The sequence below is a fragment of the Chloroflexus sp. MS-G genome (assembly GCF_000735195.1).
Lineage (GTDB): Bacteria > Chloroflexota > Chloroflexia > Chloroflexales > Chloroflexaceae > Chloroflexus.
Genome location: NZ_JPIM01000021.1, coordinates 1 through 48478 on the forward strand (window position 1 = coordinate 1; position 48478 = coordinate 48478).

Consider the following 48478-nt stretch of genomic DNA (forward strand, 5'->3'; position numbering starts at 1 on the left):
TTTGGATATCGTGTAGGAATGTAGTGTTTGTCCAGAATACGGGCATAATCTATCAGCTCAGTTGGCGGTTGGATGGTTGAGGGCAAATTTCCAATTAGCACCGTTAATGTATGGCCCCAGGCATCCATTCCCAGCTTTTGGAAAAGTGCCTTAATCGCTTTTTCTGCGGCCTGTTGTGCGGCAAAGCAACTCCATTCGTAATCTCCATCGGCGAGCGCATTGCGGGCATGGCGTAAGTCCGCTTCCGCCTGCCGCCACCAGTCTTTGTAGCGATTACCCATGTGTTATGCCTCATCGACCCAGTGTTTTCTCAGAGTCAATAATTTTCTCCAAATTACCCTCATTCTCCGATAAGGGGCAAGGAAGGAAAGGCAAGGCTCACGAAATAACCTTATACCATGGTGTGCTACAGGACCTCGTTAGACGATAGCTTAGATCGAGTTCCAATTAATTATGAGCGTGTTTCAAACACTCTTATGTTGATCGAATTTGTGCTACAGCATAACTACCAGAATATTGTACCAGCATATTACTTAGGATGCTGCAATCTTTTACGACTTTTCAGGGTTCTTAGCTTCACGACCGTTAAAAACAAAGCGACACTGACAAAGATCACACACTCGTTCACGATAATCCCCGATCCGCACGGTCTCGCCGGGAGTTTGGGCTGCTGATCACCATTCCTCACCTCATCCGCTTTTTCTCGCCGCGTGGGAGAGGATTGCGCTTGCTTGAAACCCGCTCTTCCTCTTCTCACATCATTTCCGAGAAGGGTGAAAACGTCGAAAAGCTCTGGCCTTATCCGGCATAGAATCGTCGCATCGATCCTGATTTGATATAATACATAGTCGGTCATTTGCTCGGCTGTTCATTAGCTACAGTACCCGTATGTCGCTCTCGTACCGTCTTCGTCAGTTTCGCAATGCGCTAGATTCACAGGTTACGCCAGCAGAATATGAGCTGGTTGCCCAGTTGCTGACCCCAGCTGAACAGCGGTTGTTTTTGCAGATGCCGCTGTACGATCAGCGCCACTGTCTCGATGTGTATCAGACCCTGGTAGCAGAAGGGGAGCATGATGAGTTTTTGTTGCGGGCTGCTCTGTATCACGATTGCGGCAAAGTTGATGATGAGGGTCGACCGATGGCGCTGCGATGGTATGTGTTGGCAACGATTCTCAAGCGGTGGCCAGCGCTCTATCTGATCGCGGCTCGTTTTATTCCGGCAATTGCTATTTATGCCGAACACGCTGTACGCGGGGCGCGAATGGCGGCTGCAGCGGGTTGTCCACCAGAAATCGTCGAGACACTCCGGCACTATCACGATCCCCATCCGCAAGGACGCGCCGCTCGCCTGCAATGGGCCGATGAACAACATTGATCTATGCCCTACACGATTTCTTTACCAGAGTTTACCGGCCCTCTCGATTTGCTGCTGCGCCTGATCGAACGGGCGGAACTTGATATTACGACCATTGCCCTGGCGAGTGTTGCCGATCAGTATCTGGCCTATGTGCGCACCTTAGAAGAGGTTGAGCCACGCGAGCTGGCGGAGTTTGTGAGTCTGGCAGCCCGGTTGATTCTGATTAAATCACGGGCACTGTTGCCACGTTCGCCGAATGCAGCACCTGATCCGATTGATGAAGATGCCGGGCAGTTGGCCGCACAGTTAGAGTTGTATCGCCGCTTCAAGCAAGTGGCCGATCAGTTACGCCACTGGCAAGAGCAGGGTCGGTGTACATTTGGGCGCCTGGCGCCACCATCCGAGCAACTTATGCTATCAACGAAGGTGGTTATGAACTACCACCTGAACGATCTGCTCCGGGCGCTTAAGCGGCGAAGACAGCTTCAGTTACCGCTCGATCAACCTGAAGCGGTCGTTTTGCCTCCCCGCTTGACAGTAGCCGAAGTCGCGGCACGGATCCGCGAACGGCTCGAACACACAGCCTGGTTCGATTTCGGTGATCTGCTAACGGCGCAACCGACAACGGAAGAGGTGATTGTCGCTTTCTGGGCAATGCTCGAATTGTTGAAGCGACGGGCAATTGTTATCGAACAGACAATCCTTTTCGGTCCGATTATGATCGGGCGAGGTGTAGCACCGATAATGGTTGAAGATCGTGATGAGTAAGTGCACGACGGCACCGACGCCTCAGACGGTGATGACGATAAGGCTGGCGTGATGGGCGGATCGGTATAGGTGACCAATCTTCCGCCCCTACTATTGCCGTGAAGAAGCATCCGCCTCTGGCAATTTCCCCTCTTGCACTACCACATACCCGCGTTCGATCTCGTACTGAAAGGCAGGTGGCAGAAGCGCCCAATCGATCACATCAACCCGAATGGGTAGGTCGCTCTCAAGAAAAGCAGACCGTAGTTCGACCAGTCGATCGCATGGTTGCCATAACTGACGCGGGTTCCGCACCACCAGATCGAGATCACTGGCCTCGAACGCCCCGCCTTTCACACGGCTCCCATAAGCCCAGATGTCGTAGTCGGGGACGTACTGCTGCAGAATTGAACGTACTTTTTTCAGATAGTTTGGTGGCAAATCGAGGTTGGGTACATCGGTCATTCTTCCTCCCCGGTGAGGAGTGAGCCAGTGTGTAGTCGCTCTGCTAGGGCGTGTGCATCACGAATGAAATTGGGCAGGAGACACAGCGTCTGCTGAACGAAGGCTTCACCGTAATCGTGAGCCGTGCTATTACGATTGTCGCGGTAGGAAAACCAGCGCTCGACTTCGGCAAGCGAAAGCAAGCTGTGCTGAGCAGCAAGACGAAGAAGTTCTTTGACCGGTGTCGCTTCCAAGCGGCGACTGGTATACCCGAAGTCTCGTAACCGCCGCTTGATCAGCTTGAACGAGATCTCCTGCGCCAACTCGAACCCCTTGATGATCGCCATACGGAAAACCTCTTGTTCATTGGCAGATTGCGTGGCTGTTGCACGTTCGTACAAGGCGAGAGCGGTTTCAAGTGCGCAAAGTGATCTTTGGAGCTGATCGGTGTTAATGCTCATAGTCGTTCTACGTTCAATGAGGTTTTGTTATTGATGTTGTCCAGATGAATTGGTGTCATTGTACCATGGGCGAACCTGTTCGTTAATTATCACTGTCGTTGGTCAGGGCTTTTCATTTTTTGGATTTCTTTTACCTGCGCGCCTGAACCTCCCCGTTTACGTCTTGCGATGCGTAAGCGGAACAAGCGCAATCGTTAGGCCCCGCAAGAGGGTAAGCTGCATCTATCACCGATTCCAAATGACTCCAATTCGCCACTGTTGGGCAAGGAAAGAGCTTTGAAACGCCCTATCGGTGGTGTATCATAATGTAAGCGGGATGGTGTTGTGATGATAATATAGGACCTTGCCACCACTTCGGGTGACAATGCCAGATCATTCGGAAAGAGTACACTATGACCGGTTCTTCGCACATGGCAACCGCTGCTACTGATCGCTCGCTCCCATTGGGAGATCTACTGGCATTTGGTGATGCGTTACGAGCCGATGATACTCCTGAAAGCCTGCTCGGTGAAGTGGTCGAAACGTTACGCCGAATTGTTGGCAGTCCGTCGGTGTATGCACGTTTACACGACGCCGATAATGAGACACTCTATGCAGTTGCCTTTGCCGGTATTCAGCCATCTTTGATTGATCAGTTGCGCACAACACCAATCGGGCCGACGATCTACCATCCGTTGCTGCGTCCTGAGTATCGACAGAGTAGTTCGTACCTGATACCAGCGGCTGAACTGCCACCTGATGTACCCGATACGGCGGCCATTGCCCCATACGCAGCATTGTTAACCCCCTTGCGCGGTCGGGGTGGTCGGTTGATCGGCGTGATTGTCCTGGCATGGCCCGATCAGCTTGATCTGACCATGGTACGAATGGTGGAGGCGATTGCCCGTCAGGCTGCCTTGGCGGTAGAAAATGTGCGCCTGGCCGAGCGGAGCGCCCGGTTGCTGGCAAAAGAGCAGTTGCTGGCTGAGTTGGGCCGCGCCGTTGGAGCGACCCTCGATCTGAACGTCATCTTGCACCAAACTGTTCAGCGTTTGGCAACAGCGTTTGGGAGTGGTCTGGTAGCTCTGCTTGATGATCAGCAGGGGTTAACGGTTGCCGTGGCGGTGCCTCCGTTGATCGACTTCATCGGTAAGCAGTTACCGCTTCACGATAACCCGTTGGCATGGGTAGTGCAACGTTGTCAATCGTTTGTAATGGATGATTGTCGGGCAAATGCTCCGGAAACGGTTTTGTTTGGCCCTGATGTTGCATCGTACATTCTTGCGCCCCTACGCAGCGGTGGGCGCGTGATTGGAGTGTTAAGCGTGGTGCATCAGCAGGCCGGTGCATTCAGCGACGAAGATGTAGAATTACTCGAAGCAATAGCTGCTCAGGTGAGTGGCCCACTGGTTAGTGCCCGTCTTTACGCCGAATCGCAGCGACTAGCGGCGCAAGTGCAGCGTCGCGCCGATCAGCTAGCAGTCCTCAATTCGATTGCCCGTATCATCACTGCTACGCTTGATCTGCGTGAGTCGCTGCCGCTGGCAACTCAACGTATCCAGCAGGGCTTTGGCTATCCACAAGTCGACCTCTTCTTGCTCGATGAGGATGCCAGTGAACTGATCCTGGTCGCTTCAGCCGGACGTTATGCACCGGAACGGGTTGGCTATCGTCAGCACATTAATCTGGGGCTGGTTGGGCGTGCGGCACGTAGTGGTCAAATTGTGCGTGCCGAGAATGTTGCAGCCGAAACGGACTATCTAGGCTTGAGTGAGCGGCTCGATATTCGGTCGGAGTTGTGTGTGCCGCTCGTTGCCAATGGCAAAACGCTGGGCGTCCTCAATATTGAATCGCCCCAATTGGCCGGGCTGACCGAAGAAGATGCTGCGGTTTTAGAGACTGTAGCCGATATGCTGGCCGGTGCAGTCGAGAATGGTCGACTGTACCAGCGTGCACAACAGGCAGCCGTGATCGAAGAGCGTCATCGCCTGGCGCGCGAACTTCACGACAGCGTAAGCCAGCAGCTCTTCAGCATGACTCTAACGGCGCAGGCGGCGCGGGCACAGTTTGAGCGTAATCCGGCGCGAGTGCCGGTGCTGCTCGAACGATTGCATGAGACAGCTACCGCTGCACTAGCCGAGATGCGGGCCCTCATCTTTCAGTTGCGACCACCAGCCTTACGCGATCAGGGGTTGGTTGCGGCAGTGCAACACCATGCCCAGCATCTTGCACATCGTGAAGGTTTGCGGATAGAATTGAACGTCATCGGTGATGAGCGCCATGTGCGGGGGATAGAACAACCGCTTTTCCGTATTGTTCAAGAGGCGTTGAATAATATTGTGAAACACGCAGCGGCCCGCAATGTGCAGATTTTGCTTGAACTGAATGCTGAACACGTGCGTATTCGGATTACCGATGATGGGAAGGGTTTCGATCCACAGGCCCCCCTTTCTGGCGAGGGGCGTCATTTCGGATTACTCGGTATGCGCGAGCGCGCTCTTGAACTCGGCGGTTCATTTACGGTCAATTCCCAACCCGGCGCCGGTACTGAAATAGAGGTGGTGGTGCCTCTACACAAGCGTAATGTTGGTGATGAACGATCAGAGTCACCGACACCCCGCTCATCTTTGTAATGTGCGTCAGAGCTCCTGTACCCATCTGACCAGGAAAAGCTGAATGTCTTACCCGCACTAAGCATGTGAGCGCCATCGTTACGGTAATTTCTCAAACTAAAGGAGGTGAGCGCATGGAGAAGATAACCGTCCTCCTGATTGATGACCACCGTGTGGTCCGCCAGGGATTACGTGACTTTCTTGAATTACAGGCCGACATCGAGATCGTGGGTGAAGCCGGTAGTGGTGCAGAGGGGATTGAACTGGCACGAGAGCTGTTGCCTGATGTAGTCCTGATGGACCTGGTGATGCCCGGTATTGATGGGGTTGAGACAACCCGGCGCTTGAAAGCGGTTAGCCCATCTTCGCAGGTGATCGTATTGACCAGCTTTGCCGACGATGACAAGGTGTTTCCGGCGATCAAGGCTGGCGCCATTTCCTACCTGCTGAAAGACATCTCACCCGAAGAGTTAGCTCACGCGATTCGCGCTGCGTGTCGCGGCGAAGCAGTCTTGCATCCTGACGTTGCCGCCAAATTAATGCAAGAGTTTAATACACCGCGTCCAAACGAAGCGCCGGTTGAGCAGCTCACACCCCGCGAGATGGATGTCTTACGCCTGGTAGCAAAGGGTATGTCAAACAAAGAGATTGCCGAAACGTTGATCGTCTCTGAAAAGACCGTCAAGACCCACATCAGTAATATTCTATCGAAGTTACATCTGGCCGACCGTACCCAGGTCGCCATTTATGCCTTACGTAAGCGCCTAGTGCCAATTGATCAGGAAGAGTAGCATTATGACCGCACGAGTTCTACTGCTCGGAACAGGTACCGGCTTGCCCGACCCTGATCGAACCTATACCCATCTGGCGTGGGATGGGCCGGGTGGGCCGTTGCTGATCGACGTTGGTGGTGATAGCTACCGCCGTTTGCTGGCTGGCGGGATCGATCCGCAGCTGTTGCGCGGGATTATCCTTACTCATAGTCACTGTGACCACATCAATGGTCTGCCAGCATTACTCTTCAGCTTGCGGCTGGGTGGTCGTACCGAGCCACTGCCAATCTACGGATTACCGGAAACGCTTGAGCTGGCGAATAGCTTTCTGGCAGCCGCCGGTTTGGAAGAGTGGGCAACACCGGTCGTTTGGCAGCCGTTAGCCGCTGGTGAGCGTTTGCAGCTCGGTGAGGGACTAGAGATAGCGACTGCGCAAACTAGCCATAGTCGGCCTTGCATTGCCGTTCGTTTATCTGCACCGGCGGTTCCTGCGGTGTGCTACTCAGCGGATACCGAACCGTGCCAGGAGGTCATCCGCTTGGCGACAGGTGCACATGTTTTGATCCATGAAGCAACGACCCCAGAACCTTCTCCTGGTCACAGTACGCCACGGCAGGCCGGCGCAGTGGCGGCAGCGGCTGGTGTGCAACAGCTCGTACTGGTGCATTTTAGTCCACGCTGGACGATGCCAATCGAGCGCGCACTGGCTGAAGTGGTAGCCGGTGGCTTCACTGGAAACGCAAGTGTTGGGGTTGATCTCCAAGTGATACCATTAGTGGCTTGAAAGCGGTAGGTGCGGGTTTATCCCCAACCCCCTACAAGCGGGGGCTTGGAGATGGTGGCGTGCTGATACGCCAAATGACGGTGCCCGGCCATACCACACGGCGCCGACTAGCGGCCCGCGATCCCAGCACACAGTGGCAGACTGCTATGTATACGTGAATAACGTTCATCGGCGTATCAAATCCCCATGCCGAAATGACAACAGTTACACCTGGCTAACGACAAAAACCATCTCGTTGCTTCACCGTAGATCAGTGTCTATCTGAACGTTTTGTAGTCTGCCTGTCGGCAACTGTCATTATTTATCAAGCCAGACATCCTATACTACTTACCGTCAGAGCAATCTTGATTGTCATGGAATATGGTATGTCACTTGAAACACTTTCGCTGCGTAACCTGCCGACACTAACCAAAGATCATCGTCTGCGAGTAGTGAGCGACAATCCACAGCATCTCGAACCACCGCTATCAATTCTCGACGAAGCAGTGACGCCTGTCGAGCGATGGTTTGTACGTAACAATCAGCCAGTCCCGTCTATCACCGATGAAGATTGGGAATTGAGTATTGATGGACTGGTGCGGTATCCGCTGACGATCAACCTGAGCGATCTGCTCCACGAGCCAACCAGCAGCTTCTTTGCAGCCCTTATCGGACAACAAAACCATTCTGGCGAATACGCAATGATTGCTAACGTCGAGTGGATGGGGACACCACTGGCGCTCTTGCTCGAAACGGCAGGAGTAAAGCCGCAGGCCAGAATTGCCGCATGCTGGAGTTACGGTCCCAAACCGGTAGTTCGGTATCTACCACTCAGTAAACTCTGGTGGGATGTCATGCTGGCCTACGCTGTCAATGACCATCCCTTGCCTGCCGTCCATGGTGGGCCGGTACGATTGGTAGTACCGGGTTGGAAGGCGACTTACTGGCTGAAATGGGTATCCCAAATTACGCTACTCTCAGGTGAGCGTCTCCCAACGGAAACTTCCCTCGATGGCGAATTGACCATTGATTGTCGCTTTTTCAACTTGTCAACGCTAACCCCCAAAACACCGGTCACTCTCCGCGGTGTAGCATGGTCGGCGGCTAACGGGATTGCGCAGGTCGCACTGGCGGTCGATGAAGGGGCCTGGCAATCGGCTACCCTTGACAACGACTTAGGGCCACGAGCCTGGCGTCGTTTCAGCTACACCTGGACGCCCACAACTGGCAATCATCTGCTGGCCGTGCGTGTTAGCGATCATCGTGGTCAAAGCACTGTTCGACATTGGCAGGTCGAAGTACATTGAGCGGGCGGGCCGGAACCCGCCCGCTCGTCAGGATCACGTTCGTGACAGATCGACAGCCAGTGTGGAGATAAGGACTCCTTGTACCTTACGCCATTACCTTCTCGCGCAGGTATACCTCTAACTCAGCAATTGGCACCCGTTCTTGAGCCATTGTATCGCGATCACGAACCGTCACTGTACCGGCCAATGCTGGGTCTTTCCCCTGACCAATCGTATCGAAATCGACCGTAATGCAGAATGGCGTACCGATCTCGTCCTGGCGGCGGTAGAGCTTCCCGATGGCTCCTGTATCGTCGTAAACAGTTCGCATCTGACCACCTGCCTGCAACTGCCGACGCACGGCTTTAGCAGTAGCAACGATCTGTTCGTGATTACGTTTCAACGGAAAGACTGCGACCTTAATCGGGGCCAGTCGTGGTTTGAGCCGCAATACGGTACGATAATGTTCATCAATCAGGGGCTGAGCCTGCCCGCGCAACTTCTTGCCCAGCTCTATTTGATCGGCGCCGGGCATCGCCAGTAATTGTTCGACTTCTGGCAACCGTTCGGCCAGCGCCTGACTAAGCGCTTCACCGCGGGCCAAAATAGCATCACGGGCTTCACCGCTCAACTTCTCGCTGCGTCCGACCGACTTGAGAAACGCCTGAAGTGCTTCACTAACTGCGGTCAATCGTTCTAGCGATGGCGTTTTGGTCAGCTCTTCGGCATACCCTTCACACATCACTGCGAGCATGCACCGACCAACGCCAGCCGATGGCTCAATCACGTAGGGTACAATATGGCGGCCACTCGCCTGATCATAGTAGGTCAGACGCGCAATACTATCTTCATTGTGATTCACCCGAGCCGTCAGGTTCAGTTGTTCTTGATCTTTGCTATGCGAGCCGAGATCATAATCCGTTCGGTTGGCGATGCCTTCAATCTCTTGCACCCCGATATTGGGATACTCGTACATCAAATCGAAGGTACGTTTTGAGTAATGGGCCAGTTCAGTCGCCGGCACATCGTAGATGGTGATCCGACTGCGCGGAATACCAATCTGCTCCCACCAGGCCAACCGATCGGCGAGCCAGCGCTGATGCCACTCTTCATCAGTACCGGGCATCACGAAATATTCGATCTCCATCTGCTCAAATTCGCGGACACGGAAGAGAAAATTGCGCGGATTGATCTCGTTACGAAATGCCTTTCCGACCTGAGCGATCCCGAACGGTAATTTTCGGGCCGTTGTCGTCAAGACATTAGCAAAATTCACAAAGATGCCCTGCGCTGTTTCCGGTCGTAAGTAGGCAAATGAACCGCTATCGGCTACCGGCCCGATCTGGGTACGGAACATCATATTAAACGGGCGCGGCTCGGTGAGATCACGCGAACCACAATTCGGACACACGCCATGAATGTGGTCGGCGCGCCAGCGCATTTTGCAGGTACGGCAATCAACCAGAGGATCGTTGAATGTCTCTTCGTGACCAGAGTACTTCCAGACCAGCCGATTCATCAGGATCGCTGCATCAAGACCCTCCATATCATCCCGCTCGTACACGTTCGTTCGCCACCAGTCGGCAATGATGTTATTTTTCAGTTCTACTCCCAGTGGGCCGTAATCATACACCCCCTGAAGACCGCCATAGATTTCGCTACTGGGAAAGATAAAACCGCGACGCTTCGCCAGCGCCACAATCTGATCAAGTGATGTAGCTGGCACAAATACCCTCCTTTCACCCAATAAAAAAACCGGGCGACAAAGCGCCCGGGGACGCATCAAAACCTGACGCGCGGTTCCACCCCGGTTAGCGACCGCAGTCGCTCACCTCAAGGTCAGTACGGCTCCCCGGCGCCGTTCCGCCATTCAGAGCCACCAGGCTCGCACCACCCCTGGTTCGCTGGACGCCCCTCGCGGCGTACTCCTCCGGATCATCGCCGATATGTTGCGAGTATAGCACAATCTAATGATCACTCGCAACCGTGAGACAAACTAAGACGAACGTGACCTCCCATTACTGGTAATGCCCGATTGTGCCGTATGTTCGGTCAGATGGGTATACATCTGGGTCGTGGCAAGTGAGGCATGACCTAGCCGCTCTTGCAGTTCACGCAGATCAACGCCATTTCGTAGCTGGTGGGCCGCAAAAGAGTGACGCAACATATGCGGCGTCAGCTCATGCAACCCCACCTGTTCAGCATACGTCTTTAAAATCAGCCAGAACCCCTGCCGCGTGAGCCGTTTTCCACGGTGGTTTAGAAACAGTGCCACCTCGTCATGATTATCTTGACGTGCAAGTTGCGGCCGCGCTATATCGAGATATTCTTCCAGGGCAGTGATAGCTGCATCACTCAGTGGCACAGTCCGTTCTCGACCCTGGCGCCCTAAACAGCGTACCGTTTTGGCTTCAAACACCACGTCATCAATATTTAGAGCAACCAGTTCGCTCACCCGCATACCGGTGGCATACAGCACTTCCAGCATCGCCTTATCGCGGATGCCTTCGGGTGTACTGTTTTGCAGTGGTAATTCCAGCAGCTCGTCAACCTGATGCTGTGAGATCGCCCGCGGAGGAAACCGGTCAACCCGTGGTGCATCAAGTTGGGCAGTGGGATCGCGACTGATAACACTGCGTTCTTGTAAAAATGCAAAGAACGACTTGATCGCCGCCAAACGACGCGCCATCGTTGAACTGGCGTACCGTTTCTCTTTGAGGTTGATCACGAAGGCCATCATGACCTCTTCGTCAACCTCAGACCAGCCTGTGACCCCACGTTCGTGCAGAAATGCGCAGAGTTGATCGAGATCGGTACGATAGGCGGCAACTGTGTTAGCCGACATCTTTCGTTCATCGGCTATATAAGCAAGAAATTGCGCTACATCCTGGTTCATGCGTTTGCCCACTCGTTGAAGGCTTCGTGCATAGCTGTTATGGTAATAGAAAGACGGCAACACGTCAATCTAAAAGCAACAGCTCTCTTTGAAACCACAGTGCTGACAGCGATAGAATCCGGCCCAACGCTGCATCTCCGTCTGACACACAGGACATTCGCGTTCTTCCCGATCACGGTCGGTATCTTGCAGACGACAAATGGTCGTCTGCACCCATTCAACCGCTATCAACGGGGGGAGTGTTGACTGCGACTGCGTCATTGGCAACCTCCTGCTCTGGTGTTCCACTCGCCTATTGTACCATGCGTGACGCTGAACAATAGCGTCTCAACAAGATTCTGTTATACTGACCGTAGTTTTCTAAAAGAGAGAGTTAATGTTGCATGCGCACGTTAATCGTTTTCAACCCGACAGCCGGTCACGCTGAACAGTTAGAAGCTGAACTTGAGGCTGCCGCCCAGGTCTGGCGTCAAAAGGGTTGGACAGTTGAATTACAACCGACTAGCGGCCCGGGTGATGGGTGCCGCCTGGCACGCCAGGCAGCCACTGAAGGATACGACCTGGTTGTTGCTGCTGGCGGTGATGGTACGATCAACGAGGTGGTCAATGGCCTGGCAGGTAGCCAGACGGCGCTAGCGACTCTCCCACTCGGTACAATGAATGTCTGGGCACGTGAACTGGGGCTACCACTCCAACCGCGAGCCGCTGCCCAGACACTGTGTACCTGGTCGCCACGACCGATTGATTTGGGGCGTGCCGGTGATCGCTACTTTCTTTTGATGGCCGGAATCGGTTTTGATGCTGCCATCACCGCTAATATTCGTCCCGATGAGAAAAGACGACTAGGAGCGTTAGCATACGTCGTACGCGGTATTGAAGAGGTGATGCGAATTCGTGGTACCCGTGCTCGAATCTGGCTCGATGGACGCCAGATCAAGGCCCGCGTGTTGATGATTGTGATCGGCAATTCCCAGTTGTACGGTGGTCTGGTGAAAATTACTCATCGGGCAAGTATTGATGATGGTCTCCTCGATGTGTGCGTGATCAAAGGTGATAACGGTATCAACGCTATCGGGCATCTGATCGCAATCTTGCGTCGCCGTTTTAGTCTCAATCCAGATATTGCCTACTACCGTGCGCATACGATTGAAGTCGTCACTCGCCCACCGCTACCGGTACAGGTCGATGGTGATCCGATTGGTACCACGCCGCTACGGTTCACGGTTGTCCCTTCTGCATTACAGGCACTGCTACCGCCTGATTTGCCAGATGACCTGATCCAGCAACCGCCACCGGTTGCGCGCCGCTGGCCGCAGCGGTTGCTGCTCTGGTTGCGCCGACGGCTCGATCATTAATGAACCAACGCATAGCGCTATGAAACGACAGCTATCTATCATCTTTCTCTACTTCCTGATCGGGCTGATCTCAGCCTGTGCCACAACATCGGTTTCACGCACTCCGACTCCACCTGCATCCCTCCAGGGTGATACCGTTTCCGGTCGGATTCTCTTCTGCCGCGATGATGGCATCTGGCTATGGGAGGAACGCACTGCGCGCCGCTTGCTCAGTCCACCGGCGACACAACCAGCATTTAGCCCTTCCGGTGAACAGATTGCCTACGTGATCGTTCGTGATGGCGCCAGCGATCTGCTGATCGCCGATCAAACGGGAACTGTCTTGACGCAACTGACCCATCACGATCCAGCCGTGCCGGTGGGAAGTCTTGATCGGGTGTACCGTGCAGTCTGGGCATTTTATCCGACGTGGCTACCTGATGGGAACGGCATTCTGGCAGCGGTACAGGCGGTAGCCCCGGTTGGTGATCCACCGGTTGATGCGCCCCTTGCCTTGTTCCGCTACGACATGACCGGTCAACGTCAAATAGTTTTCAGCGATTCTAATGCGCATCTAGGGCGGAGCATCGTTCTCCCCACCGGCGACCTGATCGCAGTACGCACACCGCTCGGTAGGGATGGCCAGCAACAACTGGTTCGGATCGTAAACGGCCAGGCCACACCGTTAGCCGGAGCACCAACCCCAGCTTATGATCCGACGATCAGTCCTGACGGGAACTGGTTGATTTTTGCCGTTGGTGTAAACGGTGGGAGCGATCTGTATGCGCTACCGGTTGGTGGGGGTGCAGCAGTACGATTGACCGATATTGGTACTGCTCGTGCACCGGTCTTTGCCCCTGATGGAAATACGCTGGCGTTCCTTGCGGTGCCTTCTGGTGGAAAGGGTTTTGACCTCTTCATTGCCGAGGTTAAAATAACTGCCGAGGCGCTCGCACTAGGAACACCTCGGCAACTCTCAACTGACTTTGCCATCAAAGCAGATGGCGGCTTGTCCTGGACAAAGTAAGTTTCTATCCGGCGAGCGACTCGACCGGTTGTGTCAGCAATGGTGTTGAAGACAGGGCTGGTCGTTGACCAAGAAGATAGGCAATCACATCGGCTGCCGTATAGCCTTGCTTCACATCGAAAATTGTGGGGAGGCGCAGCAAATCGTCACCACTCGTGAGTAGTGGCGGTTCGACCCCAATGTCGGTACGGGCCTGACCAACGCCAATGTTTGACATCAGCGCATTGCACAAGCAACGCCGCCCTTCGGTTTCAGCAATATCACCGCCCTTTTTCACAAATGTTGCAATCGGTTCGCTGGCACACCGATAGCCAATCGTTCCTTTGGGAGTTCGATACATTGTACGCAAATAGCCCAGATCGCAAATGCGCTGCCGTGGGACTCCCTGAGCCGGATCGGTATCCCAGCGCACCACCTTAAACGGATAGCCGGTTGGCGATGCGCGCGGGTCGGTAAAGACATCAACAGCACCGCGTGCCAGAGCTTCAAGCACTGAACGACGTAGCGGATCGGCCAACCCCGACTCGTTGCAGAAGGCGAAGAGCGTACCAACCTGAATCCCCATCGCACCTGCTGCACGTGCAGTTGCCAGTCCTTCGGGAGAAGCAGTACCACCGGCCAGCCAGAAGGGTAAACCGAGTGCGGCAATCTTCGTCGGATCGACCATATCTCGCGGCCCGTACACCGGTTCGCCCCGTTCGTTAAGCCGTAATTCACCACGTGGCGGGGCATTGTGGCCACCGGCAGTCGGCCCCTCAATAACTAGCCCGTCAACCCCGGCAATCTTACGGGCAAACATCGTGGCCAGAGTCACGCTCGCGACAATCGGCAAAAAGAGTGGTCGATGCAAAGACGGCGGCGCACTCTCCCAGTGGGCAAGCGGATCGAAGGTGATGTAGGTTGGTGGTGAGCCTTCATCGCCCTCTATCTCAGCAGTCAGTTGCGCAGGTCGATGGGCAGCCAGAGCATCAAGAGCGGCTGGAATTTCCCGTGGGATCCCGGCTCCCATAATAATCACATCAACCCCGGCCAGCATTGCTCCGTACAGCAATGCCAGATTAGGAAGTTGTATCTTTGTCAATAAATTCATACCAATAGGCTGGTTGTGTCCCTCCTTCGCTAACCAGACCTCGACAAACGCGGCCAACATGGCAATTTGTTGCCGCTCTTTGCTCACCTTTAGGTTATACATCGGCAAGAGTTCGTAGGGTTCGTCAGGTGCCCGACCTGCCGGACGGAAATAAGTGGTCAGCACACGCTCGGCTACACCAGGTAGCGGAAAATGTGCCATCGCTCGCCGCATAGCGCCATCTGGATCGCCATCTTGCAAGCGACGGATCAGAATCGTGTCGATACCGGTACCAGAAACAACGCCAAGCTGCCCACAGGCTGCAACCGCCCGTGCCAGGCGCCAATCGGAAACGGCGGCGCCCATGCCACCTTGAATAATCATCGGCAAATCGCAGGCACGCATCGATCAAAACTCCTTACCTATTCAACAGTCAGACAAACCCTGCCAGATGTGTCTGAAGCATCCCTCCACTCTCTCCACATCGCTATGCCGGTAGAGAAAAAAGTTCAGGGGGTCGTATTTTCAGACACCTGTGCAGAGGTAGAACCCACGTCCTGGCAGTAGAAAACAGGTTAAAGAACCGGCTATCTCGGAAACCGAAACCTTGCTCTGTACTTCTTTCATCATACCGCAGAGTAGAGGTTGCCGCCAGATAAGAATTCGCTACCGGCAACATCAGCGCCGCTGGCGCAGACCATCTTCGCACACAACCAGATCAAGCTGGCGGTCGTGTGATTCACGCGGCAGCCGCGCCACTTCCTGCGCGGCGAAGGCGACACCGACAGCGATGGTGGGTGCAGTCGCCAGTAACCTGTCGTAGTACCCACCACCATAGCCCAGCCGATACAGGTCGCGATCAAACGCCAGCAAGGGGACGATAGTTACCGACCATTCACCGGGTTGGGCCGGAATCATTTTTCGCGGTTGCAGCGTGCCAAAACGTCCCCGTTCCCAAAAATCGCTTGCCAGACTCTCGATCCAGCTATGCGCAAGCTGTTGCTGTGATCCGATGACCGGTACCGCCACCGCTTTCCCGGCTTTCAGTGCAGCCGCAATGAGTGGTCGAGTGTCAACTTCTGAACGTATCGGGATATAACAGTGAATTGATCTGGCGGTGATAAACAAGGGTAACGCTTGTACCAGTTCACAAATGCGGGCACTACGCCACTCACGGTCAGATACGTTGTCCCTCTGCACGATCATCGCAGCACGCAAAGCGGCTTTTTGTGCAGTAATATCAGTCATGACCACCCGTTTCTCCACAAGCAATACTACGAGATCACAACGTATCGTAACACATGCTGGAGAAAACAGAAGAGCGGAGCACGGGGAGGGAAAGCGAAACGAGCGCAGAATCGAGAGCTTCCTGTTTCGATATTCTCTGTCCGGTACGGGGCCTGGCGTTACGCTGCGTTCATCGGTGACTCTAGTGCGGCTGGTTTAACAACCGTTATTATGCGGTCGCTGAAAAACTCTGGTTACTGTTTGATATTGACGTGCTGGTTTGCCCAGTTGTTTCAAGCGTGCTATCATACGTTGTATCAGGGTGCGTCTACGGTAAAAACGCCCTACAGAGACCACCAGCCGAGATGATTACCGGTAGAACGCTCTTCAGATTTTCTCTTCTGGTGAAATCGTCTGAGTCGCGAGAATGCAACTATAATGTCCAATGGTTAGTGCCCTCTTCCGGTATGGAACGAGGGCACTGATGTGATAAGAGGGAACACACTCATGCGAGAATTGGGGCTGACCCTGATCTATCGCTGTTTTATCATGTTGCGCTTTGTCGCATGGCGTGTGTTTCGTCCCCGCGCTATTGGTGTTCGGGTTGTGGTACGACGTGGCGATGAGTTTCTATTGGTGCATCATCGGGGTGGGGCAGCTCCATGGGGGTTACCTGGCGGTGCAATTGATAGAGGAGAGGCGCCGGCTGATGCGGCCCGTCGTGAAGTGTTGGAGGAGAGTGGTTGCCCGGTGACAATTACAGGTTTGCATGGGGTGTTTCACTACCTGGCGCATGGCCTGAGCGATTATATTATTGTGTTTACGGCGGTGGCCGATGGCTCAGCACTACCACCAGTTGGTGATCTTGAGATTTGTGATGCACGTTTCTTTCATCCCGATCAGTTGCCGGTGGGGGTTGAGGCCGGGAGTGTACGCCGTATTGCTGAGGTACGTCGTGGTGAGCATGGTTTATTTACGTCATGGTAAATAATGAGGTTTCTATGCCTTACACACCAATTCTGGCTACACTTGGTTACGTTTTGTCTTCTGATCGACAATCAGTGTTGATGGTACATCGTAATGCGCGCGCTGGCGATCAACACCTAGGGAAATATAATGGATTAGGTGGTAAACTCGAACGGAATGAAGAGGTCGTAGCCGGTATTCAACGTGAGTTGTATGAAGAGGCGGGTATTACGGCGCTCGAAATGACATTGCGTGGGACGATCAGTTGGCCGGGTTTTGGCAAAAATGGTGAAGATTGGTTCGCTTTTATCTTTTTGATCACCAGTTTTGCCGGAGAACCTCCGCCCCGAAATGAGGAAGGTACACTCGAATGGGTGCCGCTCCAGCGCGTAATGGATTTACCCCTCTGGCCTGGTGATCGGCTGTTTTTGCCGCTCGTCTTTGATAATGACCCTCGTCCGTTTCACGGTGTGATGCCTTACGCCAATGGTCAACCGGTAGATTGGCGGTACAGCCGGATCGGTGCTGTCTGATGCACCGTGGTATAATGCAGCTTACACGATCGTCCGTGCCATCGTCGCACGGCATATTGAACCCTGGCTAAGCCTATGCTTGACATCAAACTAATTCGTGAGCAACCCGATGAAGTGAAGCGCCGATTGGCTCGTTGTGGGGTCGATGGAGCCATCATCGATCAGGTATTGGCACTTGATGAGCAGCGCCGACGTTTCATTTACGAGGTTGAAACTCGTAAAGCTGAACGGAATACGGTCTCGAAGCAGATTGGCGCGATGAAAGATCCGGTCGAGCGGCAAGCAAAGATCGAGGCAATGCGGCGGTTGGGTGATGAGATTGCGGCGCTCGATCACCAATTGGCCGAATTGGAAGAGCGGCAACGCACGATCATGCTTGAAATTCGTAATTTGCCTCATCCTGACGTGCCCGATGGCGTGGATGAACGCGATAATGTGGTGGTGTATCAAGAGGGTGAAGCGCGTCAATTACCATTTCCCGCTCGTCCACATTGGGAGCTAGGGGAAGCGTTAGGTATTCTCGACTTTGAGCGAGGCGTGAAGCTGGCCGGTTCACGATTCTACGTCATGCGAGGGGCTGGTGCCCGTCTCCAGCGTGCCGTCATTCAGTGGTTGATCGATCTCCACCTGGAGCAGGGCTATCAAGAGGTCTATACGCCCTTTGTGGTCAAGGAGTCGGTGTTGTGGGCCTCTGGTCAGTTGCCAAAGTTTCGTGATAATCTCTATCGCGATGAAGAGTCGGGCCTGTGGTTGGTTCCAACGGCTGAAGTGCCACTTACCAGCCTGTACGCCGATGAGATTCTCGAAGCGAGTCAGTTGCCGATCTATCACGTCGCGTATACACCCTGTTTTCGCAAAGAACAGCTCAGTGCCGGACGTGATGTGCGTGGCATTAAACGTGGACATCAGTTTGATAAAGTTGAAATGTATATGTTTGTGACACCTGATCAGAGCTATCAGGCGCTCGAGAAGCTGCGTCGCGATGCCGAAGAGTGTGCCCGACGCTTAGGCTTGCCGTTCCGCACCAAGCTGCTCTGTACGGGTGATCTCGGTTTTGGTTCGGCAAAAACCTACGATATTGAAGTGTGGGCGCCGGGGGTTGGCGAATGGCTGGAGGTCAGTTCGTGCTCGAACGTTGAAGCATTTCAGGCCCGCCGCGCGAATCTTCGCTATCGCCCAGAACCCGGAGCGAAGCCAGAGTTTCTCCATACCTTGAACGGCTCAGGTTTAGGCTTACCCCGCACCATTATTGCGATTATGGAGAATTATCAGCAGGAAGACGGGAGTATTCTCATTCCTGAAGTGTTGCGCCCGTATATGGGCGGAATGGAACGGATTGGCCCGTGATCAGCGGGGTTGGGCTAGGTGTTCAGAGAGGAAATGACGCTTATGCCGGTGGTGATTCAGCTTACCAGTGCTACGCATGGTGGCACCACACCGAGTTGTGGGACGGGTGACCATAGCAGTTGCGGGCCAGATTGTGGTTGTGGGTGCCCCTATACCGGTATGGTTGAACGTGGTCGGGTAGAGCCGGTCGCGCTGATTGAACAACGGTACCCAGGGCAGTGGCTGGCGCTGGTCATCCCTCCCGGTGAAGATGAAGAGCGTCCAGAGCGGGCGATGCTGGTCGCGTATAGTACCGATCCAGAAGAAGTATGGGACGCCGTAAGTCGGATTACCTTTAACCAGGTGGTGCATGTCTATTTCAATGGCCCACTGGCCGATTATCTGGCCTGGGCCGAAGCTGAAACGTCATGCTGACGGTAAATGATTATCTGGCTCAACCAGTGATAGATCCTGACGAGCGTATTCCCTACGGTGATCAAGTCTGGCAGTTTGGTGATCTCTATCTTGCTGATACTACACAACCGACGCCAGTGGTGGTGATGATCCACGGCGGTTGCTGGCAGGCTGCCTATGATCTCACCCCGCTGAGCGCGTGTTGTGTTGATCTACGGGCACGTGGGTACACCGTGTGGAGTCTTGAGTATCGTCGGCTCGGTAACGGTGGCGGTTGGCCGCATACGTTTCTGGACGTTGCTGCCGGTGTAGATCGGTTGCGCGATCTGGCGCAGCCCTATATGCTCGATCTGAACCGTGTCATTGTAGTCGGGCATTCGGCAGGTGGGCAGTTAGCCCTCTGGCTGGCCGCTCGCTCCAGGCTCCCTATCACCAGTCAGATCTATACACCGAACCCGTTGCCAATTCACGGTGTGGTGGCCCTGGCTGCTGTAGCCGATCTGGTTCAGGGTGTAACCAAAACGGCCTGTGGTTCTGCCTGTGCCGAACTTGTTGGCAACGACGAAGCACGTTATCAAGAGGCCTCACCCCGTGCACTCTTGCCACTCGGTGTACCGCATCGCCATCTGGTCGGTCACGAAGACCCTATCGTACCGGCAGCATACGTAGCTGATTTTGTCGCCACAGCCTGCCAGGTCGGTGATCCGGCGCACCTTGCTATTCTCCCTGCTTGTGGACACTTTGAGCTAACGACTCCCTCTAGTACGGCATGGCTTTCGGTGGTGGCTGCCATTGATGCTATACTGACTCAGAATCGGTCTTAAGGCGGATAGACGATTGTGACTAAGCTTGCTATACTTTTCACAGGTCGAGCGATGGAGCAACAGACATCGCCCGACGTGTATCCTCCCAATCCTCACTGTTGCTCCCCATAATCCCCCTACGGCCACCAGAAAGTGGCCGTTGCCACATCAGTACGGGTCATCGGGTAATGCCCGGTGACCCATACCGCTTTTTATGCGCTATAATAGAACTACTATCGACTGTTAGTTGGATTTGCATTATACTGAGTACAGTGATTAACGGTGTGAGGAGTTTTGTGTGTTAACCTCGGATGAGTTAACGCCAACCAGTAATACCTGTGCCCAACGTGAGCTAGAGTTGTTGCGTCGTGAACTGAATGACGCCCACGCTCTGATCCGGTCGTTGCGTCGCCAGTTGGAAAAAGCTCTGGCGGCTGCGCAGGAAGCTCAGCGTGCCCATGCCAAAATGGTTGAAACTCTTACCGAGACAATGCGCGAAAATACGATTCTTTGTCACGAACGGGATATGTGGCGTGCTCGCGCCCAACGCCTCGAAGCCTCACTCCACGAAGAACAGCGTTCCAAGGCGGTGATTGACATCAGTTCACTGGCCGGTCAGATCAGTGAAGACGAAGTAAATGCGATCCGCAAGGCAATGGCCCGCCTCCACCATCCTGATGTTGGCGGTGATCCAGAACGGATGAAAGCCTGGAATGCAGCCCTTGATCGCCTCTTCCGTCAGTAACGTGCGCGTTAGGAGACGGTGTGTTTTCCGGCCCGTTGCTCTTCGGTAGCAAAATTGCTTCAACAGGAAAGCAAGAACTGCTTTGCGCTGGTGGCTGTGACGCGAAAGTTTCGTCGTCTTTCAATTCTATCAATCAGGAGCGTGTAAAAGAGCACGGCACTGCCGTGCCCATACGATGGAAGTGGCTCAGATAGGCTCACAACGCACGATAAGTTTCTTTTGCTCATTCCTGTCTGTAGCATAGTCTTCGAGAATAGCTGTATGCCTGTTACTGATACAAGTTATCCCCAAGAGTCGGTCTGGATTCTTGGTGATCAGCTTAGTACCCGCCATCCCGGTCTCATCCCAGGGCGACGGGTTGTTTTGATCGAATCATTGGCCCGTCTCAATCAGCGTCGCTACCATCGGCGAAAGCTGGTGTTAATCGTCAGCGCGATGCGTCATTTCGCCGCCGAGCTGCGTGCGGCTGGTTATGAGGTTGATATACGTTCAGCAGCAGATTTTTTGCAAGGTCTGCGCGATCACGTTGCCCAATTCGGTGTACGCCATTTGGTTTGTATGGCGGCAGCCGAATACAACACCCGTCAATTTCAGCAGAATCTGGCTGCCGAATTGGGTATTGCCGTGACGATCCTCCCCAATACGCTCTTCCTGGTTGAACGCTATCCACCATCACGCTCACCGGCATTTATGGAGCCATTTTATCGGGCAATGCGTCGGCAAACTGGTTTACTGATTGAGCCAGACGGTGAGCCGACTGGTGGCGTCTGGAATCTTGATCGTGAGAATCGGCGTCGTTACGATGGTCGCCCGGTCCCCTCTCCATTGCGTTTTCCCGCCGATGAAATCACTCGACAGGTTATCGCTGATCTGGCTCATCGTTGCCCTGATGCAATCGGTTCAGCAGACACCTTTGATCTACCGGTGACACGGGCACAGGCATTGGCTGCGCTCGGAGATTTTATCGCGCATCGACTGGCAGACTTTGGCCCCTTCGAGGATGCCATGAGTGCCGACCACGACATCTTGTTTCACTCGCAGCTCTCGCCTGTGCTGAACATTGGGTTGCTCGATCCCTTGGAAACAGCATCTGCGGCGGTGAACGCTTATCACAGGGGTCTGGCCCCGCTATCTTCGGTCGAGGGTTTTGTGCGCCAGATTATTGGCTGGCGTGAATATATCTACTACCGCTATTGGGAATTGATGCCGGCATTGTTGGCGGCCAATGCCTGGCAGGCCGAGCGTCCGTTACCAACGTGGTACTGGACTGGTGAGACGCGCATGCGTTGCATGAGCTGCGTTATTCGTCGGGTCTTACGAAATGGCTACTGTCACCATATTGAGCGGTTAATGATCTTGTGCAATTTTGCGCTTCTGGCAGGCATCCAACCGCGTGCGGTGAACGACTGGTTTCTCGAGAGCTATGTCGATGCTTACGAATGGGTGGTAAGCCCCAACGTGATCGGGATGGGCTTACATGCCGACGGTGGACGGACTGCAACCAAGCCGTACATTGCTAGTGCAGCTTATATCGACAAAATGAGCGATTACTGTCGCGGATGTTTTTACGACCGAAAAGCACGGGTTGGGCCACGTGCCTGCCCATTCAACACACTCTACTGGCATTTTCTTATCGTACACGAAACGACACTGCGGGCTAATCCACGACTGGGGCCAGCAGTGCTGGGTTTGCAACGCTTGACACCCACAGAACGTCAGGAAATTGTCCGCCAGGCGCAGGAGCTTTTGCAGCGACTAGACACATTGTGATCGTTGAGAGCCGATCCGAAAACTCGTCTCACGGTGCAACCGGGATTACAGGCACAGCGCCGCTACGCCTCAATCGATCTTCTTCTGCTTCTCACCACGGGATTTTTTACCTCCAGATTGACAAAGAACGTTAAAAGGTCGTGAATTGTCTATTTGCAGGCCAGGATACCTATTGCACAGTGCAGTATAATAAACATGAACCTATCAATCTGGTTGTCTTGCAGACATGATCTCAGGCCTTGAAGGTGATGAACGAACAGTGCTATAATCCAGATAATGATGAGACGATTGAATATTCAGTCAAAGGAGACACACATTAACGCCTTGCGAACTCACGACGGAAAACGCCTGTACCCTACGACGTCACCACGCCGACGCGCCTTGCTGGTAGGTGCGGAGATTGCCAGCCTACGCAGTCCATGGCCAGTCGAAGACTCTCTTGATGAGCTAGAGCTGCTCGCCAAAACAGCGGAGCTTGAGGTGGTAGGTCGCATCTTTCAGCGCCTGTCAGAGCCACAACCAAAGTTCTTTATTGGCCCCGGTAAGGTGAAAGAGGTCGCGGCATTGTGTGAGCAAACGCAAGCCGACCTTATTGTGTTCGATGAGGAACTGAGTCCAGCGCAGACGCGCAATCTCGAAGAGGAGCTACAGACTCAGGTCATTGATCGGACAGGTCTGATCCTCGACATTTTTGCGCGCCACGCACGTACTCACGAGGGAAGGCTCCAGGTTGAACTGGCGCAGTACCAGTACCTGCTGCCTCGTTTGCGCCGTCAATGGACACACCTCGAACGACAGGCCGGTACGGGTGGGACGGCTGCCGGTGGCGTGGTAGGCTTGCGTGGACCTGGTGAGACGCAGCTTGAAATTGACCGTCGGTTGATCGAGCGCCGCATTGCATGGCTGAAAGAACAACTGGCCGACGTTCACCGACACCGCGAGCTGTACCGTCAGCGCCGACGGCAGGCTGGTATGCCGGTGATCGCGCTTGTCGGTTATACCAATGCCGGTAAGAGCACGTTGCTCAATGCGATGACCGGCGCTGACGTGCTTGCCGAAGATAAGCTGTTTGCAACCCTTGATCCGACGACACGGCAGGTACTGTTGCCCGGTAACATCATCGCACTTATGACCGATACAGTCGGTTTTATTCAGAAATTGCCACCACAGCTTATCGCTGCGTTTCGGGCAACCCTGGAAGAGATTGAGGAAGCTGATGTACTGCTGCATGTCGTCGATGTTACCCATCGTAATGCACAAGAGCACGCGCAAACGGTCGAGCAAACGCTGCGCGAGTTAGGTGTTGCCGATAAGCCGACTCTGACCGTCCTCAATAAGATTGACCTGCTCGAAGGGGCAACCGCTGAGGATGTCGGTCAGATCGCGGCCGAAATGGGGTTGCCTAAAGATATTGTCGCAGTTTCGGCGGCACGAGGATGGGGATTGCAGACGTTAGGTGAACGAATCGTGGAAACGCTGGCCCGGCATATGGTGCGGGTCGATGCATATATTCCATATCAGCGGAACGATCTGGTTGCACTCTGGCGGCAGCGCGGTGTGATTGAGGTCGAAGAGTTTGGGAGTGAGGGCGCTCATATTGTTGGGCGATTACCTCCGGCACTGGCACCGCAATTTGCTCGCTTTGAGCGAGTGTAACTCGGTTGTCAGCAGTAATAGAATGGGGGCATCGGTGGCAGGGGCGGGTTCGCAACACCTGCCCCGCCTAGTTTCGTGAGCGAAATTTGTGAGCGCTAGCTGCGTGTCTGAACATCCCTCTTCAATGGTACCTGCTTCATCACTCTCTTTCTATCAGGATGGCAGGAGTTCCCTTATGCTCCGTTATCTTCGTCTGCTTGCTCTTTTTGTTCACAATAGTTTGCAGATTACCCTTGAGTATCGGGTCAACTTCGTGACTGCGCTCGTTCAGAGCATTGTCTGGCTCCTTTGGGGTGTGCTTGGAATCCTGGTCTTCTTTCAATTTACCGGTACCCTCGGTGGTTGGACCTTCCCGCAGGCACTGTTAGTTGTGGGTTTGTTCCGCATCTTTGAAGGGTTGCTTGACGGTATCATGCGGCCAAACATTACCAGAATTGTTGAGCACATCCAGAAAGGAACGCTCGATTTTGTACTGGTCAAGCCGGTTGACAGCCAGTTCATGGCTTCGTTACGCCAGATCAATCTGTTTGTATTTCCTGATATTCTGGTCGGGTTTGGCCTGATCGGCTACGGTATTTGGATGGGCCAGTTCTGGCCAACACCACTCCAGATGATCTCCTTTCTCTTTTTGCTCATCTGCGGTGTCGTCATGGCATATGCGATCTGGATGCTGCTGGTGACAAGTGCATTCTGGTTAGTACAGGTTGAAAATATCGCCGAACTCCTTACCATCATCTATGAAACCGGTCGTTTCCCGGTGACGGCTTACAACTGGTGGATTCGTCTAGTGTTGACCTTTATCATTCCCATCGCCTTTCTGACCACGTTTCCGGCTGCTGCACTCATTGGGTTGCTCGATCCATTGTATCTGCTATTAGCGCCAATGATGGCCGGTCTGCTCTTGCTAGCTGCTCGCGCCTTTTGGCGCGTTGGTTTGCGTTCGTATACCAGCGCTTCATCATAGGCTGACAACGATGAGCCAGTCTCCGAATACGACATTGTTTTTCCGGTTAATCGGCTACCGCTAAACCCAACGCCTCGCGGGCCGCGCCTGCGACGAACAGTGAACCGGTAACGCAAATCAGATCATCTGCTGTTGCCAGCTCCTGGGCTTTGGCCAATGCCTCAGCCACAACTGGAACAATCTGGATCGGTGCCGAGGAAAACGGCGCCACCTCAGCAGCAATGCGGTCAAGGTCCATTGCTTTAGGATGACTTGATCGCGTAATGATCACGTGTGATGCATGGGGGACCAATGCAGCCGCGATGGCGGTAATGTCTTTGTCGCGGGAAGTACCAAGCACCAGAATAAATCGGCGGTGTGGCAGTTCTTCGGTAATTGCCTGCCACAGCTTCTGCGCCGAATCGCCGTTGTGCGCGCCATCGATGAGAATCCGTGGTGGCCCTGCGATCAACTCGAAGCGTCCAGGCCACCAGGCTTCAGCCAGGCCGCGCCGTATTGCCTGATCATCAATCGCCAGCCCCTGCTGCCGTAGCAGCAGCGCAGTGCCCATTGCCAGCCGGGCGTTCTCGCGCTGGAAAGCGCCACGCAAACGACCCGGTTGGGGAGCCGCCGGGTAAGCTAGCGGCTGACCAGTCGCGATCCAGGGTTCAACAGCATGCTCGGCAGCCAACCAGAGCGGCGCATTCACCGTCTGTGCTTCAGCAGCAAACACTGCGGCTGCATCAGGGTGTTGTGGTACGGTGATTGCTGGTACTCCTGTGCGCATAATGCCGGCCTTGTTGAACGCAATATCGTGCAGGGTTGGCCCCAGAATAGCCATATGGTCGAAACTAATTGACGAGATTACCGAAACGAGAGGTGTTATGGTAGCGGCAGCGTCGTAACGACCACCTAACCCCACTTCAACCACTGCCAGATCAACCCGTGCTGCCGCAAAATGGCGCATCGCGATCACAAAGCCAACGTCGAAGGTGCTGGGCCGTCCATACGTAGTGGCATCAAACGCCTCTACAACCGGTCGAACTTCATTGACCAGATCGATCAGCGTTGCCTGAGAGATTGGCTCGCGGTCAATCTGGATTCGTTCGCGGTATGAACTGAGATGGGGTGAAGTCCATAGACCAACCCGCAAGCCAGCAGCGCGAGCCATTGCTTCGATCAAGGCGCAGGTGCTACCTTTCCCCTTTGTACCGGCTACGACGACGGCGGCCAGATGTTGGTGGGGATTACCGGCATCGGCCAGCAATGCCGTGATCCGCGCCAGGGCACGAGCTGCAATAGCCGGATCGGGTGATCCCTGGCGGGTAGGATCGATAAAGCTGTAGATGTAATCGAGTGCTGCCTGATATGACTGAATCTGCATAGCTGAAACTTCCGCCGTGTGCTGTTCTAAAGCGGACTAATCCGCCTCTTGCGTGTATTGGCTTATCATACCATTGATAGGGCTTTCAAAGTTTCCGGTTTTCGGTTGGGCGAGATACTCCTTTCTCGCCCGCCGTGGGAGTGGAAAGAGGCTGGGGAGAAGGTGAAGAGGACCAGGCGCACAGTGCAGCACAGGCACCGTATGTACGAGCAGATTGACGAACCGTATGAGATCGTCTATACTCAACGACACGAACGGATGAGCGAAGGGGTGAATATGAGCCTGAATCTCGCTGCATTGAGTGAACAGATTCGCACCATGAGCCAGCAAGTGGCGCTTACCGTTCGTCAACGCGATGAGCAGCTTGCGCAGCTTCGCCAACGTTATCTGGATGAAACCGGTCGTGAGCAATATTGGGCAAAAGCTGTTGAGTTAAGTAAAGATTCTGCGCACTGGCTGTTGGCCGAGCCGATTGAACCGCTAAATACTGTTCGCGATCTTGGTGATATACCTACCGACTATGCAGTTGTCGCGACCGATGGCTCGCATATTGATGTTGATCGACACGGTGAGGTCAATTGCTATCTGATCAACATCGGTCAAGTCTACATCCGGTATGGTGATCAGCCGGAAGCGTACCTCGAATCGTCACCCCAGCTCTATTTCACGGAAGCGGATCTGTACATTGCCAATGAGACACAGCGCATCCCGATTGAGGGGGCCTTGCTGAGTATACGGCGTGACATCGAGGAAGGGGTTGCCCTGGGTCGTTTAGCCGGACAATACCTTGCTCGGCTTACTATTCCCCGGCTGGCATTGCAAGATGGTACCCTGATCCGTTGGGCACTGGCAAATGCCGAACCGCCGATCCGTGATCACTATTTGCGCCAATACCTGGCCTATCTGGAGCAGATGCAGCAGTACGGAATCCCGGTTGCTTCATACATTAGTCGGACTCGTTCGCCGGAAGTGATGGGATTAGTGCGGCTCATGCTCTGTCCTGATGTGAATGTTGATGGCCAGCGTGGTGCGAATTGTATGCAATGTAGCGATGCCAAGCGTGGTAAAATCCCATCGTGTATGATCTGTCAAAATCTGATTGATGCCGATCTCTTCGCACCACGTTTACAAGAAGGTCAGCGTGGCCCTCTATTTCGCTCGTTCAGTCGGATCAGCATTGAAGGGTATGAACATCACCAGATTCACTTTTTCTTTCTCCGTATTGGCCGTGAACTGGCACGGGTCGAGATGCCGGCGTGGGTAGCGACGAACCCGCAGTTGGTTGACCACGTTCACGCACTAGTGTATGATCAGGCGGCACGTGGGCAGGGCTATCCGGTGGCATTGCAACGGGCGCACGAACAGGCGGTGATTCGGAGTCCTGAACGGCGTGTCTTTGAACAAATGGTTGCTGGTGCATTGCGTCAGGCCGAACTATCTCCTGGTTTCTCGGCAAAGCGTGAGAGTAAACAGTTCGTGCAAGGGTAGCGTATGACTTCAGGAGCGCAGAACGGTCGGATAGGCGAGGTACTCGAATCTTCGACTACCCATTTCGTTGCTGCTTCGTATAAGGTACTCGAATCACCACCATTCGGCGCGTTGGTACGGGCAACAACGACCGATCAATCGTTGGTAGTCTACGGTCTGGTGTACAATATCCACACCGGCAGCCGTGAACCAGGTGGACGGGCAGTGGTGCGCGGTCGGACATACACGGGTCGGCTGCTCTACGACGACGAGATTTATCGTGCGCATCCCGATCTTGGTGAGGTGCTCCAGACGGAATTTGCTGCGTTGACGGTTGGTTATCGGCACAATGGTCGCTTGATGCAGCGGTTGCCACCACAACCGCCGCCGGTACATTATTCGGTCTATGCCTGTAGCGACGAAGAATTGGTTACATTTGGTGAACATCTGGATTTTCTGCGCACCCTCTTGCTGACGTCTGGGTTGCCAACCGATGAGTTGCTTACGGCAGCGGTACGAACTATCGCGATGGCGCGACGTGATGGCCCAACCTATCTGATACGTGTGGGGCGCGAGCTGGCCCGTCTGTTGAAAGATGATTATGACCGGTTGACGGCCCTGCTCTCCCGGCTCCGCCCCTGATGTTGAGAGCCTGGGCATGTATCCACCGACAGTAGCTTGCTGTTCATCTCTTCTCAGAGACGATGAAGTAGTGTGGTATAAGGTGTAGAGTTCCTGTAAAGTTCGATGATAATCTTGTTGCACAAAGGCTGAGATTGATTGCCTGCTGTGCCGAAGATTGGAGAGCGTGCATGCTCCTTCTTGACGCTGCGTTTCAGGTTAACGCTAATCCGCTACCCAGTGCTGCTGTTGTAGCGCGGAGTGCTGAAGACATCGGCTTTGCCGCGTTATGGGCGCCAGAGACAGCCCATAACCCGTTTCTGGCTTTAACCATTGCTGCCGAGCATACGCATCATCTGACCATCGGCACAGCGGTAGCCATTGCATTTCCGCGTAGCCCAATGGTCACTGCCCAGATTGCGTGGGATTTGGCCGGTTTCAGTGGTGGACGTTTTATCCTGGGGCTGGGTACTCAGGTGAAGGCGCATATCGAGCGTCGGTTTAGTAGTGTGTGGGACTCACCGGTCGGACGACTCCGTGATTATATCGGCGCTTTACGGGCCATCTGGCGCTGCTGGCAGACCGGCGAGAAACTCGATTACCGTGGTCAATATTACCAGCATACCTTAATGACACCGTTCTTCAGCCCTGGTCCTATCGCGCACCCTGAGATTCCGATCTATATTGCCGGTGTCAATACCGGTCTTGCCCATTTGGCCGGTGAGGTTTGCGATGGTTTTCATGCTCACCCGCTGAGTAGTGCCCGCTACTTGCGGGAAGTGCTGCGACCGCACATTGCTGCTGGTGCCGCAGCAGCCGGTAGAGAACCATCAGCCTGTGTGATTGCCGGTAGTGCATTGGTCATTACCGGTCACGACACAAAAGAACGTGAACGAATGCGTGCATTCGTCCGGCAACAAATTGCGTTCTACGCTTCCACGCCAACCTATCGCGCTGTGCTGGAATGCCATGGTTGGGGCGAATTGGGTGAAGAGTTGTCACGGTTAGCCGCTCAGCAGCGTTGGGCCGAGATGAGCAACCTGATCGATGATACGATGGTGGCAACGTTTGCCGTGGAAGCCGATCCCGCCGATTTACCGGCAGCGTTGCGTGAACGCTATGAGGGATTGTTGGATCGCGTAGCCCTGTATATGCCATTCATTCCGGGTGAGCGTGATGCGTTCTGGCGTCATCTCACTACTTCGCTTAATGGTCGGTAAGCGATGCCTGGTGTCTTCTCACAGCTTGACTTGACGCCAAACCGGTTGACATTAGCGCGAGATGCACGGGCGGCACAGGGTGATTTGATCGATCTGACCAGCAGTAATCCGACGACGCAGGGTCTGATCTTTCCTGCCGAAATTCTGGCTGCTGCCGCTGCTTCCTACTGGTCTACACGTTGCTATCATCCGGATCCGCACGGTGATCTGGCAGCACGCACGGCAGTGGTTGAATACTACGCACGTCGTTCGCCGCCGCTCGTGCTTCAGCCTGACGACGTATTTCTGACGGCCAGTACGAGTGAAGCTTATAGTTTGCTTTTCGCTCTGCTGGCCGATCCCGGTGATAATCTGCTCGTGCCAAACGTTACCTACCCGCTCTTTGAATACCTCGCAGCACTGCGTAACCTTGAACTACGTTTTTACCAGCTTGATGAAGAACGAAACTGGCGGATTAATGCCCGGTCGCTACGCCGTGCAGTCGATGAACGCACACGGGCGATTATCATTGTCTCGCCGCATAATCCTACCGGAGCAATTGTAGATGCTCCACTGGCAACCCTTGATTTATTGGGTATACCGGTCATCTGTGATGAGGTGTTTGCCCCGTTTACGTATGCGGTATCGGACACACCGCCGTTGGCTGCTCTGCATCCTGATCTGCCGCTGTTTACCTTGAACGGTATCTCAAAACTCTTTGCTTTACCTGATCTCAAATTGGGCTGGATCGTTCTCAACCGACCGGCACGAGTCTTTGCCCCACGTCTTGAATTGTTGAACGATACTTTGTTAGGCGCTAATGCCTTAAGTCAGCATCTCTTACCAACCTTGTTTGCGCAGGGTGAAACCTTTGTGCGTATGATGGTTGATCGAGTACGGGCCAATCTGACCCTGGCTCTGCAACGATTTGCCGATCATCCACGCATTCATGCTCGACCACCCGCCGGTGGGTATTATCTCTTTCCGGCTATTGATGGGTGGGCTGATGAAGAGCGACTGGTGCTCTATCTCCTCGAACGGGGCGTGTTTGTGCATCCAGGCTACTTCTATGGCGAGGTTCCCGGTTGTCATATTATGCTATCGGCACTGACTGAACCGACAACCTTTGCCGTCGGTGTCGAACGTCTCTATGCGGCACTGATTTAGAGTTGTTCATATCACGACAAGCGCATTAGTGTTGTCTTTTTTACTATCCCACTTCATTTTACACCTGGCAGTAGGAGAACTTCGTTTGTAGCTCATTCTATCGGTCAGACTATTGCAGAGGGTTGTATCGTCGTGTATAATTCTTGCAATTGGCTTGCCGGTACAGGCTTCAGAAACAGCAAAGCAATGACCACTTTTCCGCAGCACCGTGCTTCAAGTCGACGGTCGTCACCGACACCGGTACCACCTACCGGCGATCACGAATTGCTGCAACAATTACTTCTACACGATCTCCCAGCCCGACGCGATCCACTCCGTCCGATACAGCTGCGCTCGCACGCCGCGTATCGCCGAGATGCACTGCAAGGTTTTCTAGTGCGTACCTGGGTTGATCGCGTCTTGTTCATCGCCGAGCTAACCCTCTTCGGCGCAATGATCATCGTTTTTGCCTACTGGCTGATCGATGGCTACGGACGTGATTGGTGGCGGGCATGGTGGGGGTCTGCCTCACCATCGGGTATAGTTGTCACCACACCGGTCGTTATACCGACACCGGTTTCACCGCCAGCAGCAGCTCCGCATCTCCCGGCATTGCCCTTTACCGCACCCGAATTGGTGGTTGAGCCAGCCGATTATCTTGCGCCGCAAACGCATATTCAACCTCTCCCCAAAACAGATCCGCGACCGCAACGGCTACGTATTCCGGCTATTCAACTCGATACACCAGTGTATGAGGTTTTTGTCGTAGATGGTGCCTGGCAGGTCGCAGAATATGCTGCTGGCTACCATCATGGCACAGCTCTGCCTGGTCATACCGGCAATACCGTGTTGTCCGGTCATGCCGGATTACGTGGCGCGGTATTTCGTGATCTTCCAGCACTCAAGATCGGTGATGAGATATTTCTAGAGACGGGTGGCTGGTCATATCGCTATCGTGTGCGCGACATGCGCAATGTCTGGCCTACACAGGTTGAAGTGATGGATCCGACACCAACGCCTGTGCTTACGCTGATTACCTGTACCAACTGGGATACGCAGCGCCTGATCGTCATCGCCGATCTGATCGATTCGCGTCCGCGCAGTTGAGGCGAGGGGTCTGTATGCCGCCAAAATCTTCACCTTCAGCTCAGTTTCCTTCCGGTCGAGGCCGTGGGCCAGCACCCTGGACGATCTGGGAGCTGATGGCGATTGCAGTAAGTATTTTGATGATTGTTGTTCCACTCGTTGTAGAAGGACTGAACTGGATTCAACCGCCAATTGCGCCTGCGCAGGGGTTGATGGAAGCTACTGGGCCAACGATTGAGCTAGAACAGCGTCCGCCCACATTTACACCGGCACCGACAAATACGCCGACATCTGGGACAGCGACCCCAGTTACGCCGACACCGGTCACGCCGACGGCTGATACGCCGACGCCGGTCACACCGACGGCTGATACGCCGACGCCAGTTACACCGACACCGGTCACACCGACGGCTGTCACCCCTACACCGGTTACAACAACGCCGATTCCAACGTTTACTCCCTCGCCGACACCGGGCGCGACTCGGGTTACGAAAGTTGCCTCACTCACAACGGTGAGTATTGGTCAAGAATTCAGCTATAGTCTGTCGGTTACAACCCAGAGTGATACTCCAATCACCCTCACCTTGCGCGATGTACTGGATTCTAATCTGGAGCTTTTGAGTGCTTCGGCGTTTGGTGGTAGCTGTTCTACCGGTCAAACAGTTGTCTGTACGCTAACTGTAAGCAGGTTTAATCCCGCTTCGGTAACTCTGCAAGTGCGGGTACGACCGTCTGCTAGCGAAGGATCTAATATTCCTAATCAGGCTGTACTGGAACAGGGGAGCCAGCAAGTTGGGGTCTCTAATGTAGTTACAGTGCGGGTGTTGGGGAGTGTTCCTCCTACCGCGCAGATTACGAATACTCCGACCCAGGTTGAAACTGATACTCCAACCCCGGTCACACCAATAGTAGTGACGGTAACACCTATAACGACCGTTACGCCAGTAGCAACTAATACTCCGGTTGCTTCACCTGTACCATCTACACCACGACCGACATCGCCGCCTCAACCACGCCCGCCTGAACCGCCACCGCCTCCAACTGCGCCGCTACCAGCTCCGACCGAACCACCGGTCGTCTTACCAACGGAGCCACCGCTGCCAACGCTGGTGGTGACAGTTGCGCCTCGGCCAACAGCGACACCACGACCTCGACCTCCAGCGTCACCGACTAGAACTCCGACGCCGGAGGCTTCGCCGACTCCAACCGAGCCACCAGCACCGGCTGTCTTCGGGGAGAGTGATCTGCTCTTGCGGCTGACAAGTGATTGGGGGAGCGCCTATGCCGATCAAGACATTGTCTTTACCATCGTGCTGGGAAATACTCATCCGGCTCAGACAGTAAGTGCCGTGAATGTACGTAGTGTGATGCCTTCTAACCTGCGCATTCTGAGTGCAAGTGCGAGTCGTGGTTCCGATCCGACCATCAATGGCCAGACGGTTACCTACGTCGCGCCCGATCTGGCGCCTGGTGAGCGGATTGAAATCAATATTGCGACCCGCATCCGTCCGAATGTGGCAACCGGTACCTTGCTGGTGGTGCAGGCCCAGGCGACCTATCGTGAGCTGAATCGACCGGTTTTCTCGAACATCAGTACGGTGCTGGTGGTGGGAGAGCAGCAGGCTGCGACCGCGACCGCAACCCTTGCACCGGTCGTCAGTCCAACCTTCACGACGACGGCTGTGCCTGTCACGGCTACACTGACTCTTTCACCTGTTGCTACTGCTACGGCAACGTCCTCTGTGGTGTTGGGTAGTGGTTCTTCAGCGACCGCTACTGCTACGCCATCAGCAACTGTGGTGGTGGTAGGTGGTCAGACCGGTGGAACAGCACCGTTACCAAACACGAGTGCCGGAATTCCATTCCTTGGTGTGCTGCTGCTTGGCGCAACCTTGCTAACGCGCACGATCCGTCTGCATCGTGCCCGCGAGCGAATCTGATAGCGACGGCTGCGTTTGTACCGTACCATTTGCCCCTCTTCCCTCTTACTTTGGGTTGAGGGGCGAAGGTGAAGGTTTGAGGAACAATACGTTACCGCTCGAACTGCTCCAGGTTAGACATTTATTCACGAGGCCGACGCTCAACCACGATCCGAACCTGAACATCACCGGCAAGGTATTGCAGCGTCGTGCTGACCAGCGAGATGACCAGTCCACCGAAGAAAGCCGGCCAGAACCCATTCACCACGAACGCAATCCCCAATTGATCGGCCAGCGCAGAAGTCAAGCCCAGTAGCAGGGCATTGATAATCAGCCCAAACAGACCGAGTGTCAAGATGACCAGCGGACAGGTGAGCAGGTAGAGTAATGGGCGCAACAAGGCATTGAGAAAGCCAAAGAGGAGAGCAACGATCCCAATTTGCCACCCCGGCCCGCTGAACTCTATGCCCGGCACAATCCAGACCGCAGCAAAGATTGCGAGTGAGTAGATTAGCCAGCGCAAGAACAGACGGCTAAGCTCGTGCCGTACTCGAGTTGAAGGTGAAGGAGTTGAAGACATTGACTACTCCTTAAACATGACCGCGGATACCCCGACGACTCGCTCTTCTTTGGTGAGTATGATACTATACGACGCGGGATCGCTTGAGCGAGCGACTGTCACTATGATTGACGAACAAACAATGACAAAAGTTGACCAGAGCGCATTATTTGCCCGCGTTGAACAGAGTGCGCGGGCAGATGGGAAAGAAGCCTATTTTCGATTACACCGCTACCGTTTCGCGGCAATGCTGCAAGCGATGGGGCCAGCCAATGGTGCTCGCGTCCTTGAAGTTGGCGTCACGCCGGGTCAATTTACCGAACTCCTCGTCGGCGCCGGTTTTCAGGTCAGCGGAGCTGATCTTGATCCATTCACCCGCAAAGCCCTCTGGGATCGATTGGGGGTAGAGGTACGCCAGGTACATCTCGAACGTGAGCCACTGCCTTACCCCGATGCTAGCTTTGATTGGGTCGTCTTCTCAGAGGTGATCGAGCACATGGTCTATTCACCATTGCCGATCTTGCGCGAGTTTTATCGTGTGTTGCGTCCAGGCGGTCGGTTGCTCGTGACCACACCGAATGAACTCTATTTGAAAAGTCGAGCGCGTGCCATTCTCCGAATGCTGCTCTGGCAGAGCCTGAGTACACCTGAAGAGTTTCGTCACCAGATGTTGCTAGAAGGCGAGGCGCGCTACACAACCCACAGTCGTACCTATACAATGGCCGAATTGACCTGGCTGATCGAACGGGCAGGGTTTCGGATCCTGACCAAACGATTCGAGGCGCCATGGGAACGAGTGGGTCTTGAAGCAGGTCGGCTGTTGCGGACACCTCATCGGGTGTTAGCAAAAGCACTCTTTTTTGCCTTGACGATGGCTATTCCGCCAACACGCTCGATGCTACTGGTTGTTGGTCAGAAAAATCAGGAAATGTGACGGAACACAACTCCTTGACTACACGAAACAGGACCTATTCATGCTTCGTCGTTCCAACGTTCGCCAATCGAAGCAACGATTTAACGCTAGTGTCAACATTCTTATGAAGGTTGTCAGTTGGATCCTGCGTTTGCTATTGCGATTGGCGGTCGCGATCACCTTGTTACTTCTACTGCGCTGGATTGTCTTGCGCATCCGTCGCGTACAAATTCGACCCACGCCATATACGACCCCTCCGATAGGTCCTGAGTCAATCGATGTCCGTCGACGTCGCATTGTTATCAGCGATTTGCATCTGGGTGCTGGCGATCGTAAAGACGATTTTTGCGACGATGAAGCGTTGATCGCGTTTCTCGATCACTATGTCAGTCGTGAACCGACCGAATTAATCCTAGCCGGTGACACCTTTGAATTTTTGCAGGTCAGTTTGCCCGATGTCGCCGATGATGAATGGACACCGCGTGCAGCAGCGCGTCGCTTACAGGCTATCATCGCCGCTCATGCTGGCGTAATCGACGCATTACGCCGCTTTGTGCAGCAGGAAGGTAACCAATTAACCATCCTGATCGGCAATCACGATTTTGAACTGCACTATCCAACGGCGAAAGCGGTCTTACGTGAGGCACTTAATCTTGCAACTGACGATCATCGCTTGCGTTTTGGCATCAGCTATCACGGTGGCGGCGTGTATATCGTCCATGGCAACCAATTTGATCGGTGGAATCGCTTCATCAACTTTGCCAGTATCAGTGAGCCGTTTGAAGTGGTGCGTGGGACGCAGCTTGTCAAAGAGGTGATCAACGAACTCGAAGAGGATCGCTTTCCACTAGCGCCGCTGATCGACAACATTAAGCCGTCTTCGGCTTTCTTTTGGTACTTGATGAGCTTACAACGATTGCGTGACCCGGATGCACGTCGTTTTGTTACCCGTGGTATTGTTGGCTTCTTGCAAGTAACTGCGTGGGCGCCACCTCATCATCTCTCCAGTGAACCAGATGAATGGCTCAGGAACTCACCACTGAAGGTACTTTGGCAACCGATTGCAACGTTTCGTCGCCAGCGTGTTGCCCGACATCAGGCAATTGCCCGTCAATTTGGTGCTGTGGCTGAAGCCGTCGATAATCTACCAGAAGTTGTTGACCAGGTACGCGATGAAGCACGTCGCCAGGCCAGTCGTGAAGTGTCAGCATTCAACGATGAAATAGCACGGGAGATGGCTCTGCTGGCCCAGCAACCATCGTACCGTGCCGATCGACTTTTTGTCTGTGGGCATACGCATCTGGCGCGCGTTATTAAGCTCGATCACAACCGTGTATATATTAATACCGGTACCTGGACTGATATTGTTTTCGATGTCGAAACAATGCGTCGTCCAACCCAACGCTATCCGTTCCTGGAAATTATCAACGACGCCGACGGTATCCCGCATGGTCAATTGCTGGTCTGGTATGGGCCTGACCAACCACCACGAGTGTGGGTTGAAGAAGAACCTTCGCGGCAACGTAAACAAAGTCGTGTACAATAAGGGCAAGTGTGCAAGCGTTCTACCATCGTCGCGAAAAAGGTTAGCAAAAGGAGGAACAAGCTATGAAAAAGGTGCTGCGCATCCTCGGCATTGCAGCAGTGATCGGGTTAGCAATTGCCATCTTCCGAGCTGTTCGTCAGTATCAGGAAGATAGTGTTTTCGACCTCACACCGGCCACTAACAGCAATACCAATACCAGTGGGCAACGTGGCAGCATTAGCCCAGAGCTACTCAGTATGCTGGCCGATCCTGGTGATAAGGGGCCAGTCGAGTTGATGGTTGATGCCAACGGCAAGGAGTGGTTGGTCAACCGGCGGAATGGGTATCGCTATCCGATTGAAGATGGCATCCCGATCATGCTGCTTGAAGAGGGTGAGAAGAACAAAGACGAGAGTCTGATCCAGAAGTAAGCCCGGCTCGACGAGATACTGACAGGTTGAGATACGCATTGGGTGGGAGTGTAAGGGGGTGCGTTTTCAACGCGCCCTGGCTAGAAAGTTGAACCATGCACGAGGTTGCTTCACGACCGGGGCGTTTTGGCCCTTACGGTGGGCGGTACGTTCCTGAAACACTGATGCCGGCAGTTAGTGCGCTTGAAGCGGCGTATGAAGAGGCAAAGGCCGATCCGAACTTTTGGGCCGAATTGACGAATCTGCACCGCACGTACACCGGTCGTCCAACACCACTAAGCTTAGCCGCTCGCCTGACTGCGCATTGCGGTGGTGCACAGATTTATCTCAAACGCGAAGACCTGGCCCATACCGGCGCCCACAAGATCAATAATGCCCTCGGTCAGGGGTTATTGGCGAAACGGATGGGAAAACGGCGCGTCATCGCCGAGACCGGGGCCGGTCAGCATGGCGTTGCCACTGCGACCGTCTGTGCTCTGCTAGGGCTTGAGTGTGTCGTCTATATGGGTGTGGACGATATGGCTCGCCAACGGCCAAACGTCTTTCGTATGCGTCTGCTAGGCGCAGAAGTACGAGGCGTCAGTAGCGGTTCACGCACGCTCAAAGATGCGATTAACGAAGCTATGCGCGACTGGGTTACCAATCCCGATAGCTACTATCTCCTCGGTTCAGCGCTCGGCCCGCACCCCTACCCGACGATGGTGCGCGACTTTCAGCGGATTATTGGTCTGGAAGCACGCGAGCAGATCCTGGCCGCTACCGGGCGCTTACCAGATGTCGTGGTGGCCTGTGTTGGTGGCGGCTCGAATGCGATTGGCATCTTTCACCCATTCCTCGAAGACCATAGCGTAGCCCTGCGTGGTGTGGAAGCCGGTGGCAAAGGTGATCGCCTCGGTGAGCATGCCGCCCGCTTTCGCGCAGCAACACCCGGTGTTTTGCAGGGTACCTACTCGTATGTCTTGCAAGACGAAGCTGGTCAAATTGCACTGACCCATTCGGTCAGCGCAGGTCTCGACTACGCCAGTATTGGTCCTGAACATGCCTGGCTACACGACAGTGGACGTGCAACGTACACAGCGGCCAGTGATGATGAAGCACTAGCAGCGTTTCAGTTGTTGGCCCGGCTTGAAGGTATTATTCCGGCGCTGGAAAGTGCTCACGCGGTTGCTGAAGCGGTGCGTCTGGCGCCAACAATGCGACCTGACCAGATCATTCTGGTCAATCTCTCTGGACGCGGCGATAAAGACATTTTCACCGTCGCCGATCTATTAGGGGTTTCAATCTAACGTCGGTGCTGGGTGACCCTGTTCGGATCGGGTAAGTGGGTAAGGAGCGCCAGTTGTAGTTGCTGCAACATGTTACACGGTGGGCAAGCATTTCTGCCTCGCCTGGTAGTCGGTGGTTGTTTTTGTATACGATCAGCAGGCTCTTATCGTGGGCGGGTCAGTAATTGCCCCGCCTGGTGCGATGACATATGATCGTCAGGAACTCCTATATAGCGCTCCTTGCCCAGCATCGTGTTGCACATGCACCTGAACGACGGTGGATGGGTAGTAGTTTATCAGAGAGCATTCCGCTCTGAATCCATCTCAATATTTCGCAATCGTTTCTTTTGAATATGCGCGGGGCGGCGCGTATGACAACAGTCATTCTTAATCCGGCAGCGGGACGTGGTTTGGCCGGTCGGCGGCGGCGTATCATTGAAGCCGAACTGCGTAAACACAATCTCGAGTACGAACTGTTTACAACTCACGCCCGTGGTGGTGCTACCGAGCTGGCGATCCAGGCAATCAATCGGGGAAACACCCGAATCATAGCCGTAGGGGGCGATGGCACGATCAATGAGGTTGTCAACGGTATTCTCCAGGCGGGTAAGCGGGTGCCGGTGACCTTGGGCATCGTCCCACTTGGCACAGGGAGTGATTTTATCAAATCGTTCCCCAGCTTTAAACAGAACGACATCGTGGGCGCTGTGCAACGCATTGTTGCTAACCAGACGCGGTCGATTGATGTTGGGCGGATTCGTGTCAGAGCCGGACGCTTGACCCTGACTCGCTACTTTATAAACGGTCTCGGTATGGGTCTCGACGCGGCAGTTGCCGTCGAGAGCCTTAAAATTCCCCTCTTACGCGGCTTTGCCGTCTACCTGATCGCATCACTTCGTGCACTGGCAACGTATCGTCCTGGTCCAATGACGGTGCGTTTTGATGGTCGGCAGATCAGTCGCCAACTCTTCTTTGCCAGTGTCGGTAATGGTCGTTGTCAGGGAGGAGGGTTTTGGATAACCCCCGATGCACAACTTGATGATGGTTTACTCGATCTCTGTATGGTCGATACAATGCCAATCTCCCGTGCGTTACGTAAGATACCCCTCCTGATGCGCGGTGTACATACCAATGAACCGGAGGTTATGATGACACGTGCACGCCGAATTGAAGTCACCTGCTCGACCCCGATCCCAGTTGCGACCGATGGTGAGGTCATCGCGACTGCTGCCCAGCGCGTTGACGTTGAAGTATTGCCTGCGGCTGTGAACTTGTTGGTATGACCCATCCGCTGTCTCAGGTACCAGAGTTGACAATCTGTACGGCTCTCTCTACAATCTCGATTGAGAGCGCATATGGCCCGGTGGCTGTCACGGTCTTCAAAACCGTTGGGCGGAGTGACGAACTGCGCCGGTGGGTTCGACTCCCACGCGCTCTCGAAAGCGTGAGAGAGACAAGCGATCTCTACCGCAGAATTTTGCTTTTGAACAGGGTGCGATAGGGGTGCTGTAATTTCTCTACAGATAGCTCTTGCTAGAAATCGTTCGAGCAACGAGCTGTAGTCGCTCAATGTTCCTACCATCATTCTCCTACCGGTTGTCAAAATGTACTGATGTTGCTGTTGACGCACCTTCTGACCTAGTAGGAAGTTCTCTACGGCATCTCGTATAACGTTTAGATACGTAACGAGTGTTATACTTCACGACCTCTGAACGTTCTGTATTGGAGTACCATCGTATGGTTTTACAGTCATGCCTACACGCATGACCGGCAAGCCCGTACCACTCTTTTCATTTGGTGAAAAGTTGCCCTTGATTTCTCGTCCTTCACTGAGGGCGAGTTTCTCTTTATTGTCGGTTGTGGATTTTATAAATTTTTGTTTTTCTAGAACCAGCAGTGTTTCAAGCCAAAACACATTTTCCAGAACTGTCCTGAAATACGTGAAATCTTCGCATTCCGGAGGAGTGAACATATTCATACTGCCCTTACTTCACCAATACGGCGGCACTGTCAATTGATTTCACCATTTCCATCTGTGGTCAATGGAAGAGTATCCCCGAAGAGATAGCGATTGGCTGCCTGCACGGTTGTAGTATCACCCTGGTAAATAGCATTCAGGTCAGGAACGATGAGGCGCCCTAGCCCAACGTCTACATTGAGCCAGGCTGGTGCCTGTTCCAACCGTGCGCGCCCGATCTGGGCGAGCAACTGATCGCCGAAGTAATTTATCGGATATAACCTTGAGATATTGCCGTTCAAGACCTGCTCAACCGTCGGTGGATAGTGGAGCGTCGCCAGACACCCGTAGTGCGTCGGGAGCATCTCAACAGCGATGGTAACGGCATTGAGTACTTCGCGTGCGTGCTGTTCCGTGCGGTCAGGGTCGGCATGAAAAAAGATATCCCTCCATACAAACAGCGTCCAGGTGATAACGTCCGGTGTGGGTTGCGCGAGGTGCAACGCGAAGGAAAACGATGCCCGCCACAGATTGAGAATGCGACGACGGCGCGAAAAATCACAGGCGTGCCGGATTGCTGCATCGATCTCCGTTTCGGTGTACAGGATATTGGTCGGTGCCGAGATGGGATACGGAATCCCACGAGTCAAGGTATATCCGATACTTGTGTAGCGGTTGACCAACGCGCGGAATAGTCCACTGGTGCAAATGGAGGGTTGTACGGTACTGTATGCGATAAAGTCAAGTGTGTCGTTGTCCATAACGGCCTACTCTGTTGTTTTGATGATGAAACCTGCTTTCTTCTACCAGCCCGGTCGCCATCTTTATCAGGGTGTTGATGGCACGCAGTTGAACCTGTGGTACACAAATAAACACTTCCTAAAATACTCCTACAATGGAAAGAATCAGCAAGAAATATCACAGAACTGCCGTGAAGGAGATCTTCACCCACTCCTCTACGGCATAGGCACTTCCGCCGCCGTTATCACCCAGTCGTGAAACAGATCGTCTAGCTCACATGCACACGCCTGCTCGGCGGCACGTAGCAAATCAGGTCCTGCTATTTCGCGGAAGCTGTTGGTCGTCACATATTCCTGTAAAAAGCGATCAAACGCTGTTTCGCCGATGCGTTGGCGTAACGCATGGAAAAAGAGTGCCCCTTTCGCATACACAACCGGTACGTAACGACCATTATGTAGCGCTGCCGGTGGTGTCGCTAGCGGTGCATCACCGCCACGTTCACGCAGACGACGGTACGTGGCGCGAAAGGCATCGAGTTCGGCCTGAGCCTGTGCTGGTCTGTCAGTCATCTGGTAGTAGAGAATCTGACTGTAGCTCGCCAGGCCTTCATCAAGCCATGCCTCGCCTTGGGCATCGTTCCCCACCAATCCGTACCACCATTGATGACTGATTTCGTGCACGATGGTTGTCTCTAACAACTGATCATCACGACGGTAGAGGCGCTGCTCGATCAGCACCACACCCGGATATTCCATGCCGTAGAACTGCGTTAACGCGGCCTGAATGATCTCGAATTCGTTGTAGGGGTATGCGCCGAAACGTTGGTTGAAAGCGCGTAATGCTCTGGCGGCGATTTCCAGGCTCTGAGCGCCGGCTGCTTTATCACCTGGTTGGACATAGCTCACCACGCGAATACCATCAACTTCGGTGTACATTTGCTCCAGTCCTTGCAGCGCAGCCAAGTAGAACTCTCGCTGAGGGCCGCTGACGAAGCGCGCAATCTGACGTTGTTCGGATGTTTGGTGATGTTCGATGCGCGTGCCGCTACTTACCAGATGCCAGTCAGTCGGTGCGTCTACAACGACATCGTAGAGCGCAATTGCGCTCACCGTGAAGTCGCCACGTGCTTCAATCGGGCGCGTATCCCAGCCGATGCCTGGAATGTAGCGGGCGAGCAAAGGGTAACTAGAGGCAATTGACCAGACTCCGACTTCCATATTGTAGGCGCCAAAGCTGCGCTGACTGGCATTGCGCGGGGTACGGGCGATGAAGGTCATTGAGGCTGTTACGCTGTGACCGGGCCGCAGTGCTTGCGGCAGGATTAGCCCGATCAGCGTATCGCCATGAAGTGTGCGTGACGGTACAGGAATACCATCAATGTGAGCCGAAGTGACATCAAGCCGTCCACCGAAGTCAGGGTGGTTTGGGTAGAGATGAAACCAGATGGTATCAAACGCAACGTCGCTGTGGTTGGTCAGGTACACGCTCAGTTCGCCACGAAGCTGTGGCCCTGCGGGATCGAGGGAGAGATGAAGCGTATAACGATCCCATGCTTCATACAGCACAGCATCAACATAGTCTGACCGCATCGCGGCAGTTTGTTTCGCGATAAAGGGATCAAATGTCGTGCTAGCCGATGGTGGATCAGTGTGAAAGATACCAACCGGCGCGAGTAGTGAGAGGCTACTGAGTGTTACAATGAGAAACAGCAATAGTCGGATCATACTAGCATCTTATCACAACCTGGCTGCTTTGATGAGTGGATATAGCCTCCTGCGCCGTGGCACCATACATTGAGCCGCAGTCTTGTCGAGAGAGGAACCACCAATGCTTGATTGGCTGTTCAATAGGAGAGAGCGAAGTGAACCACCTGATCGGTCGCCGATTATGCGCGGTGATCGACCCGGATCGCCAATCGCTCTCCGAGTGGCTATGATCGTGCACGATCCGTCGATCCCTGAGCGGGGCGGTTTACCGTTGAGTCGGGTGATGGGCTGGAACGATGCCGAAATGCTGGCTCAGCAGTACATTACTGATTTGCGGGCGTGTTCGGGAGGAATCGCCGATTACCGGATTGTATTGCGGCGGGTGTTTGATGAGTTTCCGGTCAAAATCGATGGTTTTCGCTACAATAGTGCAACTTACCTGGCGGCATGGGAACGACGACAACCGTTTCATCAGCCCGATGAAGCCGATTACGAGCGATTGCTGGCCGAAATCGGTCTTACTGAAGCGATTGAACAGGGCGAGATTGACGAAATCTGGCTATTTGGCTTTCCCTACGCCGGTTACTACGAGAGTCGGATGGTTGGGATTGATGCGTTCTGGTGCAATGCGCCACCACTGTTTCTACCGACGGCCCGCCGCTACATCGTGATGGGTTTTAACGTCGAACGCGACGTTGGTTGTATGCTAGAGAATTTTGGTCATCGGGTCGAGTCAATTATGGCGCATGTGTACCGGCATCATCCGCCAGAACGGAATCTTTGGGCACGATTCACGCGGCTTGACGAGTGCGGAAATGTGCATTTTGCGCCGTCAAGCGCTCGCGACTACGATTGGGGGAACCCACGCCGTGTCTGGTCACGGGCCGATGCCTGGTACGCCTTTCCCGACCTGAGTGCACCACCGCGTCTGATGCACTGTACCGAATGGGGCGCTGGCGATATGCGGCTACACCATCTCTGGTGGCTCGACCATCTGCCCAGAGTGGCCGGTGAGACTGACGGCGTATTGAACAACTGGTGGTATTACGTCTTGCAACCGTGGGCGGTACCATTGTAGATGGTTATGAGGCTGAAGAAGAACGCCATGAAGGTAGTCCATCAGGAACCGGTTGTTGTTGCCCGTAGCCAGCAGACCTTGATGATCGCGGCGTATGCGGTGATCAGTGTAGCGCTCGTCGATTTTACCCTTTTTCATGTTCACTTACCACCACTGCGTTTCTACCCTGTCATCCTGCTCTTAAGTCTGTTGCTGGTGTTGAATGCAGTCTGGAACGGATTGCAGCAGCGGTTGGGTGAACTGGCGGCGAATCAGCTCTTTTTCAGTCTGAGCACCGTCATTTTTCTGATCGTGAATTATTTGGGTCTCGATGAAGGCTGGACGTTTTTGCCATTTTTGCTCTTTGTGATTGCCTCGCAGGCGGTTGTTGGGCTGGGCATACGATACGGACTCGGTCTCAGCGGATTACTTCTTCTTAGTTGGAGTGGTGTCCTCTGGTTACGAGGGATGCCACCAGCGTTGATTGTGGCTCAGATACCATCTATTGCATTAGGCTTGATCTTTACGCTCGTTTTTTCAATAGTACTGACCCGTCTCAGTGAACAGATGGTGCGTACTGAACGATTGGCGACTGAATTACAGGCAGCCAATGAAGCATTAGCTGCCGCCCGTGAACGCGAACTGGCATTAGCTGTGGCCGAAGAGCGAGTACGGCTGGCCCACGAAATCCACGATGGTTTGGGTCATCATCTCACCGCTTTATATGTCCAGTTGCAAGCGGCTACTCGACTGCTCGACCGCGATCCAGAGCGGGCAGCACAGGCGCTAAACCTCTGTCGCGAAGAAGCTCAGGCAGCATTACGAGAAGTGCGGCAGAGTGTCGCGATAATGCGCAATAATCCGGTTGCCGGTCAACCTTTACCGGCGGTCATTGCCGGGTTAGTGCGTAATTTCAGTCGCGCATCTTCGCTCCAGATCAGCTTTATTCAGGAGGGTGAAGTCGGCGATATTGATCCGGCAACAGCCATGACCCTCTTCCGAGCTGTGCAAGAGGGTCTTACCAATGCTCAAAAACATGCCCAGGCTACAACGGTAGCGGTGCGGTTGATTGCTACTGCCGATAAAATCCACCTCGAAGTGATCAACGACGGCCCACCTGCACCGCCAGTTGCCGAAACTGGCTTTGGGTTAGCCGGATTACGTGAACGAGCTACCCGGTTAGGCGGAGAGATGCAAGCCGAACCGCAGCCCACAGGCGGCTTTCGGCTTGTTATCACATTGCCTCGCTCAGGAGGAACAGTTCATGATCCGCATTCTGTTAGTCGATGACCAGACGTTAGTACGGCAGGGCATTCAGACCTTACTCGACCTCGAAGACGATCTGACGGTGGTTGGTACAGCCGCTAATGGTCAACAAGCCATCGAACTCGTGGCCCGTTTACAACCAGATGTGGTACTCATGGATGTGCGGATGCCGTTGATGGACGGGGTGACTGCGACACGGGTGATTAACGAACGTTGGCCGCACATTGGCGTTATCATCTTGACAACCTTTGACGATGATGAGTTTGTGATCGAGGGTTTGAAAGCTGGTGCGCGCGGATATATGCTCAAAGATGCTGATTGCAGCGAGATTGTTGCAGCAGTGCGTATTGTTGCGCGTGGCGAAGCACTGATTCAGCCAAGCATTACTCGCAAAGTATTGGCCGAATTTACCCGTCTGGCTGCCACTAGACCCACGACCGCCTCATCGGCTTTAGCTGAACCATTGACTGAACGCGAAATGGATGTCTTACGTGGGATTGCCGCCGGGCATTCCAATCGCGAGATTGCCGAACATCTCTGCATCAGTGAGGGTACCGTGAAAAATTATGTCTCCAGCCTGCTCGCCAAACTAGCGGTGCGTAATCGGATGCAAGCGATTATTCGGGCGCGTGAATTGGGGTTAATCTTGTGATCCAGATCACTGATTGAGAATGATACTTTATGAAGATAGATGAATATACGCTAAAAACGCATCACATAGAGTATAAAAGTCATCTAGCTTACCGAAAGCACTTTTATCTTGGATTCTGACCTGCAAGTCTGATAATGTTCCTTCACTCATCGAATAGATTTCCTTCGTTCAGCATTCTCAAAATCGTATTGGATCCATTTCTCAATTGGCCAATCTTCGACCAGCTCGACACGACGGACAGCCCATTGGCAATATTCAAGCGAAATATCACATCCCTTCCAGCGCCGTTGCAGTTGTTCCGCCACCACAGCAGTCGTTCCAGAACCAAGAAATGGATCAACGATGACATCACCAATGTTGGACGAAGCCAGAACCAGCTTGCGGAGAAGCTCTTCGGGTTTTTGGGTAGGATGTGGTGTTTTCTCGTGCATACCGTTGCAGGTTGTCGGTATTTCCAAAACATCTTTGGGTTTGGCACCTCGTGGATGCGGCTGCCACATCTGATGACGTCGTCTACCTCTACTGTACTGGCTGGTCTCGGCTTGTGGGTGTTCGGGATACTTTAATGTATGATTCCCATAAGGAATGCGAATATCATCAATATTGAATGTGAATTGTCGATCCTTTCTAAAATGGAGAATACTTTCGTGTGAACGCCCCCAGTCTCTGCCAAGGTTTGCTTTATTTTTGTAGTGCCATATCAGCCAGCGGCATCCTCTGAAGAAGCGAGATGCGGGTAGTTTCAGATCGGCAATAATTTCAGAGAATCCACAAATATACAGGGTACCAGTTGGTTTCAGCACACGAGCCGCTTCAGCAATCCATTGCAATGACCATTCAACATACGCAGCTTGCGATTCGAATGTATCCCATGCAGCTTTTTGGATGTTGTATGGCGGATCGGCAAAGATCATATCCACCGACTCGGTTTCCAGTGACCGCAGCCAGGCAATAGCGTCTCCAATCCATATCTCGCCATGAGGATGTGAGTAATAAAGCATAGGTCTTTCAGGAACGATGCAATCTTTTTCAACGTCAAAAATTTCTCCTTTGAGTATTTGTTGACCGAAAAAAGTAGGAATTTCTTTGTTACGGATATACGATCCAGAGATTTCTTTCACTTCAGAGGGTGGAGAAATCTGATCATGAAATTCTTCCATACGCTTTATCATATCTCCTTAATGAGAATGTTTTAGAGAGTTGAAAGTGTATCGAGTGTATAATGTAGCAAAGAGGTCTTTGACTGTCAAGAATGAGATGCTCTCGTCAGGTACTTCGTGAAGCAATTATCATAACAGGGCGAAGCATGCTTCGCCCCGTCGATCTCTGCATCTAACCGACTCGTTTCGCCGTTTGTGTGCTGTAGGTACTCTCGAAGATTTTATCGGCGTTCCCAGCCTCAAACCCTTCACGACGATGTTCACGGCGCAGTTCGTGTGGAGGGAGATGGGCAAATTCATCGAGTGGTCGCCGTTCGGCAAATTCGACATACGAACCGGCAATCTGATGCCGTTCGCCACCGGCAAACTCGGCCCAGATCATTTCAGCGACTGTGCTCGACTGGAGTAATTTCCCATCAGGACTAACTTTGATCTTCCCGCCAGCATCGTTAAGCTTAAAACCATGCCGCTCGAGGAAGGCATTGAAATCGGCAATCGTGTTATATCCGGTTGGGAGGTTGTGAACGGTGATAGTGAAATGATTGAGATAATAGCGATTATAAATCACCCATGCGGCGTACTCACTCTCGGCGGCCAGGCGCTGATAGTCGGCCCAGGTTGGTAATCGCCAGAGCGGACGATGGAGGAAATCGTCAACCTGAGCAGCGTCGTTTAAGTCAAGGGTGTCAACCGGATCGGCGGTAACTTCATCCGTATAGCTACGAATGATGGATGCTGCTTCTGGTGAGAGATCATTCACCCGCAATTCAGAGATGAAGATACGCGGCAGATCGGGACGTGGTGGATGATACCAGAATGCGTCGAGCTTTTTGGCCGGGAAGTGGTAGCGATCACGACGTTCGTAGCCGTAGTGCAGAAATATCTTTTCCAGAGAGCGAATCCCCAAGTGTGGTACGCCCATGGTACGGAAAGCAATATGATCGTTCTCGATCTGGTCAGGCGTTGCGATAATCCCCTCGGCAACCATCGCATGGGCAATCGCGGTGACGTCTGGAACCCGTTCGCGGTAACGGCGCATTAAACCTTCCAGGACTTGCTCGAAGATTTGGATACGGTCAGTAGTTGTTGTCATAGTTCCTCACATGTATTGTGCACCACGCCAGCGTGGTGTCATACCGGCGTCTCTATCATACTCGACAAACGGGCGATCATGGGATACGCCAGAAGTTGGATTTGGTTGCAGGTAGAGCTTTTAAGGATTTTCGCCCTGGGTGCGCGGGCCGCTGGCCGACGACGTGTGCGCCGTGTGAGCGCCGTCGGTGTTCTGGGT

Annotated in this window: 46 protein-coding genes and 1 tRNA gene; 32 read left to right on the plus strand and 15 right to left on the minus strand. The window is 53.7% G+C overall.

All coding sequences use genetic code 11. The features are described 5' to 3' along the window. On the minus strand, nucleotides 1-281 hold a 281-nt coding region (locus tag JE47_RS0105630; protein WP_031458814.1), incomplete at its 3' end, for a HEPN domain-containing protein. A 607-nt stretch (nucleotides 282-888) separates the two neighbouring features. Here JE47_RS0105630 and JE47_RS0105640 point away from each other — a divergent pair. Together JE47_RS0105640 and JE47_RS0105645 are read left to right on the plus strand one after the other, a co-directional pair. After that, nucleotides 889-1377, plus strand: coding sequence for an HDIG domain-containing metalloprotein (locus JE47_RS0105640; RefSeq protein ID WP_031458816.1), 489 nt, complete (start codon nucleotides 889-891; stop codon nucleotides 1375-1377). A gap of 3 nt (nucleotides 1378-1380) precedes the next feature. Further along, nucleotides 1381-2127, plus strand: a complete 747-nt coding sequence (locus tag JE47_RS0105645; protein ID WP_031458817.1) for a segregation and condensation protein A — start codon at nucleotides 1381-1383, stop codon at nucleotides 2125-2127. Nucleotides 2128-2217: 90 nt separating this feature from the next. On the opposite strand, the gene JE47_RS0105650 is transcribed toward JE47_RS0105645, so the two are convergent. Both JE47_RS0105650 and JE47_RS0105655 read right to left on the minus strand, forming a co-directional pair. After that, nucleotides 2218-2571 (minus strand): nucleotidyltransferase family protein, encoded by a 354-nt coding sequence (locus JE47_RS0105650; RefSeq protein ID WP_031458818.1) that lies wholly within the window; start codon nucleotides 2569-2571, stop codon nucleotides 2218-2220. Further along, entirely contained in the window at nucleotides 2568-3011 is a 444-nt protein-coding gene (locus JE47_RS0105655; protein WP_031458819.1) for a nucleotidyltransferase substrate binding protein, read from the minus strand. Before JE47_RS0105655 ends, JE47_RS0105650 begins: the two co-directional genes overlap by 4 nt. A gap of 392 nt (nucleotides 3012-3403) precedes the next feature. Here JE47_RS0105655 and JE47_RS0105660 point away from each other — a divergent pair, with 392 nt between their 5' ends. The 4 genes from JE47_RS0105660 to JE47_RS0105675 all read left to right on the plus strand — a co-directional run bounded on the left by JE47_RS0105660 (nucleotide 3404) and on the right by JE47_RS0105675 (nucleotide 8445). Next, complete coding sequence (locus JE47_RS0105660) at nucleotides 3404-5623, plus strand: sensor histidine kinase (RefSeq protein WP_031458820.1); 2220 nt, start codon at nucleotides 3404-3406, stop codon at nucleotides 5621-5623. A gap of 113 nt (nucleotides 5624-5736) precedes the next feature. Beyond that, complete coding sequence (locus tag JE47_RS0105665) at nucleotides 5737-6393, plus strand: response regulator (protein WP_031458821.1); 657 nt, start codon at nucleotides 5737-5739, stop codon at nucleotides 6391-6393. Nucleotides 6394-6397: 4 nt separating this feature from the next. Further along, nucleotides 6398-7159 carry an MBL fold metallo-hydrolase gene (locus JE47_RS0105670; protein WP_031458822.1) on the plus strand — a complete coding sequence of 254 codons (762 nt, stop codon included), beginning with the start codon at nucleotides 6398-6400 and terminating at the stop codon, nucleotides 7157-7159. A 365-nt stretch (nucleotides 7160-7524) separates the two neighbouring features. Next, nucleotides 7525-8445 carry a molybdopterin-dependent oxidoreductase gene (locus tag JE47_RS0105675; RefSeq protein ID WP_031458823.1) on the plus strand — a complete coding sequence of 307 codons (921 nt, stop codon included), beginning with the start codon at nucleotides 7525-7527 and terminating at the stop codon, nucleotides 8443-8445. Between the two features lie 85 nt (nucleotides 8446-8530). On the opposite strand, the gene JE47_RS0105680 is transcribed toward JE47_RS0105675, so the two are convergent. The 3 genes from JE47_RS0105680 to JE47_RS20375 form a co-directional block, all read right to left on the minus strand. Continuing rightward, nucleotides 8531-10150, minus strand: coding sequence for a glycine--tRNA ligase (locus JE47_RS0105680; protein WP_031458824.1), 1620 nt, complete (start codon nucleotides 10148-10150; stop codon nucleotides 8531-8533). A 270-nt stretch (nucleotides 10151-10420) separates the two neighbouring features. Continuing rightward, nucleotides 10421-11320, minus strand: a complete 900-nt coding sequence (locus tag JE47_RS0105685) for a tyrosine recombinase (protein ID WP_035419063.1) — start codon at nucleotides 11318-11320, stop codon at nucleotides 10421-10423. Between the two features lie 69 nt (nucleotides 11321-11389). Next, nucleotides 11390-11581: a hypothetical protein gene (locus JE47_RS20375; protein WP_035419065.1), complete on the minus strand. Its 192-nt coding sequence runs from the start codon at nucleotides 11579-11581 to the stop codon at nucleotides 11390-11392. A 122-nt stretch (nucleotides 11582-11703) separates the two neighbouring features. Between JE47_RS20375 and JE47_RS0105695 the strand changes: the two genes are divergently transcribed. Beyond that, nucleotides 11704-12675 carry a diacylglycerol/lipid kinase family protein gene (locus JE47_RS0105695; protein WP_031458826.1) on the plus strand — a complete coding sequence of 324 codons (972 nt, stop codon included), beginning with the start codon at nucleotides 11704-11706 and terminating at the stop codon, nucleotides 12673-12675. Between the two features lie 19 nt (nucleotides 12676-12694). Beyond that, a complete protein-coding gene (locus JE47_RS0105700; RefSeq protein ID WP_031458827.1) occupies nucleotides 12695-13681 on the plus strand; it encodes a TolB family protein in 987 nt (328 codons plus the stop codon). 4 nt (nucleotides 13682-13685) lie between these two features. On the opposite strand, the gene JE47_RS0105705 is transcribed toward JE47_RS0105700, so the two are convergent. Beyond that, complete coding sequence (locus tag JE47_RS0105705; RefSeq protein ID WP_031458828.1) at nucleotides 13686-15155, minus strand: nitronate monooxygenase; 1470 nt, start codon at nucleotides 15153-15155, stop codon at nucleotides 13686-13688. A gap of 273 nt (nucleotides 15156-15428) precedes the next feature. Further along, entirely contained in the window at nucleotides 15429-15998 is a 570-nt protein-coding gene (locus tag JE47_RS0105710) for a 5-formyltetrahydrofolate cyclo-ligase (RefSeq protein WP_031458829.1), read from the minus strand. Nucleotides 15999-16484: 486 nt separating this feature from the next. Here JE47_RS0105710 and JE47_RS0105715 point away from each other — a divergent pair, with 486 nt between their 5' ends. The 9 genes from JE47_RS0105715 (at nucleotide 16485) to JE47_RS0105755 (ending at nucleotide 25154) form a co-directional block, all read left to right on the plus strand. Then, on the plus strand, nucleotides 16485-16964 hold the full coding sequence (locus JE47_RS0105715; RefSeq protein WP_031458830.1) for an NUDIX hydrolase: 480 nt from the start codon (nucleotides 16485-16487) through the stop codon (nucleotides 16962-16964). Nucleotides 16965-16978: 14 nt separating this feature from the next. Continuing rightward, nucleotides 16979-17476 carry an NUDIX hydrolase gene (locus JE47_RS0105720; RefSeq protein ID WP_031458831.1) on the plus strand — a complete coding sequence of 166 codons (498 nt, stop codon included), beginning with the start codon at nucleotides 16979-16981 and terminating at the stop codon, nucleotides 17474-17476. Nucleotides 17477-17551: 75 nt separating this feature from the next. After that, nucleotides 17552-18823 carry a serine--tRNA ligase gene (gene serS, locus JE47_RS0105725; protein ID WP_031458832.1) on the plus strand — a complete coding sequence of 424 codons (1272 nt, stop codon included), beginning with the start codon at nucleotides 17552-17554 and terminating at the stop codon, nucleotides 18821-18823. A 42-nt stretch (nucleotides 18824-18865) separates the two neighbouring features. Further along, nucleotides 18866-19237, plus strand: coding sequence for a hypothetical protein (locus JE47_RS0105730; protein WP_031458833.1), 372 nt, complete (start codon nucleotides 18866-18868; stop codon nucleotides 19235-19237). Then, nucleotides 19231-20040 (plus strand): alpha/beta hydrolase family protein, encoded by an 810-nt coding sequence (locus JE47_RS0105735; protein WP_051871074.1) that lies wholly within the window; start codon nucleotides 19231-19233, stop codon nucleotides 20038-20040. Before JE47_RS0105730 ends, JE47_RS0105735 begins: the two co-directional genes overlap by 7 nt. A gap of 277 nt (nucleotides 20041-20317) precedes the next feature. Next, entirely contained in the window at nucleotides 20318-20764 is a 447-nt protein-coding gene (locus JE47_RS0105740) for a hypothetical protein (protein WP_031458835.1), read from the plus strand. Between the two features lie 261 nt (nucleotides 20765-21025). Beyond that, on the plus strand, nucleotides 21026-22534 hold the full coding sequence (locus tag JE47_RS0105745) for a cryptochrome/photolyase family protein (RefSeq protein WP_031458836.1): 1509 nt from the start codon (nucleotides 21026-21028) through the stop codon (nucleotides 22532-22534). A 324-nt stretch (nucleotides 22535-22858) separates the two neighbouring features. Then, the gene (gene hflX, locus JE47_RS0105750) at nucleotides 22859-24190 is read left to right on the plus strand and encodes a GTPase HflX (protein WP_031458837.1); all 1332 of its coding nucleotides are present in this window, start codon (nucleotides 22859-22861) and stop codon (nucleotides 24188-24190) included. Between the two features lie 175 nt (nucleotides 24191-24365). Beyond that, nucleotides 24366-25154 carry an ABC transporter permease gene (locus JE47_RS0105755; RefSeq protein WP_031458838.1) on the plus strand — a complete coding sequence of 263 codons (789 nt, stop codon included), beginning with the start codon at nucleotides 24366-24368 and terminating at the stop codon, nucleotides 25152-25154. Between the two features lie 46 nt (nucleotides 25155-25200). Here JE47_RS0105755 and JE47_RS0105760 read toward each other — a convergent pair whose 3' ends face one another. Next, nucleotides 25201-26517 carry a bifunctional folylpolyglutamate synthase/dihydrofolate synthase gene (locus JE47_RS0105760; RefSeq protein WP_031458839.1) on the minus strand — a complete coding sequence of 439 codons (1317 nt, stop codon included), beginning with the start codon at nucleotides 26515-26517 and terminating at the stop codon, nucleotides 25201-25203. A gap of 201 nt (nucleotides 26518-26718) precedes the next feature. Here JE47_RS0105760 and JE47_RS0105765 point away from each other — a divergent pair, with 201 nt between their 5' ends. The 6 genes from JE47_RS0105765 (at nucleotide 26719) to JE47_RS0105790 (ending at nucleotide 33976) form a co-directional block, all read left to right on the plus strand. Further along, a complete protein-coding gene (locus JE47_RS0105765) occupies nucleotides 26719-28005 on the plus strand; it encodes a DNA double-strand break repair nuclease NurA (protein WP_236631146.1) in 1287 nt (428 codons plus the stop codon). Nucleotides 28006-28008: 3 nt separating this feature from the next. Then, entirely contained in the window at nucleotides 28009-28626 is a 618-nt protein-coding gene (locus JE47_RS0105770; RefSeq protein WP_031458841.1) for an HAS-barrel domain-containing protein, read from the plus strand. Nucleotides 28627-28796: 170 nt separating this feature from the next. Further along, the gene (locus JE47_RS0105775) at nucleotides 28797-29825 is read left to right on the plus strand and encodes an LLM class F420-dependent oxidoreductase (protein ID WP_031458842.1); all 1029 of its coding nucleotides are present in this window, start codon (nucleotides 28797-28799) and stop codon (nucleotides 29823-29825) included. Nucleotides 29826-29828: 3 nt separating this feature from the next. Beyond that, on the plus strand, nucleotides 29829-30971 hold the full coding sequence (locus JE47_RS0105780) for a pyridoxal phosphate-dependent aminotransferase (RefSeq protein WP_031458843.1): 1143 nt from the start codon (nucleotides 29829-29831) through the stop codon (nucleotides 30969-30971). Between the two features lie 186 nt (nucleotides 30972-31157). Next, nucleotides 31158-32057 (plus strand): sortase, encoded by a 900-nt coding sequence (locus JE47_RS0105785; protein ID WP_031458844.1) that lies wholly within the window; start codon nucleotides 31158-31160, stop codon nucleotides 32055-32057. Nucleotides 32058-32071: 14 nt separating this feature from the next. Continuing rightward, nucleotides 32072-33976 carry a DUF11 domain-containing protein gene (locus JE47_RS0105790; protein ID WP_031458845.1) on the plus strand — a complete coding sequence of 635 codons (1905 nt, stop codon included), beginning with the start codon at nucleotides 32072-32074 and terminating at the stop codon, nucleotides 33974-33976. A gap of 121 nt (nucleotides 33977-34097) precedes the next feature. Here JE47_RS0105790 and JE47_RS0105795 read toward each other — a convergent pair whose 3' ends face one another. Further along, the gene (locus JE47_RS0105795; protein WP_031458846.1) at nucleotides 34098-34535 is read right to left on the minus strand and encodes a phage holin family protein; all 438 of its coding nucleotides are present in this window, start codon (nucleotides 34533-34535) and stop codon (nucleotides 34098-34100) included. 103 nt (nucleotides 34536-34638) lie between these two features. On the opposite strand from JE47_RS0105795, the gene JE47_RS0105800 reads away from it, so the two are divergent. The 6 genes from JE47_RS0105800 (at nucleotide 34639) to JE47_RS21540 (ending at nucleotide 40088) form a co-directional block, all read left to right on the plus strand. Beyond that, nucleotides 34639-35448 (plus strand): class I SAM-dependent methyltransferase, encoded by an 810-nt coding sequence (locus JE47_RS0105800; RefSeq protein WP_081909995.1) that lies wholly within the window; start codon nucleotides 34639-34641, stop codon nucleotides 35446-35448. Nucleotides 35449-35488: 40 nt separating this feature from the next. Further along, complete coding sequence (locus tag JE47_RS0105805; protein ID WP_031458848.1) at nucleotides 35489-36973, plus strand: UDP-2,3-diacylglucosamine diphosphatase; 1485 nt, start codon at nucleotides 35489-35491, stop codon at nucleotides 36971-36973. A gap of 62 nt (nucleotides 36974-37035) precedes the next feature. Next, nucleotides 37036-37383 carry a Trm112 family protein gene (locus JE47_RS0105810; protein WP_031458849.1) on the plus strand — a complete coding sequence of 116 codons (348 nt, stop codon included), beginning with the start codon at nucleotides 37036-37038 and terminating at the stop codon, nucleotides 37381-37383. A gap of 95 nt (nucleotides 37384-37478) precedes the next feature. Then, entirely contained in the window at nucleotides 37479-38669 is a 1191-nt protein-coding gene (gene trpB, locus JE47_RS0105815) for a tryptophan synthase subunit beta (RefSeq protein ID WP_031458850.1), read from the plus strand. A gap of 350 nt (nucleotides 38670-39019) precedes the next feature. Next, on the plus strand, nucleotides 39020-39931 hold the full coding sequence (locus tag JE47_RS0105820) for a diacylglycerol/lipid kinase family protein (RefSeq protein ID WP_031458851.1): 912 nt from the start codon (nucleotides 39020-39022) through the stop codon (nucleotides 39929-39931). A gap of 62 nt (nucleotides 39932-39993) precedes the next feature. Then, nucleotides 39994-40088 (plus strand) — tRNA-Sec (locus JE47_RS21540). Nucleotides 40089-40347: 259 nt separating this feature from the next. On the opposite strand, the gene JE47_RS0105825 is transcribed toward JE47_RS21540, so the two are convergent. The 3 genes from JE47_RS0105825 to JE47_RS0105835 form a co-directional block, all read right to left on the minus strand. Further along, nucleotides 40348-40626 (minus strand): hypothetical protein, encoded by a 279-nt coding sequence (locus JE47_RS0105825; protein WP_031458852.1) that lies wholly within the window; start codon nucleotides 40624-40626, stop codon nucleotides 40348-40350. Nucleotides 40627-40658: 32 nt separating this feature from the next. Beyond that, on the minus strand, nucleotides 40659-41366 hold the full coding sequence (locus JE47_RS0105830) for a hypothetical protein (protein ID WP_031458853.1): 708 nt from the start codon (nucleotides 41364-41366) through the stop codon (nucleotides 40659-40661). 195 nt (nucleotides 41367-41561) lie between these two features. Then, complete coding sequence (locus tag JE47_RS0105835; protein ID WP_031458854.1) at nucleotides 41562-43070, minus strand: M1 family metallopeptidase; 1509 nt, start codon at nucleotides 43068-43070, stop codon at nucleotides 41562-41564. Between the two features lie 103 nt (nucleotides 43071-43173). Here JE47_RS0105835 and JE47_RS0105840 point away from each other — a divergent pair, with 103 nt between their 5' ends. From JE47_RS0105840 to JE47_RS0105850, 3 genes are read left to right on the plus strand one after another with little or no spacing between them, the layout of a single operon-like run. Then, nucleotides 43174-44130, plus strand: coding sequence for a hypothetical protein (locus tag JE47_RS0105840; protein WP_031458855.1), 957 nt, complete (start codon nucleotides 43174-43176; stop codon nucleotides 44128-44130). 27 nt (nucleotides 44131-44157) lie between these two features. After that, nucleotides 44158-45399, plus strand: coding sequence for a sensor histidine kinase (locus tag JE47_RS0105845; protein WP_051871075.1), 1242 nt, complete (start codon nucleotides 44158-44160; stop codon nucleotides 45397-45399). Beyond that, on the plus strand, nucleotides 45374-46027 hold the full coding sequence (locus JE47_RS0105850) for a response regulator (RefSeq protein WP_031458857.1): 654 nt from the start codon (nucleotides 45374-45376) through the stop codon (nucleotides 46025-46027). Before JE47_RS0105845 ends, JE47_RS0105850 begins: the two co-directional genes overlap by 26 nt. Before the next feature lie 146 nt (nucleotides 46028-46173). Here the strand turns inward: JE47_RS0105850 and JE47_RS0105855 are convergent, their stop codons facing one another. Beyond that, on the minus strand, nucleotides 46174-47028 hold the full coding sequence (locus JE47_RS0105855) for a site-specific DNA-methyltransferase (RefSeq protein ID WP_051871076.1): 855 nt from the start codon (nucleotides 47026-47028) through the stop codon (nucleotides 46174-46176). Between the two features lie 331 nt (nucleotides 47029-47359). Further along, a complete protein-coding gene (locus tag JE47_RS0105860; RefSeq protein WP_031458859.1) occupies nucleotides 47360-48280 on the minus strand; it encodes a DUF1338 domain-containing protein in 921 nt (306 codons plus the stop codon). Nucleotides 48281-48478: the final 198 nt, after the last annotated feature.

Bases quoted from the DNA above. Each gene is read 5' to 3' on its own strand.
- JE47_RS0105640 (WP_031458816.1), top strand. From the start codon at position 889: ATGTCGCTCTCGTACCGTCTTCGTCAGTTTCGCAATGCGCTAGATTCA.
- JE47_RS0105645 (WP_031458817.1), top strand. From the start codon at position 1,381: ATGCCCTACACGATTTCTTTACCAGAGTTTACCGGCCCTCTCGATTTG.
- JE47_RS0105650 (WP_031458818.1), bottom strand. From the start codon at position 2,571: ATGACCGATGTACCCAACCTCGATTTGCCACCAAACTATCTGAAAAAA.
- JE47_RS0105655 (WP_031458819.1), bottom strand. From the start codon at position 3,011: ATGAGCATTAACACCGATCAGCTCCAAAGATCACTTTGCGCACTTGAA.
- JE47_RS0105660 (WP_031458820.1), top strand. From the start codon at position 3,404: ATGACCGGTTCTTCGCACATGGCAACCGCTGCTACTGATCGCTCGCTC.
- JE47_RS0105665 (WP_031458821.1), top strand. From the start codon at position 5,737: ATGGAGAAGATAACCGTCCTCCTGATTGATGACCACCGTGTGGTCCGC.
- JE47_RS0105670 (WP_031458822.1), top strand. From the start codon at position 6,398: ATGACCGCACGAGTTCTACTGCTCGGAACAGGTACCGGCTTGCCCGAC.
- JE47_RS0105675 (WP_031458823.1), top strand. From the start codon at position 7,525: ATGTCACTTGAAACACTTTCGCTGCGTAACCTGCCGACACTAACCAAA.
- JE47_RS0105685 (WP_035419063.1), bottom strand. From the start codon at position 11,320: ATGAACCAGGATGTAGCGCAATTTCTTGCTTATATAGCCGATGAACGA.
- JE47_RS20375 (WP_035419065.1), bottom strand. From the start codon at position 11,581: ATGACGCAGTCGCAGTCAACACTCCCCCCGTTGATAGCGGTTGAATGG.
- JE47_RS0105695 (WP_031458826.1), top strand. From the start codon at position 11,704: ATGCGCACGTTAATCGTTTTCAACCCGACAGCCGGTCACGCTGAACAG.
- JE47_RS0105700 (WP_031458827.1), top strand. From the start codon at position 12,695: ATGAAACGACAGCTATCTATCATCTTTCTCTACTTCCTGATCGGGCTG.
- JE47_RS0105705 (WP_031458828.1), bottom strand. From the start codon at position 15,155: ATGCGTGCCTGCGATTTGCCGATGATTATTCAAGGTGGCATGGGCGCC.
- JE47_RS0105710 (WP_031458829.1), bottom strand. From the start codon at position 15,998: ATGACTGATATTACTGCACAAAAAGCCGCTTTGCGTGCTGCGATGATC.
- JE47_RS0105715 (WP_031458830.1), top strand. From the start codon at position 16,485: ATGCGAGAATTGGGGCTGACCCTGATCTATCGCTGTTTTATCATGTTG.
- JE47_RS0105720 (WP_031458831.1), top strand. From the start codon at position 16,979: ATGCCTTACACACCAATTCTGGCTACACTTGGTTACGTTTTGTCTTCT.
- serS (WP_031458832.1), top strand. From the start codon at position 17,552: ATGCTTGACATCAAACTAATTCGTGAGCAACCCGATGAAGTGAAGCGC.
- JE47_RS0105730 (WP_031458833.1), top strand. From the start codon at position 18,866: ATGCCGGTGGTGATTCAGCTTACCAGTGCTACGCATGGTGGCACCACA.
- JE47_RS0105735 (WP_051871074.1), top strand. From the start codon at position 19,231: ATGCTGACGGTAAATGATTATCTGGCTCAACCAGTGATAGATCCTGAC.
- JE47_RS0105745 (WP_031458836.1), top strand. From the start codon at position 21,026: ATGCCTGTTACTGATACAAGTTATCCCCAAGAGTCGGTCTGGATTCTT.
- JE47_RS0105755 (WP_031458838.1), top strand. From the start codon at position 24,366: ATGCTCCGTTATCTTCGTCTGCTTGCTCTTTTTGTTCACAATAGTTTG.
- JE47_RS0105760 (WP_031458839.1), bottom strand. From the start codon at position 26,517: ATGCAGATTCAGTCATATCAGGCAGCACTCGATTACATCTACAGCTTT.
- JE47_RS0105765 (WP_236631146.1), top strand. From the start codon at position 26,719: ATGTACGAGCAGATTGACGAACCGTATGAGATCGTCTATACTCAACGA.
- JE47_RS0105770 (WP_031458841.1), top strand. From the start codon at position 28,009: ATGACTTCAGGAGCGCAGAACGGTCGGATAGGCGAGGTACTCGAATCT.
- JE47_RS0105775 (WP_031458842.1), top strand. From the start codon at position 28,797: ATGCTCCTTCTTGACGCTGCGTTTCAGGTTAACGCTAATCCGCTACCC.
- JE47_RS0105780 (WP_031458843.1), top strand. From the start codon at position 29,829: ATGCCTGGTGTCTTCTCACAGCTTGACTTGACGCCAAACCGGTTGACA.
- JE47_RS0105785 (WP_031458844.1), top strand. From the start codon at position 31,158: ATGACCACTTTTCCGCAGCACCGTGCTTCAAGTCGACGGTCGTCACCG.
- JE47_RS0105790 (WP_031458845.1), top strand. From the start codon at position 32,072: ATGCCGCCAAAATCTTCACCTTCAGCTCAGTTTCCTTCCGGTCGAGGC.
- JE47_RS0105795 (WP_031458846.1), bottom strand. From the start codon at position 34,535: ATGTCTTCAACTCCTTCACCTTCAACTCGAGTACGGCACGAGCTTAGC.
- JE47_RS0105800 (WP_081909995.1), top strand. From the start codon at position 34,639: ATGATTGACGAACAAACAATGACAAAAGTTGACCAGAGCGCATTATTT.
- JE47_RS0105805 (WP_031458848.1), top strand. From the start codon at position 35,489: ATGCTTCGTCGTTCCAACGTTCGCCAATCGAAGCAACGATTTAACGCT.
- JE47_RS0105810 (WP_031458849.1), top strand. From the start codon at position 37,036: ATGAAAAAGGTGCTGCGCATCCTCGGCATTGCAGCAGTGATCGGGTTA.
- trpB (WP_031458850.1), top strand. From the start codon at position 37,479: ATGCACGAGGTTGCTTCACGACCGGGGCGTTTTGGCCCTTACGGTGGG.
- JE47_RS0105820 (WP_031458851.1), top strand. From the start codon at position 39,020: ATGACAACAGTCATTCTTAATCCGGCAGCGGGACGTGGTTTGGCCGGT.
- JE47_RS0105825 (WP_031458852.1), bottom strand. From the start codon at position 40,626: ATGAATATGTTCACTCCTCCGGAATGCGAAGATTTCACGTATTTCAGG.
- JE47_RS0105830 (WP_031458853.1), bottom strand. From the start codon at position 41,366: ATGGACAACGACACACTTGACTTTATCGCATACAGTACCGTACAACCC.
- JE47_RS0105835 (WP_031458854.1), bottom strand. From the start codon at position 43,070: ATGATCCGACTATTGCTGTTTCTCATTGTAACACTCAGTAGCCTCTCA.
- JE47_RS0105840 (WP_031458855.1), top strand. From the start codon at position 43,174: ATGCTTGATTGGCTGTTCAATAGGAGAGAGCGAAGTGAACCACCTGAT.
- JE47_RS0105845 (WP_051871075.1), top strand. From the start codon at position 44,158: ATGAAGGTAGTCCATCAGGAACCGGTTGTTGTTGCCCGTAGCCAGCAG.
- JE47_RS0105850 (WP_031458857.1), top strand. From the start codon at position 45,374: ATGATCCGCATTCTGTTAGTCGATGACCAGACGTTAGTACGGCAGGGC.
- JE47_RS0105855 (WP_051871076.1), bottom strand. From the start codon at position 47,028: ATGCTTTATTACTCACATCCTCATGGCGAGATATGGATTGGAGACGCT.
- JE47_RS0105860 (WP_031458859.1), bottom strand. From the start codon at position 48,280: ATGACAACAACTACTGACCGTATCCAAATCTTCGAGCAAGTCCTGGAA.